The sequence below is a fragment of the Staphylococcus caeli genome, from assembly GCF_900097965.1.
GTDB lineage: Bacteria > Bacillota > Bacilli > Staphylococcales > Staphylococcaceae > Staphylococcus > Staphylococcus caeli.
Genome location: NZ_FMPG01000013.1, coordinates 1 through 57,671 on the forward strand (window position 1 = coordinate 1; position 57,671 = coordinate 57,671).

Genomic DNA, 57,671 nt, shown 5'->3' on the forward strand with positions numbered 1-57,671 from the left:
GGCATCGGCATCCGCATCAGCATCGGCATCGGCATCAGCATCAGCATCGGCATCAGCGTCAGAATCAGCATCGGCATCGGCATCAGCATCGGCATCGGCATCAGCATCAGCATCGGCATCGGCATCAGCATCAGCATCCGCGTCAGAATCAGCATCGGCATCAGCATCAGCATCCGCGTCAGCATCCGCATCGGCATCAGCGTCTGAATCAGCATCGGCATCAGCGTCAGCATCCGCATCAGCATCCGCATCAGCATCCGCATCCGCGTCAGCATCAGCATCACCTTCAGGAGGCTCTGGTTTTTCACATTCACATTCCGTTACAACCGCAATATCTGCTAAATCTTCAGTCATGGGTGCTAGATAACCAGTAGCTGGATTAAAATGTAAGGAATATGCATCCGAATAATAAAACCATGATTTTGTTAGATCACTACCAATCACTGACCAATGCCCAGTATTTCTTGTTACGCCAATACTAGGCTCTGTATATAAGCCATGTTCGTCAAAATCCCCTACTTTGATGAGTTCTGGATTTTCAACATACTGATAAGAAGATTTAACTTGATTTCCATTCTCATCATATCTTATGCTACCAGGTCTATATTCCTCTATAGATTCACTTCCTGTGTCAAAGCTATGGATTTCTTCACTTTCTGTAAAACTACGCCATGCTAATCGTGCATCTAATGGAAGGTGCGGTGTTTTTTTAAATTGTTCTTCTGATATATCAAATTCAACCTTTAATCCAATTGGACCAGTCACTAACGTATTAAGTGAATATTGTTGAACTAAAGAAGCAAAGCTAGAACCGCCTGTGCTAACATAGCCACCATATTGATCTTTAGTAATGTCTAACTTCACGATAGAGTTAGGTATAGTTCCAGCTTTTTGCAGTTCTAGGTATTTTTCATAAGAAGGAATATTACTAAATTCTTTACTTTTATTCAAATACTCTTCATATGTCATTTGTCCTAATTCCATATTTACATCATGAGGTTTATAATTCCCTTCTTCACGAGTACCAATTAATGTAAAACGTACATTTTCCGCAAATTTTGGAATAGTTATATTAAAAGTACTTCCTGTTTCAATCTTATTACTTGACTTTACAGGATTTAGGGAAACTTCATAGTCATATTTTACACGCCCATATTCTTGTATAACAGCACAACCAGGAGTAACATTAACTCCACCCCCTCCTACTTGTGAAACATTATCTGGCAGACCTTCATATGCTTGTCTGTTTACATTTTGGGATGAATTTCGTTCGTGAGTAGTGCTGTTTTTTACTAATCGTTCTGTTGTTTTGGATGGTATAGCTTTTGTATTTTCTTGTTCTTCTATAGAATTTACTGATTCGACATTTTTATTTTCTGAATCCTTTTGTCTTGCTTTGGCAGAGAATTTCGCTTCAACTTCCCCAGTCTCTTTATTATGAATTTCGTAATAATTGTCATCTTTAACAACTTTTTCTTGGTTAGACGTTATAGTTCCTTTTGATTTATCAAAATCTTCATTTACTTTAGTGTTACTATTATCAAAGTTATTAGATTGTAATTTTTCAGAAGAGCTTACTTCTGCTTCATTAGGCTCATTATTTTGAATCTCATAGTAATTATCAGATTTATTTACTTTTTCTGGCTCTTCTTGCTTAAGCGCTTCCGTATTTGGGTCATCGATAGATTGTTGTTGATTATTATTTTGTGTGGAATTTATGTTTTGCTTATCGTTATTTGTTTGATTGAAATTATTATCAGTTTCTTGTTTTTGAGAATTAGATTCTACTGTGGAGTTTTCTTGATTGGAATTGATTTCAGAAGCATCAACTGAGTTTGTAGCACCTAAAAAAAGTAAAGTAGTTAAGACAACGGATCCTGCTCCGAAAGAACACTTACGTATGCCAAAAATTTGTTTTTGGCGGTCATAGTTTTTGTAACGATTTATTTTTTTCATTATTTATAACCTCTCTTTAATGTAATTTTTTTAATTGCTCTGTAACAGATTGAGATAGATCTTTAAATAATTCATATTGCTTTTTGTCTACACTCAAATACACTTTTCGTTCATCTATATCAGATTTATGTTTATGTATAAAGCCGATATAGTCTAATTTTTTTAAAGAAGTTACTACTTTCATCTTGTCAATCTTAGTCTTTTGTGATATACCTTCGACAAAACTCTTAATATAGATAACACTATCTTGTTCAATGTATATTGAAATTAATTCACTCCAAACGTAGTAATCGAATGCGGATAACTTAGACTTTCTTTTTATGGCTTTACGTACTTCGTTTGAGACAATCAGTGCTTCTTCTAGTTTCAACTTATTTAAAACCACTCCTTTCAAATAAATTTTGATTCATTTGATTAAGATAAATATATACAAAAAATTTGTAACAAAAGTATTGTTGATAATTGGGCATTTATTTAACAATATACACTTTTGAAACTACTATATTGTGAGTAAATGTTACCATTAGACAAGACTTTATTTGTATATGGATTCTTTTTGAAATATAGTATAAATGACTTTTTATAATTAGTTACTGTTAAAATTTATGATTTAAATATTAGATTTAGACAAAAATATATTATAGAGAGAAGAGGTAATTAAAATGTTTCCTAAAATTTTCTATTTGAATGACAAGATGGTTAGACCGATTCGTTGTTATGGGGGAGTTATTTTAGCTATTTCTATCGATAGCAAATTCTTGATAAAAGAAGGGGAAAATGAGAGGAAAGTAAGTATTGCACTCATAAATGAATCTAATTTGTTTCAAATTAAAGAAGCAAATGTAGTTATATTTTATTTTCCTAGTACTTTGATGAAAGAAGCGGGGATAGATGTTTTTGAAAACTATCTAAAAATAAAAAATGAAGTGCTCTTACAAAAACAACTCATATCTTTATTTAATTACTACAAAAATCAAGAGTTTCATCTACAGAAGGCGTTGGATGTATTGGATGATATATTACTTAGCTTTTCTCGAGAAGTAAAAAGAGGTTTAGATGTATCGAATGAATTATTAAATAGCATACTAATGTATATTGATCGTAATTTGAACGATAAGATTACGCTTGAAGATATATCTAAACAATTCTATATTTCTACATCTAATATATCTGGTTTATTTAAGCAGCATTTAAATATTAGTTTTTATGAATATATTACATCTTTAAGAGTTGCTAAATCCATTCATGACTTAAGAATGACTAAACAAAATATAGAAATGATAGCTTTTAATCGAGGATATGCAAATGCTACTAATTATATTGTTCATTTTAAGAAGTATATAGGTACCACTCCTAAAAAATACCGCATGATACCTAATGAAAGTAGTTTTCTATGTTTAAAGGAATTGGATTCTGAATGGGAAGATATTAGGTTGCACAAATTTGATGGAAAAAGTATATATAAACATACTCATATATCTGTTAATGATGAAGAAATATTACAATCTAGTTTTTCATATTTTAACTTAATTGATATAGGTGGCTATAAAAATTTAGATTTTATATTGAATGAACAAATATTTACATATAAAAATTTTGATAGGTATAAAGTTGATTCATATATTTATATCAATGATGCTGTAGATAACTTGGTGACAGAATCAAATGAAGAACAATCTTTAAAAATTCGAAATTTATTAAAAACCAAAGTGTCAATTGCTATAAAAGTAAACAATATAAAAAGTCTTCAACTAATTGAGAAGCTGGTTGCAGATTTACATTTTTTAGAGTCTGAACACTTTGCATCTACTAATATAAAAAATGGAAATATACTGGTACTTCTAGATTCTAAAAAGCTAAAGGATGTTAACACAGAAACGATACAAAGAAGTTTGTATGGCACCAAGGTTTTAATTTCATTAGATATCACAGATTATTACCTGGATAATGAATATATGATTCATTCACAACTCCAAGAATTAAATCCAGATTACTATTATTTAGATTTTGAAAAAGTAAAAAATATAGGAGGTATGAATTTAAAAGATGTTCAATATAAGATAAATATATTTCTAGAAAATATAAAAGCTTATAAGAACATTATATTTTTGAATTATGAATTGCTTTATCCCAAAACAACGGTTAATAATATAGCAGAATTCTTGGAAGTCTCTTTATATAAGGCGGTGTAAACTTTAGTTAATCAATAATTCTTATGAAAGGAATTGATGATCATGACTGAGTTTACACCGTCTTTTTCTAATTTAAATGGATTTGACTATCGTGAATTTGTAATTTTACGTTATCACAATATTTCTAAGCGTAAAATTTGTAAAATGTATAATATTGCATATTTTCGCATATTGGAAGTTTGTGAAATGATGCGTAAAAATGATTTTCGATTTACTTATAAGGATTATCAATATTTAAAATCGCACAATGTGAGTAATGCATTTATTTGTAAAATGTATCACATTGATCGTTTAGATTTAGAATTTTTCGAGGTGATGAACCGTTAGGTTGATAAAAAATCGAATAGTTGAGGAGAAGCATAGAAACTCCATTATCAAAAATGCAGTGGTACGGATTTGCGGGAGTTATTCCTATTCGTGCGACCCTACTTATTAAATCAAACTAATTATAAAAAAGGATGGTAGATATTTATGGAACCAGTATTAGATTTTGAAAAAACATTAGGTAGTTTAAACTTTTTAGGTGTTGATGAAAAATATAAGTATGAAAATGGTGAACGTACAAATGAAACTGTTTATGCTTATAAGTTAGGTAGTAAAACACAAGGAGAACAAATTGTTGTTAAAACACCAAATAAAGTTGAATTGGATTACTTACAAGAGTGTGAGTTAGTAAATCCAGAATGTAAAATGTATGTTCAAATGAACGGTGATTTCGGTACGATTGGTTATAGTTGGAAAGCTGATGATATTAAAGTTTCTGGTGGAATAAGTTCGCCAAAGCAATCTAAGTAATTTAGGTGATAATCATGGATTATTACACTTATGATAGATTGAAACCTTATGCGCTAAATTTAAAATTATCAGATAATATTTTAAATTATGTAGCAATTCGTATTAATTGGGGAGATAAAATTTCTCTCATGGCATTAGCTAAAGAAATACAATCCAAATTTACAGATTCATATGTAAAAGAAAATACACCAAAAGGTCGCCCAAGAATTTATGGTGACCTTTGTCTGTTATGTATCAGTTTGAGTCAAGCTGGGCATGGAAGAATGCTACAAGTTGATTTGAGTGACTGTATTTATATAGGTGATGTTGAAAAAGATTAATATATTGTTATTTTAACTTACCCATTGTAGCTTTTAGCTCATGCAGGCGCAGAAATGCAAGCACGGAGTGCGATTCGCATTTGGGCGGAGCCTGCGACAAATGAGCGTTAAGAAAGCGTAAATGGGTAAGTTATCAAATCGCTTGCGATTTGATTGGGGGTAATTGAATATGTGTTCAAAAAACCAGTCTACCCCCCTTACTAATAGGGGGGTAGCCAGTCCAAGACAAAGTCCGATTGAGGCAGTCGTAGACTGGGTTCAAGTGACATTCCATATACCCTCGATTTGGGAGATAATTGAAGACATTATCGGATTACCAAAAGAATTGTTTAAATACCGTGAAAGTGGCTTATATTTCTACAATCGAGGATATGAATTTTCAAATATCAGATTGTTCTATTCTGATAAAGATGAATCAATGGGAATACATTTGCAGCTTTCAGGTCAGGGGTGTAGAGAATTTGAATATCATTTAGTTCAACTTGGTAAGACTTGGCAAGATTTTTTCAAATCGTGTATTGATTGTAAGGCCAATTTTACGAGAATAGACGTTGCGATTGATGATTTTAAAACTTATTTGAAAGTCCCTTTATTAATTAAAAAAGCTGAGAAAGCTGAGTGTATTTCTAAATTTAGAGCTGGAAGTTCTATTAATGGTTTTAATTTAGCGGACGGTAAAAACAAAGGTGCAACATTTTATATCGGTTCAAAGAAAAGTAATTTGTATTGTCGTTTCTATGAAAAGAATTATGAACAAGCTTTTAAAAGAAATTGTGATGTTGATGAAATTGGACCATGGAATCGTTATGAAATACAAATGAGAAAGACTTATGCAGTAAATTGTGCTGAAGTTTTAAGTGAAACAAACAACATTACATTTCTGGTTAAGTCGATTTTAAATAATAATTTAAGATTTGTATCTCAACCAACTAATAGTGATGATAAGCGAAAGCGTAGATGGCCTTTATATAGACCTTGGGCACTATTTATGCAAGAAGCCGATAAGGTTAATTTATCAATGAAACCTTCACTAAAATCGATTGAAGATAATATGGAATGGTTAACAAAACAAGTTGCGACTACTTTAGATACGGTTTTAACTGCAGAAGCTATGGCGAAGTCAGAAGGTTTGCTTGAAAGCACCGATTTTTTAGATGTTATATTGGCACATTCTAGTTTTAGTGATGAACATAAATCAAGAATCGATCGTTATTTAAAAGATTTGAAATACAAAAAAGCATTGAGTCCATGAAGGACAAAATGCATACAATAGCGTTAAGCGAGGTGCTTAAAAATTTTAAAATTTATTTTAGAAATTAGAAAAAACCTTTTGCGTTTTTTCAACAAACACATTATATCACGTTTTTCTAAAAATGGAAAAAACTACGATGTTCCGAATGAAGAACGCAAAAAGATTCCTAAAGCAACAAATAGACGTAAAACGATTGTAATTATATTTTATAGTGTTTTGGTATTATTACTTTTTGTATTGATTGCCTCTTTTGTTGGTGCTTCTAAAGCAAAAAATGAGAGTAAAGATGCTTTAAAGGTTGTTAAAGAAATTAAAACGAAATATCAAGATAATGCTGAAACTGTTCAATATAATCCTAAATTAAAGTTATTTACGGACAAATTTATTGATGATTTCATTAATTTATCTGGAGATGATAAGCGTGTAGAAGATAGAGAAAACAAATTGAAAGCTTATTACCCTACTGATTATAAACAGGCAGAAGAAAATATGGATAATGTTGAACGTAAATTAAACTCCAAAGAATTTTATAACATTACTAAGAAAGATAAACAGACTATTATTCAGTATATTGTAGATTATGATTTGAAAGTTAGCGAAGAAAAAGAAGTGAAAGTTAAGAAGAAGAAAGAAAAAGGTAAAAAACAAGAATATGAAACAAAAACTGAGAAAAAAGAACGTGTTGTGAATCAAAAAATGTTGATTAATTTACCAATTAAAAGTGAAAATAATCGTTATGTGATTGTTGAATATCCTTATTTCACTTCTATTCCAAGCAGTAAGTTAAATCATGGCACAATGATTAAGGATAATCTCGAAGATAAAAAACGTGAAGATAATCCAGAAGTGAAGAAATTTATTGAAGATTTCTTTGATAAATATACATCAAGTAAATCAGAAGATATGGCTTATTTAATGGATAATCCGGAAGGATTAGAAGGCAAAAGAGAAGTATCTAAATTTAATGAAATCCGTCTATATCCTAAGGATAGTGGATATATTGCAAAAATTGATGTTCGTATGAAAGATAAAGATGCTCCATTAGAAAATACAGAACATTATACATTAGAAATAGTTAAAAAAGATAAAAAATATTATGTTAAGAAAATGACAAATACATTTGGAGGTTAGAATATGTTAAACATGTTAAATTCATTGTTTGTTTTAGGCGCGGGTCGCCCTTCAATTAGTGGTTTAGATAGTTGGATCAGTAGTGAAGTTGGAACAGGTATCGGTATTATTGTTCTAATAGTAGGTGTGGTTCAGTGGGCTACAGGTAAGTATGGCCGAATGGCAGTTTTGTTTTTAGTTGGTGGTTTGATGTTTTTAGTTTCAAAAGGTCCCGAACGTGTATTTAATGCACTTTCAGGCATATGGGAAATGATATTCGGCGGTTGAGGTGATTTAAATGGATAAGAAAGCTTATAATTTAAAACGTACATTTGAACAGCCTATTGTTTTTTATGAAATTACAGATAATATGCGTTTTAATAAAGGATTTCGTGTTGATTGGATTGCAACATTTGTTGTGATTGAATTGCTATTAATTTTTCTTTATGTAAAAGGCTTTGATGTTATTGTTTCATCTATTCAGGGTATGACGATACTTTATTTTACTGTAGTGCCTTATTTTGCAACAAAATACTTAGTTAAACTTAAACAAGATGGTAAAAAACTTTTATTTTTCTTATGGGATTTTATTATATATATGTTAACAATTCAAATGAGAAAAACACATTATGCTTATGATGAAGAAGTTTATTACAATAAACAGTCAAAAATAAAATTAGAATAGTCCCTTTTGGGGCTATTTTTTTGGAGGGATTTAATGAATTTAAAATCACCCTATGTAGGTTTAAAAAATAATATGTTATTAACAAAGTCTGGTGAAGTATGGGCATATTATCGAATACGTTCTGAAGCAATTTCTACTGCGAATTATGATGCTAAAGAAGAGTCTAAAAAACGTATGAAATATTTTTTAGAGTCAATTAAAGGTTATAAAGATTTTCATTTTGAAATGTATGACCATGATTTAGATTTAAGAAATAAATTTAAAGAAATTAGTAAAGATTTTGATGATGAAGCCTTTGATGTAGCTGATTATTATTCAAAAGAAACAATTAATGTGTTAGAACAAGAATTACAAATGATTACGCATAATTCGTTTGTTATGGGAGTTAAAATCAGAGAATTAGCTGACGATTCTGTTACATTCAAAGAAATTATGAAGAGTACTTTATCTGAGACTGCAGAAAGAATTGTTTCAAATTTTGGTTTTAATGTGCATTTAGATGAACATATTTTAAAACGCTATGAATCTTTTGAACGTGAATTAGCTGATAATTTTTTGGCTATTGACGGTGAACGTTTAACAGAAAATGAGCTTGCATATATTGTTAGAAAGCCTTTTATATCTAATGCAACACATGATGTTCAAGAAGAGTCTTCAAGGCGTGCTGCAACAGATATATGTAATGCAGTGATTGATCCAACTAATTTAAGTGTGTTAAAAATTGAAAATGAAAACGAAACTTTTTATTCAACAACTGTTGTTGTTGATGATTTTCCATTAGATATGGAATATACGCATTTATTTGAAAAAGCGCAAAATATGCCTTTTCCAATTGAATGTCATGTAAAGGCACGTATTGTTGATAATGATAAAATCAAGAAGAAGTTCGACCGTGCGAAGGTTAATCATAAGGCTCAATCTAAAGAAAAACAGGATACAGGTGATGATGCTTCAGAAGATGTACAAGATAATTTATATGTACTAAAGGAAATGGAAAGTGAAGTAACGGGTTCAGGTGTATTTATGGAATGGGTTTATATGTTTGTGATTAAAGGAGATAGTTATAAAGATTGTAAACGCAAAGCGAAACGATTAACTAAGCGACTAAAAGAAACAGATATATATGCCGTAAATCCTTTGGCAGACCAATTACAACTTTTTTATCAATGTTTACATGGTAATGATTTATTTATCAATAAGTATTGGTTACAACGTACTACTGCAACAGGAATTGCAGAAAACTTGTTTGGTGTTTCGCAAAGTTTAGGGACTAAAACAGGTTTTTATATTGGTCGAATTGATAAATTTATACGTTCAGTATCTCGTGAAGAAGCAGTCGCAAGTTCAAGAGATATTATATTATTCAGTTTATTATTAGCAGCTAAAGGGATTAAAGGTGCTGTGAGTGATAGTCCACACGTATTAATAACAGGTCAAACGGGTAAAGGTAAATCGTTTTTAGCTAAGTTGCTTTGGATTTATACGTCATTCTTTAAAGGTCAAATGATTTATTGGGACCCCAAATCAGAATTTGCCGATTGGTTTGACCGTGTAACTGAAGATGAAAATATGCAGAAAAAGTATCCGTTGTTTATTCGTCATTTAAAGACTTTTAAATATGTGACTTTAAATTATGAAGACTCTACGAATTATGGTTGTTTAGACCCTATTGTCTTTTTAGACGGTATTGAAGCAAATGAAATGTTGAAATCTGTTTTTGATGAAATTAAATCTTTTGAAAATTATCATCATATTGAAACAGCTATTTATAAAGCTATCACAGAAACGATTGAAGAAAGAGAGTCGGGTAAAGTTGTTGGTTCATTAAATGTTATTGAAAAATTGCAACATGATGAGGATAAAACGATTGCCGATGCGGGTGATTTACTTTATCAAAAAACGCAGAATAATATTTTGAAGTTAGTATTTAGTGACGGAAGTAATCCAGCATTGAATGTTCAAGAGAAAGCGACCATATTACAAGTTAAAGGTTTGGATATGCCTAAAGCTGATGATGATCCAACAGGATATTCCACTAGTGAGAAAAATGGTATTACATTAATGTTGTTGATTGGTAAATTTCTGGAGAAATTTGGTTCACGTCGTGATGTTCAAACAACAATATTTATTGATGAAGGTTGGGCATTTAGTGCGTCTCGTCAAGGTAAAAAAGTTGGTAAACGAATTAAGCGTACAGGTCGTTCTGAAAACAATGCATTAGTATTTATTACACAATCTGTAAGTGATAAAGCAGATGATGACGGTGGTAATTTTGGTTGTCATTTTGCATTTGATGAAAAAGATGAGCGCGAAGAAATATTAAAATCAATTGGTTTGGAGTATTCAAAAGAGTCTCCAGAGAATATGGAAATGTTGAAAGATTTAAAGAAAGGTCAATGTATTTTTACAGATTTTTATGGTCGTGTTGGAAAAATGGTTGTACATTGTCCATTTGAAGAAATGACAGAGGCATTTAGAACACAAGAAGATTCAGCAAGTTCTAAAGCAGAAGAAAAATTTGCTATGTAGAAAGGTAGGTTAATATTATTAATTTTTTGAAATCAGTAATTTTAATTTTTTATTTGTTGCTATGTTTTTTATGGTGTACGATAGCTAGTGTAATTATAGTGAGTTTGATTTTTATTAATGATTATTCATTAGTTAATTTATTAATTTTAATACTAGTAATGTATTTCACAGGACTTTTTTTTATTATCGCTTATAGGTTTTTTAAAAATTCAATAATTTGTAAATAACCATTATCTAGAAAAGTCCATTTGATTATAAAAAATGATGGTAATGGGAGTATTATATATAGAAACCGTTTAGTTTCATTGTCATAGTATTTGCTATAATTAAGATAATTAAACAAATAACAAGTTAATAAGATATTATTGGTTGCGATAACTAATAAAGAAATCATTAGAAATACAATAATTATATATCTTTGAAAATTATTTTCTGATAGTTCTAGCATATGATTGCTAATATTATTTACATTTGCCCATATAATTAAATTTGTGCATAACATAGTTATACTAGCTAGGAGACGCTTAAGTTTACTATTATAAAAAAGTAAACTTAATATTATAGTGCTAATACCTATAATTATGCTTGCTATAAATAAAACCCAAATACTATTTTTAAGTGCGAACAAAAACATGTTAAAGATATTATATGAAAGTATAGATGCTCTATCTAAAAGATTTATTAACGAGTTTGGTATTTTAAAATAATGATTGTAAAAGTAAACTATATTAAGAATTAGCGATATAATAAACAAACTATGAATAAGATAGAGAAATACACTTATATTTGTATGCTTTGAACTTGTTGTTTGTTCAATTTTTTGATTGATTTCAATTTTTTGCTCATAAACATTATATTCATGTGAACTATTATCTTGTTGTAAAATAGTTAACTGTTTATTTAAATTTCGTTTCTTTTTTTCTTTTAAAAGTGCAAGAATTGGTGTGAATATTGTTACCAAGCCCGAAATAATCCCTATTATTATGTCGGTTTTTTCTATATCAATAGTAGTTGCCCCCTTTCTAATTAACCTACCTTAATTAATATTGTACCATTAATTTTTATTGAGGTTTTAACTATAACTTGTATAATATGAATTATAGTTTCAAAGTTGTAAACATTTTAAATTTGAAATTTAAATTAAAGGAGTGAATAAAGTGCAAGATTTTAAGGATATTATGTTTGTTTCTGAAGACATTTATAATTATTTTAGTAAGATCACTAAAGAAGATGCTAGAAATGCAGTTGAACAGTGGGATATTTCTGAAGCACATTCACAGTCTGGAACATTAGCATTGTGTTTAGAGAATATTTCTAAGAACATTAGTAATTATTCCGAAGATGAGTTAAGTAAAATGATTTTTTCTATCTCTAGAGCTCAAAGAGAAATATTTAAATTAATATAGATTCGAAGCACATACATTTTATATTGTATGTGCTTTTATTTTGAAAGGAGTTATTTGAATGGCAATGAATGAAATTGCTTTATTTAAAGGTGTTCGAATACAACCTTATTTTAAGTATATTGATTTTATATTTGCAGGTGTATTTGCGTTCATATTTTTTGCTTATAGAATTTATCAACTTGTACAGGGTTATCAAAATAAATATAAATCATTTGAAGTGGCTCAAGTATATCAATACTTTAAGCCACATTTTTTATATCTCATAATTGGTAGCTTAGTGATATTTGTTATTTTTAAAATCATTGCCCAATTGTTGATACGATTTAAGGAAAAAGACTTAGCCGAAATGATTGAAACACAGGGTTTTCATAATCGAACAGTTACACAAAAACGAACTGAATTTTTGGATATTGATTTAAAGAAAACAGAATATGATTATTATCCAATATTATTTTTTAAGCGTGGCCGCAAAAAATTTATATTGCATATTAAGAAAGATGGTTCTCGTTTTCAAGACCATTATTTGGAATTGGAATCAATTATTGAACCTATGTTTAATTGTGAATTAATAGAAAAAAGACATATTGGTCGTTATTTAAGATATGAATTTATGCCATTGAAATATAAGAAACGTATTGTTATGAATGGCGAACAAAATAGTCAAGTTATTGATTATGATACCAAAATTTATATTACACGTCAGATTATTTGGGATTTTGTGAAAGCACCACATGGACTTGTTACAGGTATTACGGGTGGTGGTAAAACTTACTTTCTATTTTATATCATACGTGAATTGTTTCGTCGGCAAGCTGAAATTCGTTTATTAGACCCTAAAATATCAGATTTATCATTTATGAAACGTGTGATTGGGTCTGATAAAGTGGCAGATACAAAAGGTCAAATATTGAAACAATTGCGTGAAGCTAATGATGAAATGGAGTCAAGATTTAGATTAATGAATGAAAGTGAACAATATCAGATTGGTAATGATTTTAGAAACTTTGATTTATCCCCTTTCTTTATTATTTTTGATGAAGTAACGGCTTTTACTTCTACATTAGATAAAAAAGAATTACAAGAGATGAACGATTATTTAATTAATATCATTATGAAAGGTCGTCAAGCCGGTGTTTTCATGTTTTTAACAGCTCAACGTCCTGACGCTGATGTGATTAAAGGTAATGTACGAGACCAATTAGGTTTACGTGTATCATTAGGAAATTTATCTTCAGACGGTTATCGTATGACATTTGGTCAAACAGATAAAGAATTTCAGCCTATTCATGAATCAGATATTGGTCGTGGTTATATAACGATATTAGGACAATATAATGATCCAATCGTATTTGATGCCCCATTAATGGAACAGTATGATTTTGTGGAAGATGTTAAACAAATTTTAAGTGAAAAGGAATGATTTAGATGGAAAATCAAATGAAACAAAAGGAACTGGAACAAGCTTTATATTCAATGTTTAAAAATGAAGGTATGAAAAGAGTGATATTTGCCGCATTAAGTATTGTAAGAAAGGATAAATTAACAAGACGTGAATTAAAGAAAATAAATAAAATAGAAAAAATTGTTACTAAAATTTAAGGTGTTGATATATATAAATTGAATAAGGAGTGATTAAATGAAGCATAAAGGACTTTATCTTTTATGCTTTTTAATTTTGCCTATTTTGTTATTTACAACGGTAAGTGTTTACGCTGTGTCAAATCCATTAGGAGAACCAACGAAATCAGTTGAGGCTAAAATTGAGAAGTATGAAGGTAGAGATTTAGACCGTTATCGTCCAGTTTATGACAAAGAAAGTGACTGGAGTCCTTTTGGAGATGAAGAAATTGCACAACAAATTAATAATGTGACGAATTTTTTCTTTAGTATGACCAAAATAATTGTTAGTACAACAGATTTTGCAATTACTGAATTATATAATTTAGATGTAATCGATGATTTTGCGGATAAAATTGGTGAATTTGTGAATGATATGTATAGTAAGTTACTTGATAACTTAGCTATGACTTTGTTTATTTTATTATGCTTTAATGCCTTTGTGATATTTTCAGTTCAAGGTAATGCAAGAGAAGCTTTAAAACGAGGATTTTTGATTTTTTGTTTAGTTGGTTTTGGTGTAGGTATTTTAGGAAATGCTGGATCCATTATTAAAGGTACAAATAATATTGGTAAAGATATTAATAATATTGTGATGAACAGTACAACTGCGATTAATGATAATGTTGATTATGTTAACGAAAATTCTGGTATGAATAAAATAAGAAACCAGTATTTTAATATGACAATTTATCGGACATATCTAATGATGAATTATGATACGGTAAATGAACAGAAAATCAAAGAAAAAAATAAAAAGCGCGTTGGTGATTTATTAAAGTTAGAGCCTAATAAAGATAATGAAGATGATATTGAAGATATAATAAGTGATGAGGTAAATGATTATAAGAATAAAGCGATGAAACAATCAAATGTCATTGGACAGTTAGGTATTGCGATTATTGGATTTATCCTTACTATTTTTGTATCGATTGTGTTTTTAGCCATTAGTTTTGCGAAAGTGATATTTTCAACATTTTCATTGTTCTTATTTTTATTTTTAGTATTCAGCTGGATATTGAGTTTTTTACCAAACATGGAAATATCGGTGTTTAAAGCATTTGCGAGAACATTAGGTTATATCATTTTAAGTGCATGTATGACGTTTTTATTTATTGTTGTAAGTCTATGTGTAGATATTGCAGATATGTTCATTCGTCCTGATAGTAAAGATGCATATTTTTTAAATGCTTTATTTGTTGTAGCTTTACTTTTTGTATTGTATAAAAAACGAAGTCAGATAATTGATTTTATTTCTCGCGGTAATGTGAGTTTTTCTCCAAGTGATATAGGTGTAGCTGCAACTGAAAAAACACAACAGTCATGGAATAAAATGCGTAAAAAACAAAGTGAAAACAAGGAAGAGAAGCGAAAAAGACAACAAGATAAACCAACTAAGCATCCTAAATCAGGTAATGAAACTAACTCGCCGAGTGGAAATGGTTCGGGCGATTATAAGCGAGAACCACAAAATAATAGTTCATATAGTAAAGCACCACCCCCTACTAAAAATTCATATTTTAAAAGGAAACAACAAATGCAACAACAAAATAGTTCTGAAGGCCATTCATTAAATGAATCGTCAAATGGACGTATGACGCAGTCTAATGGTACTGTCGATTCAAATCAAAATGAAGCAAACGGTTATCAAAACTCTAAATATCAAAAACAGGTTCAACAACAAGAACAAGTAAGAGAGAAATCGGATAAAACAAGTGTTCAGAGAAATGAACAAAATTCTAGTGATTCTATGAATTATCAAAATAAAGATAATCAAGTGCCAAAAGAAGTGGTACGTACTGAACAGCGTGCAGAAAGTAAGGCAAAACAATCTGCATATGATAAAGATGTTAATAAAAGGCAGGTACAAAATCATCAAAACAAACAAAATTTTAATGAAAAGACACATCAACAACCTATAGAGCGTAAACCACAACGTAATGAACAAAGTGAAAAAATGAAACGTCAAAAGGATATTAATAAACATGGTAAATAAACGTCAAATTGCGAAAAAAGCAATTATGGCAACGCCTATAGGTGCAAAGATAAAGTTATTAAAGATTTTGTTGATTTGTTTAGTAATTAGCTTTTTTATGATACCTGTTTTGATGATAATGCTATTCGCGCCAACTGGAAATCAAGATGAGCATGGTGAAATGTCTTGTAAAGGTGGCGATGTTGAAAATAATGGAATAGCAGTATTTGAAAAAAATGCCAAGGGTGGCGCATTAGAAGGTAAAACGGAAGATATTGTTAAAATTTCAAAAAAACATGATGTGCCCCCTAACCTGTTTTTAGCGATTGTTGCGAGTGAGTCTCAATGGGGTAAAGGCGTGAATGCGACAAAACAAAAGAATCCTTTATCTGTTATGGGTGCTGGCACGATACATGATTCATCATTTCCAACCATTGATAAAGGTTTAGAAGCTGGCGCTAAGAATTTACAAGATTTATATATTAGCGAAGGATTAGATACACCTAAAAAGATTGGGCCAAAATATGCGCCTACAGAAGGTGCAACGAATGACCCTACAGGCATGAATAACAATTGGATACCGACTGTTGAACGTATTATGAAGCAATTGAGTGGTTCAGAAGCAACATGTGAGTCATCTACGAAAGGTAAGAAAATGAAATTTAATGGTAAATTACCTAAATGGTCGAATGATAATCCTGGTAAAGGTAATTTATATACAGCTGGACAATGTACATGGTATGCGTTTGGTATTCGTCAGAAAATGGGTAAACCTGTTTCGACATATTGGCATGATGCACATAAGTGGAACGATCGCGCAAAGTCTGAAGGTTATAAAGTGAATGAAAAGCCTGAGCCTGGTGCCCTATTTATAGCTGAACAAAGTGCTGGTGGACATGATTCTCATTATGGACATGTTGCAGTTGTTATCGGGGTTAGCGACGGTGGTAAAAAATTCCGTATTTCTGAAATGAATTGGGAAGGTGAATATAAAGTTAATGAGCGTGATTTAACAATGACTGAAGGTTATAGTTTTATTCATGATAAGGAGTGATAACAAAATGGATATGAAATTTAAAGTAATTTTGTTTGGTGTTGTTGCTTTGTTAGGATTAATTGGATTTTTAGTTGGTTCACAATATTCGAAACAACAAGTAAATAGTATTGAAAATAAGAATGTTACGCTAAAGAAGAAAATAGATACTTTAGAAGCTAAAAATGAATCATTAAATAAAACAGTTGAAAGACAATCAAAAAATGTAATTGAAAAAGAAGAAGATCAGATCCGTGAAACTTCAAAAACATTTGTTGAAAAAATGTTTAATATGAAATCAGATTCATCGTTTAAGGATAAATCTGAGGATATTAAATCATTAGTTACAAATGATTATTATGATAAGTTGTTTAATAAAAGTTCGAATAATTACAACATTTATGATGATATTTCTATAGATAATGTACATGTTTATTTTGAGAGGTATAATCCAAGAAAAGATTCATATAAAGTATTTGTGCAATTTGATGAACGTGTTTCGGATACGACAAGTGATAAAGTTGATAAAAAACAATCTTCTGTTCAACTTAATATGAAACGAGAAAATGACAAATGGTTAGTTGAGGATTTAAAACGTTTCAATTTGAAACCATTAGGACGTTGACCCGTGTCAAGTAAATGATATAATTTACTAAAAAGGAGTGAATTTATCATGAAAAAGTGGTGTGTTTTATTATTGAGTATTATGTTTTTATTAGCTGCTTGTGGTCAGAAATATGATACTGAAATTAATGAAGTGACAAAATTAGAAAAAGCAGATAGAGACAACTCTAAGAAAGTAGATAGAAAAAATAGTAACTTTTATGTATATGAGGGTGGAAATGTGATTGTAATGTCTTATCAATCATTAGCAGGGGGAACAAGTATTAGGTCTCATCTATATAAAAAAAATGAGACTACAGATAAATATGAAGAAGATAGAAATATCAATGCTAAGAAGTATATGAAAAATAACGAACCTGATTATAAAGAAGAAAATCTAAAAGAATAAAAAATCAACTCCCTTCTATCTGCCAAGAATTAGGGAGTTGATTTATACCATGTCTCTTAATTACATTTTAAAATGAGCCTTATTAAATGTAAAGGAGAGAATGTATTATGGCAAAAAGAAAAAAGCGTGAAGAAGTTGATTACTATACACGATTAGCTATAGCAAAATATATTAGTGAAGGTAAATCAATAGCTGAAACGGCAAGAATAATAAATCGTAATTATAGAGTTGTTTATGATGAACTTAGAAAACGTTCTGATGAAAATGGACAATATAATCCAGTTTTAGCTGAAGAACATGCGATTGAATCAAGGAGTTTTACTGCGGAAGATATTGAAAAACGTCGAGCGTTAAGTCCTAAGACGAAAGCATATATTGAAGAAAAATTGGCTTTGAAATGGTCTCCAAGACAAATAGCAAGCCAAATTGAAGTGGATACAGGTGTATATATTAGTTATCCCACTATTTATAGATACATTAGAAAAGGCTTAGTTCATGTTAATCGTGAACGTGATTTGAGGTATGGTGGTAAAAAATATACTAAATCTACAGAAAAGCGTGGCAAATTAGATGTAGGTCATCGTGTAATTAGATATAGACCCAGTAAAAGCAAATAGACGTGAAGAATATGGTCATTATGAAGTGGATACAATTTGGGGTAGACGCCCTTCTACTTCGTGTTTAGTAACAATAATAGAACGCAAGACAAGATATTTATATGCAGTTAAATTAAGAACGAGGAAGTCAAAAGATGTATGTGGTGCTATTATTAAGATTTTAAAAGATATGAGCCCAAAGAGTATTACTATGGATCGTGGTAAAGAATTTTCAATGTTTATGTTGTTAGAAGAAGAACTTTGTTGTGATGTGTATTTCAGTGATTTAGGTTGTCCTTATCAGCGTGGTTCAATAGAAAATGTGAATGGTCTATTAAGACAATACTTTCCTAAGGGTACTGATTTTGCGTATATAACTAATAAACAATTAGCACAGGCTATTAAGGAAATCAATGAACGCCCTAGAATGATTTTTGAATATGTAAGTAGCCAAGATATGTTAGCGACAGAAAGACAATCTTTTTTAGACTCTCAAACAAAATTGTAACCCCTAAATAAGTGACTGTGTGAGGAACGAACCTGTTACTTATTTAGGGGTAATCTAAGCGAACGGTTTACAGTGAGCGCGGAAGCGATAGTTGTATAAATTTTGTATAAAAATTCAAAAAGTTCAGAATGACTAATATTTTGTTTTGTGTATATTTTTGGGGATTTGAGCTCTTTTTAGATGATTGTGCAAGATTCTTTGATATTTTAGCTGATAATAAAATTTTTTCACTTTTTTTGAAGAAATTTGCATTTTTCTATTGACACAGTGCCTAATAAAAAATATCTTGCAGGAGCGAGTATAAATTTCAATAAGAATGATCCACTAGATAATAGTATTTCTATATTTGATGAAACAGAAAATAAAACTCTATTTTTTCATTTAGGCATTATGCTTTTGAATTTTTCAAAATATAGATGTTTCTATGGTGAAAATTACATTATAACTAAAAATATGTATGGTTATAATATACTATTATATAATTCAGACAATAAGATTACTGATAGATATGATGATCATACACATGTATTTTATATAGATTTAGATAATGTTATAGGAAATCAAGATATTATTATTTCTGAAGAATTATTAAATAATGAAAATGGAACAATAGATGGCCTTATTAACACAGAAATTGAAAAGAGAAAAGAATTTCCTAATTTTTTAAAATATAAGTTAAGCCAATATAATGCACCAAAGTTAAAGATAAATCCTCATAATAAAAATAAGGGCTCTTACACAGTAAAACTACCGCCTAGATCATTAGTGATGTTAACAGTGTATTTAAAATAAAAATATGATGAGTAAGTTGTTATTTGGGGGTACTGAACTCCTAAAGTGGGGACTTAAATAAAGACACTATGTTCTAGGTTGTTAATTTGCTGTATTTCACAGGGACTAAGTAGCTTAGTTTTTGTTGAATTAGAATATTATAGTATTTAATGTTATTTTGATAATATAAATCTCAATTTTATTTGAGCTTGTTGTTAATGTAGAAAGTTTCACACTTTAGCGGAGAATGGAAGATTTCTATCAGGGCGTTATCAGCTGGGGTTCTCTTTCGAGGCATACTTCTGATTGTGCCTTATTCTTCGCATAATTGATACGAAGAATAAGTTGTGTAAACATTGCCTTGGTTACTATGTAATATGCTGTTTTGAGGTATAGTAATTTGATTTAATGTATCACTTACTAAGATTTAATCTTCTTTATAATCTACTTTATTCACAATAATTTTCCAATTATAAGCATCCATAATAGAGTTGCCGAAAGATAGTTACAGAACGTTTACAAACCCTTCGCGTTAATTTGCGAAGGGTTTGCTTATTTTCTATTTATATAGTTTTTTCAAAAGTAGTAGTGAAACTGAGAAAAATAAAGGTTCCAGATTCATGTTCAATAGGGCAGTAGCTGACTGTATTGAAAATAGGCTTATAGAATGTTATTTTCAATCCTAGTTAACCTTCTAGGGTGGGACAGCGAAATCTCTATTAGAGAATTTGGTTTCTGTTCCCCTCCTGTTACTGTTCCTTTTACTAGCCACATTGCGATTTTTTAAGATTCATGGCAGTACAAATTAGCGTGGTATCCATGGAAACTTTGTCATGTCCTCTATATCTCGTACATCACATACCATGTTGCTCTTTTGCATCGCCAAATCTTCTCTTTGTCGTTTGACTTCACATTTTATATAATTTTTTTACTGTATCTACAAATCTTAAATCTTCAATTATATCTAAATATTCATGCCAAACATGTCTTCTGATTTGTTTTATGGAACCTTTACTTTCAGTACACTTACTTAGTAGTGTGCAATCTCGACATATTAAACCATCTGATACATATAATCTGTGTCCTGTTGGCATTGTGACAATAGTGTTATATAAAAATCAAAAAAATATATTGATTTGTAAATATATAATGCTCTATATTTTTAAGTGTACAAGTGTGATAGTATGGCACTGAAAATACATTTAAGGAGTGTTTGTTAATTGAAGAAAAAATGGATGTGGATTATAGGGATTGTCGCAATCATAGGACTATTGGCAATCGCATTGATTTTAAGGCAAGTTAATAGTAGTTCAGAGGATAAAGACGGCTACGATACATATAAAGTGGAGAAAGAAAGTCCACTCAATTTAGAGGGGAAAGCCTCTCCGCATGCAGTTAAAACATATAACAATAACAGTCAAATAGGAACATATATCAGTACACAAGTTGATGATGGTCAAACAGTCAAACAAGGGGAACCATTAATCAATTACGACGTGAATAACAGTAAACGTCAACAACTTGCCAACAAAGTGGATGAAGCACAGGCAAGTGTCAACGAAGACTATCGCAATATTAATCAAAATCCAAATAATAACGACTTACAAAAGAAACTCACACAAGATCAAAGCGCATTAAGTGAAGCACAACAACAATTAAGTCAATACGATAAACAAGTCAATGATAGCGTGTATGCTGCTTTTGACGGGAAAGTAGATATCAAAAATAGTGAGAATGTGTCAGATGGACAACCCATTTTACAACTTGTATCGAAAGAGCCTCAAATCAAAACAACGGTTTCTGAATTTGATTTAGAAAAAATCAAAGAAGGCGACAAAGTAAATGTCAAAATTACAAGTAATGGTAAAACGGGTAAAGGTGAAATTAAGAAAATCTCAGAATTACCTAAAAGTTATGAAGAACAATTAGGTGAGTCAAGTGGTGCTAGCGCAGCAAGTGCCGGTGCTGGAGAAGGTGATGAAGGTGCAGGCACAGCGGCAACACAGTCATCTAATCCAGTAACATCTGATCCAAGTGGAGGTAATGATTCAGAATCATCAAAATACACGGTTATTATTGGCGATTTAGACATCCCGGTACGTGCAGGTTACTCTATGGACGTTAAAGTGCCATTAGATTCTATCAAATTACCAAAATCTGTATTAACAAAAGATAATAATGTCTTTGTGGTCAATAAGGATAATAAAGTCGAAAAACGCGATATTTCAATTGATAAAGTCAATGGAGAAATCTTCGTGAGAAAAGGATTGAAGAAAGGTGACACGCTCATCAAAAATCCAAAAAATACAATGAATGATGGAGACAAAGTTGAGGTGTCATCATGATAGAACTTGTAGATATCAATCGACATTTCAAAAATGGGGATGAAACCAATCACATTTTGAAGGACATTAATATCGACATCAAAGAAGGCGAGTTCATTGCGATTATGGGTCCTTCAGGTTCAGGTAAGAGTACACTCATCAACATTTTAGGATTTATTGATCGTGGGTATGAAGGCGATTATCTTTTTAATGGCGAAAATTATAAAAAAAGTTCGGACAACCACCTCGCAGAAATTAGAAATAAAACGGTAGGGTTTGTCTTTCAAAACTTTAAATTAATTCAAAATAATACGATTTTAGAGAATGTAAGTATCCCTCTTGTGTATGCAGGTATGGGTTCGCAAGCACGTAAAGAACGGGTCACAAGCACATTACATGATGTCGGCTTATTCGATAAAGAAAACCTAGTGCCAAATAAATTATCAGGTGGACAACAACAACGTGTAGCCATTGCACGTGCGATTATTAATCAACCGAAATTTATTATTGCTGATGAGCCTACAGGGGCTCTAGATTCAAAAACATCTAAAGATATTATGGAATTATTTATGAAATTGAATAAGGAACACAACACGACAATGATTCTAGTGACACACGATCGCAAAGTTGCGGATAAAGCAGACCGCATTATTCATATATTAGATGGACGTGTGCAACGAGAAGAGGTGGTTAAATGAAGAACATATCTAATATTTTAGCCGTCTCATTTAAGTTGATTTTGAAAAATAAACGTCGGAATATCTTCACAATGATTGGTATTATAATTGGTATTGCGGCCGTTATTACAATTATGTCTTTAGGGAACGGATTTAAGAAAACGGCAGCCGATGAATTTTCAGATTCTGGTGCAGGAAAAAACTCAGCCATTATCAGTTTCATGACGAGTAGTGGTGAAGGTGCTAAGGAAAACCCGTTCACACAACAAGATATTGATATGATTAAGCAAAAAAATGGTGTCTCTGATGCGAAAATTAAAGAAAATGATGACACAGGTTATTCTGCTAAAATGACTAATGCCCAGAAAAAAGGCGACATCAGTATTTTGAAAAAGAAAACGATGGAGAGCCCTGAAAAAGGTAAAGGGTTTGATGCAGATGACAACGAGTTACGCAAAAAAGTGGTAACCGTTGATGACAAAATTGCCAAAGATGTTTTCAATAAAGATGCGATTGGCAAAACGTTATATATCGATGGTCAAGGATTTAAAGTTGTTGGTATAGCAAACGATACGATGAATCAAAACGTCGTCAACATGCCATCTAAAACGTTTGAACAATACATGATTGGTTTAAGTCAGAATAATCCATCACTACAGTTGACCATTGCTGGTGATGCGGATAAGAAAGAGGTCGCAAATAAAGTTGCGGATGAGTTAAATAAAAAAGGTTCAGGCGTTGGTAAAGGACAATATAGTTATAATGATACGGAAGCAATGATGAAAGGTATTAACAAAGTCTTTGATGGCATTACTTACTTTGTAGCAGCTGTTGCAGGTATTTCATTATTTATTGCAGGTATCGGTGTCATGAATGTGATGTATATTTCTGTAACTGAACGTACAGAGGAAATTGCGATTCGACGTGCCTTTGGTGCCAAAGCGCGTGATATAGAGTTACAATTCTTAATTGAAAGTGTGGTGCTCTGTGTCATCGGTGGTCTAATTGGCTTGATACTCGGTATACTTATTGCGGCAGGTGTTGATGCGGTCACGCCAGACTACATTCAGAGTGTGGTAAGTCTGAGCTCCGTGTTAATTGCGGTGGGCGTTTCAATGTTAATCGGTATCGTATTTGGTTGGATTCCGGCTAGAGCAGCAGCTAAGAAAGAACTCATTGATATTATAAAATAAGTGAATGCATAGTTTTATAAAAATTGAGTCATATGTAAAATGAACGCCCCTTACGATAAACGTGAGGGGCGTTTTGAGGTTATTTCATTCATCATAGGTAAATTTTGTAATCATTAACTGAATATCTTTTGCCTTTAAATAATGTGCGGTTCAATAATTTCATCATAATAAAGTCCTGAATAATCAATCTATTCTACAACAAAGCGATTTCCTATTCCCATTCTTATTAAGTTAAAAGTTTCTTGAAATATAGGCATATTTTCAATCAGCGCAACTGATTATTCTTTTGTGGATATTTTCACCACTTAAACGTTTTAAATTGTTTAATTGGCTTCCTGAATTTTGATCTATCGATGAAAATTTTGCATATTCTATGATCGTTTAAATTCACACCAATTAATAAACACCCTAATCACACATTTTAATTGTTATAATTTTAAAAATTTGTTTAGTATGGATAGGGTGTACCTATAATTCAAAAAACAAGTTGTGAAAAATGTAAATTTACATGGTAAAATAAATAAGACTCAAAAAAATTAAGGGGATTATCTAAAATGAAATTAAAATCAATAAAGATTGAAGGATTTAGAAAACATTATTCTACAGAAGTAATTTGTGAAGATACTACATTTCTCATTGGACCAAATAATGCTGGAAAGAGCTCTGTATTAAAAGCTATTAAATACCTGCTAGAAGACAAAAAGAAAATGGATGACGGTGATTTTTGTCGTTTTATTAATAGTAACAATGAAGTTGATAAATTAACTGATAAAGTTATAATAACTGCTGAATTCAATAACCTTAGAGATGAATCATTGAATTGGAGAGGTTTTAACTCACATAGACTCTTTAAAAATCAAGATTTTGAAAATGAAGGTTATAGCATATTTTATAAAAAAACATTTGATAATAGTACTTGTCAAATTGAAATGAAACAGAAAGTATTAACTTTAAAAGAAGATTTTAGCAACTGTAAAAAAATTCAAGATTTCATAGATAAAGGCGTAGATATATCAGTATTTGAAGATTCTCTTAGTAGTATAAAACCAGATAAAAAATTAACTTCCACAGACTTTGAAAAACTAAAAGAAGAAGGGACAGATATATTATTTAATATATCTGATTCAATAGAATGGTTTAAGAATCCAGGAGGAATTTCTCCAAATGTATCTAGCAGACTACCGAAATTTCTTTTAATTGAAGACAAATCTCAAGATAATGAACTCTCGGGACAAACGGGGGCATTAATGACAACATTAAAGCAGTTGTTTGAAGATGTAAGAGAAGAGTCAACTAATTTCAAAAGAGCACAACATTATTTAAATGAATTGGCCAAAGAACTAAATCCACAAGATGAAGATAGTGAGTTTTCACAATTGTTGAATGAATTAAATCACGTTGTTAGCGATGTTTTTCCTGACACTTCTTTTATTGCACAAGCAAACTTATCAGATGCAAATGATGCTATTAAACCTAGTTTTGATGTCCAATTAGGTAGTAATGTCTATACTTCAATTAGTAATCAGGGTTCAGGTGTAGTTCGATCTGCAATATTTGCAATGTTAAGATATAGAAACATGCGAGAAAATAAGAAAAAGCAACAAGGTGAATATATTAGGCCATTGCTAATTGCTTTTGAGGAGCCTGAGATTTACTTACATCCTCAAGCAGCAAAACAGATGAAAGAAACTATATATAGTTTATCATTACAAGATAATAATCAAATAATATGCACTACACACTCTCCTTATATGATTGATTTGAGTAAAAATACTAGGCAGATATTAAATGCTTTTAGTTTAGAATATAAGCAAAATCCACTGGGAAATGATGAAACCGATATAGAGCATATAGTTATTAATCCTTTTAACATTAGTACTAAATTTAAAAATTTGGTCTCTGAAGATAAAACTCATGTAAAAATGATTTTAAAAGTTGATGACAGTATTGCTAAAATATTTTTCGCGAAAAATGTTCTTGTTATTGAGGGAGATACTGAAGAACTTGTTCTTAAAGAAACTATACTAAGAATGCCTGAAAACATGCAAAAAGAATTTTCCTATAATTGGGAAATTGTTAAGGCAAGAGGTAAAGCTACAATTATTTCTTTAGTTAACTATTTAAAATCTATGGGTATTAAGATACACGTTATACATGATAGAGATGGAAATACACCTGGTGCTATCAAATTTAACAAACCAATCTCTGAGGCTCTTAATGATGATAATAAATTACATTTATTAAAAGAGTGCATTGAAGATACACTTGGATACAAAGCTCCGTCTAATGAAAAACCATATCAAGCGTATAAATTTATAAATGAAAATTGGGGAGATTCGTGGGAAAACGTTAATGATAATTGGAAAAAGATAATAGATTGTTTGTATAAACAAAGATAGCAAATGATTTTTGCATTCCTGCCCACTATGATGTTATAATGCACTTAACAAGAATATTTGCATTTGATGCACCAAACCCCTGACTATTCTCAGTAGTGAGGGGTTTTTTGGTGTGACTTAGTCGCCTATTTTACTTATCATCACGTTTGCGAAGCCAATACGCAAAGAAAGCGACAATGCAACCACTTGCTGCTGTGGTCATGATGTGAACAAGAATATCTGTCATTTGATGCACCTCCTCTCTACGTCAAATTGACGCCTGAGAGATAGGCGACTCTATAATTATATCACCTGTAAACATGTAAGCATATACACTTCCGATAAGTTAAATTATGTCATTTACCTTTTCGTCAATCAGGTAAAATATCTAATATTTCGTGTGTACTTCCGTCACAATATATAAAACTCATAGCCCCTTCAACATCTTTAGTTGATTTAAACTCATCAAAAGACAAATGACTTGGCAGTATATCTGATATTTTTGGTTTAACTTGTTGGGCAATAATTTTCATTTGACGATGAACAGTTGAAGGTGAAATAAATCACGCGCGATTGCTTTCTCAGAGCGTGCTTCAGTAGCTTTTTCAGCAATGGCTAGTTTTACTAAATTTGAAATCGAAGATTTTGGTTGAACGAAAGATGACTTAGCTGTGAAAGTTTCACCACAAGCCTTACAATAAAATCGCTGTTTATTTAGTTCTAAGTAAGGAGGTTTATAAATGATTTCACCCATATAAATTAATGTGTGTCTCTTGCCATTTTTAATAACAGTATTATTTTCATTTTTAATACCACAACATTCACAAGCAATAGCATCGTAGGTTAAAACAGCTTTATAAAATAGTGTTTTGATGCATTTGTAGTATATTTCTTGAGGTAATTCATTTGAAAAATAAATATTATCTACTTTTAAACCAAGGTAATTTGTTTTATTATAAGTATACGGCACAGATATCTCTCATTTAATTATGGTTTGGTCACTTATAATTATAGAGATATTTGTGCTTTTTTTTATTCAAACATAAAAAACGATTGATGTTTTTACTCACCAACCGTTAAAAGTGTACAGCCTAAAAATTGAGTCATATGTAAAATGAACGCCCCTTACTATAAACGTGAGGGGCGTTTTGAGACGTATAGAAAATTGCTATTTTCTGTATACTCTTTAAGTTATTCATTTTTTATTGTAATATATTTATAAATTATATTTGAGGAGGTGTCTAAATGTTTCTTATAGCTTATTGTTGCAGATATTTACAAATCATACGCAACAAATTTTCGGTTTTAATTCCAAAATTGGATAAGTCTGTCTTTTTTGAAATTAATAATCGGTCTATAAGGAACTGACACTATATGCTTCTTTCTTATAGATAATATGGAGGAAGAAAAAATGAATATATTAAATGCCTCGAATGTATCTAAAAGTTATTTAGAAGAAACTATATTCGATAATATTAAGATTACACTTAATTCTGGTGACACTGTAGGATTAGTAGGTCGTAATGGTGAGGGGAAAACCACTTTATTAAAAATACTATCTGGGGTAGAAACGCTTTCTCAGGGTGTTATTAGCTGGAAGAAAAATGTGAGCATCGGTTATTTAAACCAAATACCTGATTATGAAAAAAATACAAGTGTCTATCAATGTTTGAAATCAGTATTTCAAGAATTAAATACTATATCAAAACAGCTTGAAACTATAGAGAAAAAAATGACTAAAAATATAGAAAATATAACTACACTAATGTCTCGCTATGGTGAATTACAGACATATTATGAAGAAAATGGTGGTTATGAGATAGATGCTAAAATACGTAAAGTAACGCATGGTTTAAATATCACGCATTTACTTGAAACAGAATGGGGAACTTTATCAGGAGGAGAACGTACAAAAGTAGGCCTTGCACAGATATTAATTAAATCTACAGACTTGCTACTTTTAGATGAACCAACAAATCATCTTGATTATAAATCTATAGAATGGTTATCTAACTATATAGAAAATTATGAAGGTGCTACTGTAATTGTTTCTCATGATCGTTATTTTTTAGATAAAACAGTAACTCAAATTTTAGAAATAGATCAAAAAACGCTTCATACTTATAATGGAAATTATTCATACTTTGTTGAAGAAAGAGAAAAAAGACTGTTAGTCGAATTCGAATCTTATAAAACACAACAGAAGAAAATAAAAAAATGAAAGAATCTATAAAGCAATTAAGAACATGGGCAAGCCAAGCGAAACCACCGAATGCTTCAATGTATCGTCGAGCTAAAAGTATGGAAAGAGCTTTAAATCGTATTAAACGGTTAGAAAAACCAAGATTAGATGCTAAAAAAATGAATATGGAACTAGGGGAAGGTAAACGAGTTTCTAATAGAGTTATTGAAATGGAAAACGTTGCTAAAGGATACGACTATTTACTATTTGAAAATGTAAATATGTTAATTAGAAGAGGAGAACATGTCGCTATTATAGGAGATAATGGTGCTGGTAAATCTACATTGTTAAAAATTATTTTAGGAATCACTTCAGTAGATGAAGGGTCAATTAAAACTGCAACCAATTTAAAAGTTGGTTATCTTTCACAACATGAATTTGAAAGTGATAACAATGATACTCTGTTGAATACAATTCGTGAAAAAGTCAATGTTTCAGAAGGTCAGGCTAGACATATTTTAGCTAATTTTATGTTCTATGGTAAAGACGTGTTTAGAAAGGTTAAAGATCTAAGTGGAGGGGAAAAAATAAGATTAAGATGGGCACAAATTGTAAATACTGATTATAATTTGCTTGTTTTAGACGAGCCTACGAACCATTTAGACATAGAAGCAAAGGAAACTATAGAAGATGCTTTATTAGATTATAAAGGGTCTGTAATTGCAGTTTCACATGATAGATACTTTCTTAATAAGCTGTTTAATACGACTTACTTGTTAAAAGATGAAAAGTTAGAGAGATTTGAGGGAAACTATGATTATATTAAAGCAAAAGGATTTTTATAAATAATTGAGATTTTAAGATAAGGATAGCGCTTAGCAATCCTAGCCCCCTAAATTTTATTAAGTCAATTAACACTATAGCTTTTGCATTGCTACCCACTATGGCATTATAATGCAATTAACAAATATGATGCTAAGCATGATAAGCACCGAGCCCGATAACTACTGTGAATAGTTATCGGGCTCTTTTGGTGTATTGACTGCGTCGTCGTTTAATTATCTATCACGTTTATTAAGCCAATAAGAAACAACGTAAGTGTTACTCCTACTAGCATAGAGGCTATTAAAGATACAAATATGATGCTGAACATGATATCACCAACTTCTAGACTAATTTCAGCCCCACATTCTTGACAATAACGAATAATAAAGTTATCGTGATAATATTAAATAAAGATAATGATAGTCGTTGAAGGGCGCTTTTATTAAGGTGTGGAAGCTTTAGCAAGATGTTAATAGATAAATTGGCAAATTGAAAAAGTGGACAAACAATAGCTAAAAGTGAAAATCGTACGGCATATTCATGTGACTTTAAACATTCAATAACAAATTTTTACTTACATATACATATAATAATGGTAGCAAAGCAAATCACTACATATTGATATAAAGTGCGTTGTAATGAAGCCGACAATGATAATAAATCGAGTAAGGTTTATTATAGATTGTCGGCTTTTTTAAATCTTGAGAACAATATATTTCTGCTATAAACAATGTTCAATTTCCAATAAATCTATCGTACAAAGGAGAATCTGATATGTTCACACTACTCGATGTGTCTACACTCTTAACTATATTTTTCATCACTATTATTATTTCAGTCCTCAGTGGAATAATATTTTTAAATAAACGTATACCCGTCGCATATGTACGTATACATATATGTCTCTTAACATTACCGCCATTCGTCGCATTAGTAGGTTTAATCGGAGCATCTAAAAATATAACGGTAGGTTTATGGTATTCAGATATATTAGCGTGGCTCATGTCATGTTTTGTCTTAATGATTGGCTTAATTATCCAACGTTATTGTGTGCGTTATTTATCTAGTGACAAAAAATATAGAAAATATTTCATGTTATTTACATGCACGACGAGTTTTGTAGCAATGGCTTGGTTGAGCGATGATATGCGCTTGATGGTTGTTTGTTGGGGCTTCACATTGGTAGGTTTGGCGCTACTCATGAGTCTCAAAAAGGCGTGGAAAGTGACAAGAGTTGCAACAGTCGTGACGGGGAAATTGTTCTTCTTAGGATGGTTTGCGCTCTTCGTCGCAGTGCTGTGGTTAGGTATTGCAACAGGAGAGTGGCGTTTTCATGCTATTTTTACAGAAACAAATTTGAATCAAATCGATGCGTGGTCTAAGTTTGGTATCAATCTATTAATTGTATTAGCGGTCATGATTCCGGCAGCGCAATGGCCATTTCAACGTTGGTTAATTGAATCAGTTGCAGCGCCGACACCAGTTTCTGCAATTATGCATGCAGGTATCGTGAATGCAGGTGGTATTATGTTGACGCGTTTCTCTCCTATATTTAATGGTGACCTTGCGACGTTGGTATTATTATTTTTCGCCAGTATCTCGGTAGTTATAGGCTCTGGTATCAGTCTTGTTCACGTAGATTATAAACGCTTGTTGGTCGGTTCGACTATTGGACAAATGGGCTTTATGCTCATCCAATGTGTATTAGGTGCTTATATCCCTGCAATCATTCATTTAATCTTGCATGGTTTATTCAAAGCCACGTTATTTTTACGTTCAGGATCAGCGGTACGCCACTTTAGTGTACCGAGTCGTGCCAATGAAAGAATGTCTTATCTATGGATCTTAGCTGGTCGTGGTTTAGCATTAGCAATTGGATTAGGGTTCTGGTTATCTGCACCTGAGCAAGGTTATCGTTTGGTCAGTGGCTTAATCTTAGCGTGGTCCTTATCTGTATCTTGGACACAGCTCGTGGCATTTGGTGAAGGTAGATTTGGTCGTATCATGGGCTTAATCATCCTAATTGTTGTTGGTGCAGTTTATTATATTGTCCATCATTTCTTTAGCCATGCCTTGCACATGATTGCATTCGATAGTGCTCAGCCGCCGATGTTCGCCGTTGTGATTGTCGCGTTGTTGTTACTATTTGGTAGCTTGATGAGTACATGGATTGCACGTCACCGTTCGTCGGTCGCATTTTCAATCATTTATATGTGGATAGTGCGTTTAGGCGATGCGAAAATGGAAACCGTTGAGCGGCATCCAAATTATCTAAAATCCTACATATCTAAAGGAGGACATTAAAATGGGAAAATCAAATTACACATCAACAGACACATTATATAACAAAGTGACGCATGCCAGTCGTGTAATTGTACCTTTGTCACCCATTTCAGTGTTCGCTGCTAGAAGTCCATGGGCGAATTTAGAAGACAAGACATTTGATGAAATTGCACAATGGTTAAAAGATGCACGTAAAGTAGATATGTATCCGCCACGAATGGTGATTTTACAAGCACATCAACAAGGCGAAATAGACGATGTTATATTGGAGCGTCGTTTACAACAATGGCTTGATGATACGACGTTAACGATACCTAGAATGGCAGCAGAACAATATGGACGTAATGCTTTGAAATTACAATCATTATCTAAAGCTACAGATTTAAACAAGCAGCTGGATACGTTGGTCGCACAATACAAGGGTAAAGATTCAACTAATGCTACACGCCAACATAGCACACGTTTAGTACCATTAAAGAGTACATATATTGTTGATCAAAATAATGAAAAACTAATCGATACCGTAGATTATCACATGATAAAATGGTGCAAATTATATCTGGATGATGCACAATCTGGGTGGACTATGCCCAATCGCGATAAAGGGTTGTTTTATGCATGGCAACAACTCATAGTGCATGATCCAGCACTTTCGAAACAGCAACGCGTGCGATTGAAAGATTTACCAAAAGATGCATCAGAATTGATGGATACCGTGTTAACACGATTAGAAATTGCGGAAGCTGATATACAAACCTATTTAGAGAATCATTTACTGTCATTACCAGGTTGGGCTGGCATGATGTTATGGCATGATGAACAACATGATAAAGCACATGATTTAGTATTTTCATATCTGGCCATTCGACTTGCTATGGAATGGGCGATTGTCGCACCTTATTTACCAGTGACAGAGCCAGAAGACTTAAGTCATTCAAACGAGAAACATTTGAAATCACACATTCAATCATGGTTAGAATGGGGCGGTTGTTCTGTAGAGGATTGGCAAACTATGTCAGAGCATGAACAACAGAACTATATCGCATTTTCTCGCCAATTTAATAATCAATTATGTAGAAAATTATGGTTAGAAGCATGGGAAGCAAGCTATAACCAACAATTAAAAGAGATGTTAGTCCCAGAACAGCGACATGATGCACAAACAAATGTTAGTGATGTGCAAATGCAAAACCATACTGAAGTGCAAATGGCATTTTGTATCGATGTGCGTTCAGAACCATTTAGAAAACAGATTGAGTCTGCAGGTCCTTTTGAAACCATAGGCCTTGCAGGGTTTTTCGGCTTACCTATCGAGAAATTAGAGTTAGGCAGTAAGCATGGTCATCCATCGCTACCAGTGATGAATCAGCCACAACACCAAATTAAGGAATATACGCATGAACGTGAGCCAAATGCATTTCAACAGCGTAAGCACATATTAGAATCGGTAACTTATACGTTTAAAAAAATGAAACAAAATGTACTTCCAAGTTTATTATTACCGGAATTAAGTGGTCCGTGGCTAACGATACAAATGTTTACACGTAGTTTTGTACCTAAACGTGTAGGCATGGGTATGCATAAGTTCTATGCACGTTGGTTGCGCAAACCTGAAGATACAGCGCTAACTTTGGATTATCAAACATATCAACAAGCCCATCACCCCCACCATTTACATTTGAAACATGACCTGCCAGTAGGCTTTACAAATACTGAAAAAGTAAGCTATGCACTGCAAGCATTGAAACTAATGGATTTAACTTCAGACTTTGCACCACTTGTCGTGATGTGTGGTCATGGAAGTCAAAGTGCTAATAATCCATATGCAGCTTCATTAGATTGTGGTGCATGTGGTGGTGCGGCAAGTGGATTTAATGCGAAGGTGTTAGCGCAGCTTTGTAATTTACCGGAAGTCCGTATAGGGTTAAGAGAAGAAGGTATTAACATTCCTGAAACTACAATCTTTGCTGCTGCTGAGCATCAAACTTCTGTGGATGAGCTCACTTGGACTTATGTACCTGAGCTTATGGAGGCGGCACAAGCTGCATTTGAACGTATTGAAGCGGCGCTACCTGAAATCAGCTATCGAGCAAATCAAAAACGACTCGCACAATTGCCGAATAATAATTTAACAACACGTGACCCGATTCATGAAGTACATCGTCTTACAAATGATTGGAGCGAAATTAGACCAGAATGGGGTCTAGCTAAAAACGCTGCATTTATCATTGGGCAACGTACATTAACACAAAACAGTGATTTAGCAGGAAGAGCATTTCTGCATAACTATCACTGGCAACATGATGAAGATGGCCAAATACTGGCGAACATTATTGCAGGTCCAGCACTCGTTGCACAATGGATTAATTTACAATATTACGCCTCTACCGTTGCACCACATTACTACGGAAGTGGCAGTAAGACCACGCAATCTGTGACTGCTGGTATAGGCGTGATGCAAGGAAATGCGAGCGATTTGTTAACAGGTTTACCTTGGCAATCCGTTATGTCAGCCGATGATAAAATGTATCACTCACCGATAAGGTTGTTGATCGTTATTCAAGCACCTAAAGCATTTATTAAACGCTTGTTGGAAAATGATCCGGTATTCAAACAAAAAGTTGAAAATGGCTGGGTCAGACTGGCTAGTGTCGATGAACATAATCAATGGGAAGACTGGTCATAGTTTAATTAATATAATAAATGATTGTAAGTAGTACGAATGTACGTATATTAACGTCATTATTTCCCGGGGAATGTTGCACAACAATGGAGAAAATAGCAGAAAAATGGTACGGTTATCTTTGTTAAAAGTAATTTTCTGATATATAATTTTGGTGCTACAGGAGATGCATATTTAATGAAAATGACCAAAGGTAACTACGAGTCTGAAATCAGCAAAGCAATCACACAATGGGAAAAAGACTTCCTTGGCCGCGGCTCTCTGTCAGTTAAAACGGATATACTGCGCGATATGATTATTGTAAGTTTGCAAGGTGTGTTAACTCAAGCAGAATACAAAGTTTGCGAAACGAATGAAGGTTTATTAACGATTAAAAGAACCCGTTCTAAACTTGTAGAATCCGGCATAGAGGCATTAGATGATATTATTTTGTCTATTACTGGCGAAAACGTCAAAAGCTTCCATACGGATTTAAGTTCTAGAACTGGTGAACGTATTATCATTTTCAAGTTGGAAAATGATTTCGAGAAACAAATTACTGAATAATGTATGACGATACCTAGTACCACACTTTATACTATTGATACTGATTAATAGATGAAGTGTGGTTTTATATGTGAAGACGTAGTGTCCAAAAGTGATAGATATGTTTATTTTTTAGCATTAAGAACATCGTTGGTACAAAAAATAGTATGGTTAGGAAAAAATATTATTAAAACACTTTGCTAAAGGCCATATTTTTAATAAACTAGTTAAGGTCGCATATTTTATGGATTTATAAATATATTTTAACGTGCATGTAAATTTAAATCGGAAGTTCGATTTTTTGCAGTATTAAAATGGTTAAAATAGAATTATATAAGAGTGATTGAGGAGGGAAAACGGTTGAATCAAATTAAAAGTATCCTTTATTCGATTATAGAACCATTAACGAAGCCAGAAACATATCAAACCTTACTATCCAATATTATAATGATTATTATCTATGCCGCTGCAGCCTGGATTATTTTGCAGTTTCTTAATAAAGGGATTGCGCAATTTTTTAAAATGCAAAATAAAGGAAAAAATGCCAACAAAAAACGATCTAAAACATTAATATCATTAGTTCAAAATGTCGTATCATATGTGGTATGGTTTATAGTATTGACTACCATTTTAAGTAAATTTGGAATCAGCGTCGGTGGTATCATTGCTAGTGCTGGTGTTGTCGGCTTAGCAGTTGGTTTTGGTGCGCAAACAGTTGTGAAGGACATTATTACAGGTTTCTTCATTATTTTCGAAAATCAATTTGATGTCGGAGATTATGTTAAAATCAGTAATGGTGGCTCTCCAGTAGCAGAAGGCACAGTGAAGTCAATAGGGTTAAGATCAATGCGTATTAACACAATTTCAGGTGAGCTAACGACTTTACCAAATGGTAGTGTCGGAGAAATCACCAATTATTCTGTAATAAATGGTGAAGCGATTGTAGATATTCCAGTAGCAATTGAAGAAGATATTGATAACGTGGAAGAAGTACTTAACACATATTTTGAAACGATACGTTCAAAATATTACTTGTTCATATCAACGCCAGAAATTATTGGGGTTAATTCGATAACAAATAACGAGTTCATATTGAGAATCTCGGCTGAAACGATACCTGGTGAAGGTGCGTCAGGTGGCAGAATTTTAAGAAAAGAAATATTGAAACTATTCAAAGTTAAAGAAATTAAAACGCCGCAGCCAACGATGGTTCAGTACGATGCAAACCAGCAAAATCAAGGTTAAAACGGTCGGAGGTGTTACAGAATGACATCAAATTACGGTTTAAATGATATTGTAGAGATGAAAAAGCAACATGCATGTGGCACGAATCGTTTTAAAATTATTCGTGTTGGTGCGGATATTCGAATAAAATGCGAACATTGTCAACGCAGCATTATGATTCCTAGACAAACATTTGATAAAAAACTAAAAAAAATACTAGTATCTCAGCAAGATACTGAATAATAAGGAGAATAAATCATGGCTTTAACAGCAGGTATTGTTGGTTTACCCAACGTAGGGAAGTCTACACTTTTTAATGCAATAACAAAAGCTGGTGCGCTTGCAGCAAACTATCCATTCGCAACAATCGATCCTAACGTAGGTATCGTTGAAGTGCCAGATCACAGATTAAACGTTTTAACAGAAATGGTACAACCTAAAAAGACACTACCAACTACTTTCGAATTTACAGATATTGCAGGTATTGTTAAAGGTGCTTCTAAAGGTGAAGGACTAGGTAATAAATTCTTATCACACATTCGTGAAGTGGACGCGATTTGCCAAGTTGTACGTGCATTCGACGATGATAACGTAACGCATGTATCTGGTCGTGTAAACCCAATTGATGACATTGAAGTTATTAATATGGAATTAGTACTGGCTGATTTAGAATCAGTAGAGAAACGTTTGCCAAAAGTAGAAAAAATGGCACGTCAAAAAGATAAAGATGCGGTTAATGAGGCACGTATTTTATCAAGAATTAAAGAAGCATTAGAAGAAGGTCATCCTGTAAGAAGTTTAGAATTTACAGAAGAAGATCACAGATATGTCAAACAAGCACAATTATTAACATCGAAAGATATGTTATATATTGCCAATGTGGGCGAAGATGAAATCGGTGACGATGACAACGAAAAAGTGAAAGCAATTCGTGACTATGCGGCTCAAGAAGATTCAGAAGTAATTGTAATTAGTGCGAAGATTGAAGAAGAGATCGCAGTGCTTGAAGACGAAGATAGAGAAATGTTCTTGGAAGATCTAGGCATTGAAGAGCCAGGTTTAGACCGTCTAATTCGTACGACATATGACTTATTAGGACTTGCTACTTACTTCACTGCTGGTGTACAAGAAGTGCGTGCATGGACATTTATTAAAGGTATGACAGCGCCACAATGTGCTGGAATTATTCATACAGACTTCGAACGTGGCTTCATCCGTGCTGAGGTAACGAGCTATGATGACTATGTTGAACATAACGGTGAAAATGGTGCGAAAGAAGCCGGTAAGCAACGATTAGAAGGTAAAGACTACATCATGAAAGATGGCGACGTTGTCCACTTTAGATTTAACGTGTAGTTTGAGTTTGAATTGTTAAAATGTAGAAAGGCGACATCACATGTAATCGTGTGGATGTCGCCTTTTTGCGTCATATTATAAATTTTTTATAGGGAGTTAACTATGAAGTAAACCAATCTGCATTAACATTAGGACCGATATAGTTGGCATCTACCGCTTGGCTTAATTCTGGAGAATCATAGCTATCCGTGTATTGCCATAAAACATGCGGACGGTCGGCTTCTGTTTTAGAATAATTGGCGAACCAGTAACCATCATATTCGTCTAACGCATTCTGTGCATTTTCAAGCATGAAACTTTCATTAGAATAAAATAGTACTTTTTTATTTTTAGCTAATGATTTCATTTCATCATACCAAGCAGAAGTCGTCTCTTCTGTTGTTCCTGATTTAACGGCATTTTCTTCAAAATCATTAACATAGAAACTTGCGTTTGGTGCACGATCATGTAATTGTTTTGCCTCATAACGTGCATCATCAGGATTTTCATACATACTATATGAATAAACACCATAGTCTAAATTATTCTTTTCTAAAACTTTAATATTATTTTTTAATGAAGCATCTTCTCTTTCAGAGCCATATTGTGCACGAATAATGATAAATGGATTGTTTTTCTTCAGTGCTTTGACTTGTTTGCTAGTTAAATCACCTTGCCATTCTGAAATATCGATGACACGCTGGCCTTGTTGTGTTGGTTCCTGTGCAGGTGCTGGATCTGCAGATCGCATTTTTGTGCTACTTTCTTTGGTTGATTTTTGATTATCATTGGATTGATAGGCAGCACCCATAGTCCCTTCTGGATGTTTTGCCGTTTCTGCTGCTTTTGCAGTACTTAATGGTACAATTATTGCGAAAATAATGCTCATTGCTAACATGCAACGTTTAATAGTAATAGAAGAAAACATAACTTACTCCTTTATATGTAATTAGATTGTACATTTGAATATTTGTAATGCAACGAGATTTTGTTCTCTCGAATGCAAGTGTCATGTTAGTAGAAAGTATAATCATTTACAACCTGATTTTATAAATTATACATTGCTTTATAATTTTTAATATTTTTGTAATTAAAAGTTAATTGATAGTAATTGAATTTAGTTGTATTTGTTATTTTTGGTGGTATTTTAAGAATTAAAAGGATAATGTTTCATATGAAACAAAAGCAAATTTTCAAGACGTATCACGTGCGAAACCCATTGTAAAATGTAAAGACATGTGCTATAATTCTTGATTGTGAGTAATGAAAATTATTCCTTGCTTATCGCAAATGATGATGAGCCGCATAGACCACAAGGAGGTGCAATTATACAATGAGAACATATGAAGTTATGTACATCGTTCGTCCGAACATTGAAGAAGATGCTAAAAAAGCAGTTGTTGAACGTTTTAACGGAATCTTAGCTTCTGAAGGATCAGAAGTTTTGGAAGCAAAAGACTGGGGTAAACGCCGTCTAGCTTACGAAATCAATGATTTCACAGAAGGTTACTACAACATCGTTCGTATCCAAACTAACGACAATGTAGCTACTGACGAATTCCAACGTTTAGCTAAAATTTCTGACGATGTAATCCGTTATATCGTTATTCGTGAAGACGAAGATAAGACAAGAAAATAATAGATGGGGGTCGTTTAAATGATAAATAGAGTTGTTTTAGTAGGTCGTTTAACGAAAGATCCAGAATACAGAACAACACCCTCAGGCGTGAGTGTTGCGACTTTTACTCTAGCAGTAAACCGTACGTTTACAAATGCGCAAGGGGAACGCGAAGCAGATTTCATTAACTGTGTTGTTTTTAGAAAACAAGCAGAAAATGTTAACAATTACTTGTTTAAAGGTAGTTTAGCTGGCGTTGACGGTCGCATTCAATCACGTAGCTATGAAAATCAAGAAGGTCGTCGTATCTTTGTCACTGAAGTCGTTTGTGATAGCGTTCAATTCCTTGAACCTAAAAATCAAAACCAACGTCACGCACAAGAAGGAAATAATAATTTCCAAAACTTTGGCGGACAACAATCAGGTCAAAATACGTCATCTTATCAAAACAATAACAACAGTTCATCAAACAATAATCAATCTGACAATCCATTTGCAAATGCAAACGGCCCTATTGATATTAGTGATGATGACTTACCATTCTAATTATATCGAACATATAAATTGAAAATTTCTTAAAAGGAGGCAATTACCATGGCAGGTGGACCAAGAAGAGGCGGTCGTCGTCGTAAAAAGGTTTGTTATTTCACAGCAAACGGAATTACACACATCGACTATAAAGACACAGAATTATTAAAACGTTTTATCTCAGAACGCGGTAAAATTTTACCACGTCGTGTAACAGGTACTTCAGCTAAATATCAACGTATGTTGACATTAGCTATTAAACGTTCTCGTCATATGGCATTATTACCATATGTTAAAGAAGAACAATAATAGATATTGTATCTGAAAACCCCGTAGGCATATACCTGCGGGGTTATTTTTGTGGTTTGATTTATAATAAAAAGGGCAGAAAAAGGGCGTTGTTAAAAAGTTTGTCTAAAACAAAGGAACATAAAATAATATATTTTTAAGTTTTGAAGTAATATTTTTCTAAAAAAAGAGTGAAAGCAACATCAAAAATTATAAAAGTAGTGAATGATGAATCTAAAGGCTTGTTTGTTCCGTAATGAGCGAAGATACTACATATAAAAGCTAATGCATATAAAATTATTCGCTGTTTATTAATCGAAAGTTTCACTTCTTTTTTGATATCTTGATTTATATTTTTTATATTTTTGGGTGTTATTAGTTTTATAGAGTCGATTAATACTATGAATAATTCGGCTATACTTTTGCCCTTTTCTTCGACAGGAGTATCGTTATTCACATACAAATAATTTGAATAAATCCAATTAAGAATAAGAGAAATAATTATAAATGTCAGACTGATTTCATAAAAGTGCAATTCAATTTGCTCCTTACATAATATGAAAATGACTATATAAGCTATAAATAAAAGTGTATATGTTACATCTATATTTTCCTCTTGCTTTAATGACATAATAACTCCTATTATTATCCATTGAGAAACTATAGCAATAGCTAATGTTATTAATAATGCTGTTATTAGTGAATTCATAGTTGTTTCGCCTCTTCTAACTTATTCATCATATCTTTAGCCATCTGATCTGTAACATGGGTGTATATTTCTAATGTGGTTTTGTAGTCACTGTGGCCAACTCTATCTTGTATAGCTTTTAGGTTTATTCCTAACTGTGCAAGTGTAGATATATGTGTATGACGTAATGTGTGCGTTGTTACACGTTTTTTAATCGAACTAATATCAGTTGCTTCTTTAATTATATTGTTCACCTTGTTTAAGTCAATAGGGCTACCAGCAGTATTAGTAAATATATAACCTCTATCAATAAATTTATCATTCCATTGATTCTCTTTTTTATTTTCTAGCATGAGTGTTTTAAGTAAATTAATACTTTGAGTTGTGATTCCTATTGTTCTGTAACTCTTACTTGTTTTAGTGGTTTCTTTAACGCCGAATGCTCCAGTTTCTGCATCAGTAACCCAATTTATTGTGCCATCAATCTCTAACGTTTTATTTTCAACTTCTACATTGTCTGTCTTGATTGCCAGGAGTTCGCCAATGCGCATACCATTGTTAATTTGAAACTCTACTAATGCTTTTACCATTTCATAGTTACGTTTACGTGTAGCATGGCTCTTATGTTTAATTAGATAGTCAAAGCACTCTAATAATTCTTTTACTTCACTATCTTCTAAATAATTATTACGTTTAGCTTGAAGTTCATTTCTAGTTTTAGCCTTCTTTGGAATATCTATTTTATCTAAAATACTAATATCATGCAGATCATAATATTTAAACGTATATTTGAATACGGAACGAATAACAATAACAAGTGATTGAACGTGTCCTGTACTATGTGATTTAGCCCATTCATTTATGATGTCTTGTAAGTATGTATGTGTAATCTTATTAATAAGAACATCTTTATTTATAGCAGATTTTACAGTGTTAGTATTGCTCGTTTTTTCTTTGATAGTGGTAGTTTTAGACCCAGAATGATTTTTATAATGTTCTAGCCACTCATCGCACGCTTGGTGAAAGGTAAGTGTTTTTAGGTCTGTTGGTGTCTTATCGTTTAACTTGCTCTCTATACGCTCATTCAAGAGCTTCTGAGCTTCTTTCTGTGATTGCTTGCCATTCTTATTAAGTACAACACTCACACGCTTCCACTTGTCTGTGTATGGGTCTTTGTACTTCTCGTAGAAACGATACTGTGTTTTATTGTGCTTATTAGTGAATTGCTCATGCCACATTTGTCATCACTCCTTGTCATCTTCGTCATTCTCTTCTCTATAGTGTTTTAGATGGTCGTAGTTATACATGTTATCAATCAGTTTAAACATTGATATACATTGAGCAATAAAAATAATTATAACTAATGCATATATAGTAAGAAGTAAATATTCGAATTTTGTATTAATGATAACGCATATTAAAAAAGTATTAAAAAGTATAGATAAGAAAAATAGTGAATAAAATATGGTCAGGTAAATTCTAGTTAAAGGCATGATTTTATAAGTTCTCTTTTTGAGTTTTTTGATAGCATTTTTGTTGGTTTTTTCCATTTTCTTAGAATCAATATATATTTTTGGCCTATTTAGATTTACAGAATGATTGTAATCAATTGATAGTTTATTTATTAGTGAATTTTCTTTGATTGTTATATTTTTATGTAATTTATAATCATATTTAAACTTTTGAGTTAGGTTATTTGATATTTTGGCAAGTTGGTAAGCTGAAAAGGATGATATGATAGCAAACAAAATTAAACAAAGCAAAAGTACAAATGAATAAAAGAATAAGTAATTAAATAAATGCTTCTGATTGTGCACTGCCATATCTAAAAATAGATAATTGGCGGCAGTACCAGCAATTGTCAATATTAATATTGAAACAAGCATAATTAAATATTTTTTCCACTTTTGAAAATGTTTCTTTATTATTTCAAAAACACTAAAGTTACTAAAAAACGAAAAAGAAAACTTTAGTAGATAGTAAATTGTAAAAATACCAATGATTATCCAAACTGGTAGGTTCAAATCTTTTAAAAATTCAATAAATACATTCAATCAATCACTTCTCTCTTATATTATTTGAATATTACTATGTATCTCACAACCTTAAAGTAGGGCGTACGTGTGCAAAGACACGTAGTGGGTGGCTATTCCTTATTCTTCTTTCTCTCTTCAATAAACTCTTTAGTATACAAGTAACCATCGAGTATTGTGCTTAATATGAAATTTATGACGTTGATTACTATTCCTACAATATACTCCACAGTAATGCTCCTTTGTGTAGGGGTTAGTGTTGCCTTTTAGAAATTATTATTTCGTTATCTAGTTGGACATTATAGCCGTAAAGATTTTCTATTGAATTTATGTACCGATTGAATTCACTTTCTTTCAAAAGATTATTGTTATTTAAAGCTAGTGACTTAACACTATTAATTCTAGGTTCATATTGTCTAGTGTAAACATTCACATTGTTAATATCGATAATATTAGTTTTGTCTTTTTCTAAATTTAAAATGTTATCTGTGATGTAATTAACTAACAAATGTTGAGCTTTTAAATTGCCGAAAGTAGAATATAGGATTTTTAAAACATCTGAAAAATTATCATAATATAAATCAATATATATATATATTGAATTTTCGTTTGAGAATTCAATAGAAAATACATAAGGAATAATTTTTTGATATTTAATATTATCTAACTCAAAATCGCATTTTAAAGAATAGGAAGTTGTATTGTTTATATTTGTAAGTTCTTTACTGGTTTTGAAATCTAAGAAAGCTTCAATTTCTTTATCTTGAAAAAAGTATTTTTTATTTTCGACTTTAAATTTTAATGTATTGAATGATTGTGAAAATAAATCCTCAATATTGACGTTCAAGGCATTTACAATTTTTTCTAATGTGTCAAATTGTATCCCTCTACTTTTTCCATTTAATAATAAACTCAAGGAATTTCTTGATATACCAGTTAATTCATTTAGTTTACTTATAGTCATATCCTTATCATCTAAAATCTCTTTTAAATTGAAATTAATCATTAAATCACCTCATCGACATAATAACATATAAACGTTGCATTTTAAATTAATGTAAACAAATAAAGTTGACACCGAATATATGACAATGATATGATTCAGTTGCAATAAAAAATAACAACTATATATGTTGTTTTAAGGAGGTGAGGAAATGGCAAATTTAGCACATCCAGTTTTATATATTGCGAGACGTGAACATGGTGATACACAAACGTCAGTTGCAAAGAAACTGAATATATCACCACAACGCTATCAGTTAAAGGAAACAGGGAAGGCAAACTTTACTTTACCTGAAGCAAAAACTTTATCTGAGTTATATGGAATGTCTATTGATGAATTATTTAGTAATTCAATTATGGCAAAGTTATAAGGAGGTCAAATAATGTCAGTTCACAAAATGCAAGATAAAGCAACGAAACAAAATACAGTGCTAGAACCAGAACAAGTAATAGCAAATCCAATCTACTGCGCACCTAAAGCTATTGGAGAGTTATTTGGTTTCAGTAGATCAACTACTTCGAGGTTGCTAAATGAGTACAAAGAGAACGATAGAGGTGTAAAAGATATGTATTTAAGTTTGAGTAGTACTCTAGTAGTTATAAAGATAGAAAAGTTCGAGCAATGGCTCAAATTAAAAAATGGAGAGTGGTTGTGATGAAACTTTATCTATTGTTAATGAGTTTAATCATTACAATCACTATATTGTTGGCACTGCATACAGAAGATATATTTATCAGTTTTGTAACGTGCATGTACTTAAGTATGGGAGCACTGGTATTAAGTAAGAAATTCAAATTAAAGGAGCATGAATAAAATGAATTTAGAACAAAAATATAAATTATCAAAGGTAGTAAAGCAAATTGATAACATTATTAACCATACAGAAAAATTGAAAGTTAACTATAACTTTATTACTGATTCAGCAGTGAATACAGAGCAGTTTTTAGAAAGTGTATTAAAAATGGTAAATAAAAATATATGGAATATTCTAAAGAATTTAGATTTCGAATCAGAAGAATTTTTAATTTTGAACGAAGTTAATACAACGCTAGATGACGTATCGAAAGAAACCGCCACTGTATATCATGCAAGTGTAATTGATGATAAAGGTGAACATCCTTATACAACGAATCGGAAGCAACACCTTATGGGGATACTTGAATGGGCGCATGAATATATTGCTGGAAATATAGAAGTGGAGGAATAGAAAATGAATTGGAATAAAGAAGATTTACTATGTGAATTTGAAGTTTTGAAGGACAAAATCAATGACGTTCTAACAGCGCATACGTGGCATGGTGATGATATGTATAGATTTAAAGATCTCACAAATAATAACGCTAGAGAACATTATGTAATGGGGTATATCGAATCACGCATACAACACGAACAAACTACAGACCTTTTAACAATGTATTTAGAAAGATTCGACAGTTTGACTGCTCAATTTAGTAAGTTGTTAGAGAAAGAAAAAAACGCATCACCACAAGCCGGCAAGCAGAATGACGATGCGCAAAATAAGATATTTAAGTAAATAATTACAGACATATTATATCAAAAATTAAACGTATTTGATAGTGATGATTTGTAAAAATGGCTTTAAAAAAGAGGTGAATAGATGGAAAAACCAAGTTATTACTCAATAATCACTGCAAATGTCAGATATGACAACCGGTTAACTGATAGTGAAAAGTTATTATTTGCAGAAATAACAGCACTTAGTAATAAGTATGGATACTGTACAGCAAGTAACAATTACTTTGCTAAGTTGTATGAAGTGACAAAAGTAACTATTTCTAGACGTATTAAAAAATTAAAAGAGTATGGGTATTTAAAAGTTGAGTTTATTAGAAATGGTAATGAAATAAAGAAAAGAAAACTCTACCCTTTAACAGAAATGTTAAGACCTATTAACACAAATGATAATACCCCTATTGATAATTCTGTTAACACACCTATTAACACAAATGTTAAAGAGAATACTACAAGTATTAATAATACAAGATTAAATAATACAAGTAGTAGTAGTGAGATACCACAACAATCCAACGTATATGATTTCTATCAGAAAAATGGTTTTGGAATTATGAGACCGATAATTATAGATCAAATAAAAGATTGGTTAAATGACTTTGGAGAAAATGGTGAAGAGGTTGTTATTGAAGCACTAAAAGAAGCAGTGAATCAAAATGTAACAAATTGGAGTTATACAAATGCGATTCTGAAATCTTGGTATAACGACAATATAAAATCAATAGAAGATGTACAAGCTAGAAAGAATAAACGAGAAAAAAATAATTCAAGTAATGAAAATGATGATTGGCTTAATTCGCCAGAAAGACAACAGTACTTGAATGCATTTGATAATGGAGGGCTATTATGAAAAGTATAAACGATATGGGGATGAATTCTGAGCTAAAAGATATGAAGTCTAAATTGAAATATAGCATTGAAGAACAAGAAAATGATTTGAGATGTGAACGTTGTGGCAATCTATATGATTATGTGAAGTTTAGCAATGGTAGTGAAGTGCGTATAGGTTGTGATTGCGAAATGATTGAATTAGCTAAAAATAACACTAGTAGGTATAAAGATAGGATTAAACGTGGAAAAATTAATAGTATTTTTAATCATTCAATGTTAAATGAGGATTTGAAAAATGCTACGTTTGATAATTATATTCCACCAAATGAGAATTTAACTAGATCAAAAGAAATCATTCAAAGATATGTTTCTAAATTTTCAATGGAAAAAGAAAATAAGCGCTCATTGCTTTTACAGGGGTCATTTGGGATAGGGAAATCACATTTGGCTATGTCAGCCCTTTATGAATTAAAAGCGCAAGGATACACTGTATTATTCGCTGATGTTGCTCAATTAGTATCTACCTACAGAGATACTTATAATAAAAATTCTGAGATGACTGAAAAAGAATTAGATAGAATTATTAAAAGTGTTGATTTCTTAGTTCTTGATGATTATGGAACTTCTCTCACAAATTATGGGAAATCAAAAATGTTCGATGTGCTTAATTTAAGAACTGGACAAAACAATATTTTTACTACAAATAACACTGAACAAGAACTAGCTGGAGATAAAGACCTTTCAAAAATATTCTCTAGAATGATGAAAAATACAACAACTATAAAAATGTCTGGTGAAGATTATAGGTTGAAAAGGTAGCAAAAAATCAATTTCATAAGACAGTATGGGATTATATTCCGTAAGTAATTGTAATGGTTTCACAAGGGGGTACCTATATTGGTGCTCCCTTTTTGCTAGAAAATGCTAGCAGCTATGATTTGTGTGGGTTATATATATTCTGAATAACGATTACAAATGCTTATATCAAGCATATAAAGGGGGGCGTGAAATACGACGTCATGATCTGAGGGAACGAATCGTTCCCTCACTTTTTTATATTAGCAGCTAGTGCACTAATTTGGTGCGTCAGCTTTTTGGATACGTAGATATTAATCAAAAAAGATTAACATTATATTTTCTCAGAACGTTGGAATCTATATAGATATTGCTAGATCAGCAATCTGGTTTTAGTAACTTATTTAAAATAGCTTGTGTAAATAGCAAGTATTACAAAGCCTGCAGCACAGATAGCATGTACTATTAGTAATAAATTAAATTGCTTCTTAGTCATTGGATCAAAGTTGTTACGTTTAACTCTTCTCTTATTTTCCCAAAGGAATATAAACGCCCAGAAGTAAGCGTAAATAGGTATAGCGATAATTCCTAATATTATAGCAACAGGTAAACTCATAGTAACTCTCCTTTGGCTTGTTAATTTAAAATTAGTAAAACAGTTCCAACGAGTATAAATAAATAAGCTAAATATGGTTTTAGAGCACCTAGTAATTGAACGATTCCTGCAAGTATCAAGAAGATTCCGATTAATATTTGAGGGGATAAATGTAACGAATAGATGTTGAATGTTGCACCGATATATATGTAGAAACCTAATATGATAGCAAGAATAGTAGTGATAACGAATAGATATTTTTTCATGGAAAACCACCTATTATAATAACCTTTTGACAATGATTGTATCATTGTGAGTTAGATAAGAAAAATTTAATTAAATACGCAAAAACGAACATTAGTTCTTGTAATGGTATAGTGTGATTATGTATGAATATACTGTTTGAAGTCTTTAGTGATAGTTATTTGAAGAATGATTAACAGTTTTAAAACACTGTAAAATAGCGAACGTTAGTTTGTTATAAACGTGTAAAAATGGTATAATTACTGTATAAAGTAAAAAGAATCGAGGTGATTAAATGACAACTTCAACGCCAGAAAAAAAGAAGCAAACCTTACCCGATGACCACTTGCAGGTACTCAACGTGATAAGAAATGCTTCGAATAAATATATTACTAAAGAAAAGATATTAAATCAATTAGGTTGTGAGATAAATAGCACTAATGAACGATGGATTAGATCAGTAATTAGTAACTTAATTGAACAACATGGATATGCGATTGGATGTAGCTATAAGAAGGCACAGCGTGGCTATTACATGATTAGTAATAAGGAAGAGCAACAACAAGCTATGCTTAGCATACAAAGGCTTATAGATGGCAGTGTGAGACGATATGAAGCTATTAAGAAACTAGAGGTATAGTAGGTGAGTATTATTATTGATAATCAACCAGAGCTTGTATATGGCACATATGAGCCACCAGTGACATATGAAATAAAAAGAGAAGTTAGTGATTATGAATTACTTACAAGGTTTAATCCTTACTACATCTCAGAAAAGATAAGTGGCGCAGAAGAAGATATAGAAATGATGTATGACCGTACTTATCCTCATTTAGCTAGTGACGAATATCTACATCAAATTTACTATGAATCTTTCCCTTTAGAAAAATTAGCAATAGAGATAATGGAACAAAAGCAGAATCTTGATAAGTTTGTGCGTAAGAGTCAAAGAGACCTAAAAGCCTTTTACAAGGTGATAGGTAAGTACACCATTAATGAACAGAATGATATTAAGCGATACATGAAATCTAATGCTACTTATATACCAGACATTATAGATAGATTAAAGTCGGAATTGTATGAACTAGTAATAGATGATCGTACAAAAAGAAATGAACTAAGGGAAATCAAACGACGTGAACGTAATGAAGCACACGCTAAACAAATTAAAGAAGAGGGGCGAGGTAGAATTGAACACAAATTACTTATCTAATGAACATTTAAATGAAATGGTAGATGAACTGGAACTTACCGATATACAGCAATACCGATTAAATAAATTTACAGAAAAGAAGCAAGCAGAAATTGAAGAGCAAAAGAAACAGAATCCGAATGATCATTTAACTGATATTGAACGTAATGAAAAGCGTGAGAAAATCATGAACATAAAAGATGATAGTAAAAGAACAAACCAAATAGCTCAAAACAGAGAGCTGTTTCAGTATTAGGGAGGATAATTCATGAAAAATAATGAAGCAATACAAAAAGCTATTCAATATGTATTGGATTATGAACAAAGTATTAAAGCTTTATCAAGAGAATTAGGTGAGCAAGAAGAAGCATTGCAGCAATTAAAGAATAAGTATAAAGATTTTGTTATTAATAATGAGATTGAAAAATCAGAGGAATTACAAGAAGATCTGCAACAATTAGAAGATGAAATACAACGTAAATCAAGACGGTTTGCAGTTATGATTGATACGTTACCAGAAGTAATTCAAGTACAATCAAAGCAAGTAGCTAAACACGCACAATTGTTAGAGCTTGAGTACCAAGAGAAATATGAAGAAGAAGCAAATAATTTATTAAATATACGCAATGAATATCGTGAAGCTAAAAGTAAGGTGCTTGATTTAAGAGCTCAATATGATAATTCAATTAATTATGCTGATAGACAGATTAATCGTTTGGCTGATGAATACAATGTTCAAAAGCAAATGATACACAACGGAAAATCGGCAGGAAATACACCATTTTATCACGAACTTTATACGCCAACTGGCGAAGATATCAAAGTTTAAAGAAGAGGTGATTAAATGAGCGAATTAAATCCAAGACAAGAGAAATTTGTATCTGAATACCTAAAGACTCTAAACTTAACACAGTCGGCTATTAAGGCAGGGTATAGCCCACAGAGCGCCCACACACAAGGCTATAGGTTGCTTAAGAATGAAAAGGTAGCAAACTATCTCAATGAGGTTAAAAGTAAGGTTATTGATGATAACGTGCTTTCTGCAAATGAGATACTACATCTATTATCTAATGCAGCAGTAGGGGAAGAAACAGAAATGAAAGAGGTCGTCACTAAACGTGGTGAATACGTTAAGAATCCAGATACTGGCAAATACAACATCATTTACAATGAAAGTGTTGAGATGGTGGAAGTACCTATTAAGATAAGTGACCGTTTAAAAGCGCGTGATCTACTTGGCAAATACCATACACTATTTACAGATAAGCATGAACTCACTGGTGATACACCGGTAATCATTAATGTAGGTGAGTGGGATGATGAAGCAGAAGAGGAAATGGATAAGAAGTACCCGAATAGAACTAAAATTATAGATGATGTTCCGTTTGAGGATTGAAGCTATATTATGTTACGAGTATGATTATTTTATTGTAAACAAGGTATCTATATAGTAAAGGAGAATGCTATATGGATATCATTGGAAAAATAATAACTTTTGTAATGAGTACATTTTCAAACCTAGTAGGTAGTAGTTCCATGATTGAGGATATTAAAAAAGGATTCAAAGAAAATTTCAAAAAAGGTAGTTAGTTAATAATAACCACCCATCAGTATGAGTTCTGGTGGGTGGTTTTGTTACATATAATAATTCTGATAAGACGATTAGGAACTAAATTAAGACATATAAGCAATAAAACAAAACCTAACTACACAATATGATAAAAATAAAGCGTAACACAATATTTAAGGAGAGGGGTTTTTGTTTTGAAAAAAGTTTTATCGGCTAGTATAGTAGGTGCTTTATTAATGACGGGTGTTTCAGAAGGTGTACATTCTGTGGCAAATGCTGAAAATGTGACTCAAGAGCAAGATGTAGTATCTAGTAAAGTGCAACAAGAAAAACAATGGCAAGCTTTTTCTCCAGAGGCACAAGATAGTTTTAGGTATTTAGTTAAAGCAAATGGTTATAACAATTCTCAACAAATGGACTTACTCAGAAACACTGCAGCAGCTAAAGGAATTGCTAAAGATGGAACGTCAGATAGAGGTAAAGTAGGCATAGCGAAATCAGTAATAAAGCAAGCGTGGAAAACATTGCCTAAAAATGTAAAAACTAAACTAAAATCACAAAGTAGATTATGGGCTGCAGTTCAAACTGTTGACCAATTTACTGAAGATGTAGAAAATGAAATTTATAATAATGTTAAAGGATTAGGTTTGGATAATAATTCAGCATGGGTAGTTACCAAAGCAATTACTTTAATTATTATGTAAAAAATTAAAGAGGAGTTGATGATATGACGCCTCATATACTAATGCTAGTAATAACAATAATTACTCTGTGTTTTATAGGTTATTGTTTTTTATTTAATAAATGGACTATAGGTGCATTTATCGCGGTTTTTATACAATCTATTTTATTATTTAATATCCGTTATTTTTGGCAAGATAAACCATTTGGAGATGCCTTTATACATTCATTTGATTTAATAACCATAGTGATTGTAATCATATTTGCTATTTACAAAATCAATAAAGCTAAATCAAGTGAGTAGAAAGTTAAACATAATATTTTATTATGACAACCCACTTCCTCTGAACGGGGGAGTGGGTTTGTTTGTTACCTATAATGAGAATTTATGCGCTTTGATTCTGACCATGTCATAATTGGAACGCATATAAAATAGAAGATGAGCATAGTAATAGTGAAAAACATTGGTAAATCTGTATGCTTTAAGGACAATGATAGTTCATGGTTAAATTGGAAAATATAGTTTGCCATGAAAATAATACCGATGATATTGAAAACAATTACAAAATATTTTTCAGCAATATCACCAATTGCACCTAAGGTAAACGAAGTATGTCTAGTAGTTACATTGATCGCTGTTATTATAAAAAGAAAAACAAAGAAATATACGAGAAATTCATATATAGGGTATAAAGAGATATTCAATAAATTCAACCATTTCCACGAGCCTATTTCTTTGAATATAGGTAATTGAAAGTGGTTACTTTTAATGATATGTAAAAATAATAATATAAACTTAAAAATAGCAATCAAAGACAAGAAGTGAAATATCTCTATGATTCTTGAAGAGTTTAACAAACTCCAAATATTATTAATAGTTGATTCTTTTTGTTTATCTTTGTATGCATAGTGGCTAGCAATTGTATTTAAACTTCTATCAATACTTTTTAAATTATAGTTTTCCATTGTATTACTCCATTTCTATTTATTATAATTTTTTTGAAATTATAATATGACATGAATTTAAATAGTTCAAAATTGCTTGAATGTACGTAATTCTTGCCTAGATGTAAAGTTTACGAATAATATAAAAAGGTATATAATAAATGAGAGAGTTGATTGACAACTATGACGGTACATAATGTACTGTCTTTTTTAATATATCAAGAGATACACTAGGGGAGGTTGATGATAATGAGAGAATTAGCGGACCATATTCTGCATAGAGCAAACGTTATAGACACTCCTATTACAAATTTACAATTACAAAAAATCATGTATTTTACTTTAGGGTTTATGCTTGAAAATAATAGAGAGTTAGCAGAAGAGATGTTTAATAACGATAAAATGGAAGCTTGGTTGTATGGACCAGTTGTCCCTGATGTCTATGAAAAATATAAAAAATACAAAAATAGACCTATTGAAGAGTTGGGTGTAAATTCGATGAAATTAAATTCTGGAGAAGTGAATGAAATAATAGATCTTTTAATAGATGTGGATCCATTTAAGCTAGTGAAAATTAGCCATAATCACCAATTTTGGAGAGAACAAGAAGATGAAATAAAATATAATAACAAAAGACCAAGTTATAACTTTGAGAATATAGAGGAAGCTTTTAATGTCAAACAGTAAGCTAGTATCTGTAAAAGATTTAAAAGATGAATGGAAAATAGATTTTAATAAAAGTAAACAAGAAATTGATATGATATTTAATTCGGAGTATAGAGAATATACAGAAAGACCTAGTGATTATAGTGGAGAAAATTTTGATGTAGATAAATTACAAAACATTTGTCAAAGTATTGAGCCTCAATATATCCCATACTCATCACTGACAGATATAATATTTTCAATGGATATAGAATTAGATAAAGATGAAGAAATGGAAACTGATTTTGTAACCGTAATTCAATCTAAGGTAAACGACTATATATTAAAAACATATAAAACTGAGGATATCGATTTAAGTAAGGGTACTTCTCAATTTGATGAAATAACAAAAGAAACTAAAGCTATTATAGAAATTGATAAGATTGAAGATAAGGAAAAAATGGCATTATTGTAATGCATAAGATAATTGAGCATATAAATTTAGCGATTTCTCAAAAACGTGGTTTATATGAGAAGCAAAAGCGAGAAATTTCAGGTCTCAGTAAATCAATAGAAACTTTCAAAGAGAAAGCTGATAAAGATTTAATTGAAATAGAACGAAGATATAAAGAAATTAATGACAAGCAAAATGATATGATTTCTCAATATATTTCTATTCTGGGGATATTTGCAGCAATACTTATGACTGCATTTGGAGGAATACAATCGTTCACTTCAATTTATAAAAATAATTCTTTCAATTTAGTAGATTCTTTACTTATAGCTTGTATTGGATTTTTAGGTATTTTATTAATGATGTTTTTATTATTAAATTCAATAGCTAAATTATCTAACAAAAATTTGGATAGTGGCAATAGTGAGAATAAGTGGTATCTTAGGCATCCAACATTTGTAAACAGTTTTATTATACTTTCTACATTAATTTTAATATGTGTAACTTATAAAATGTCAGTGAATCCCCCAAATTTTAGTTGGAGGGGAGCTCTATATATAGTGCCAATTACCTATTTATTGATAATGGTAAGAATCTTTGATAATTATACAATTAGTCAATTTTTCAAGGATATTAAAAATAAAAAATAAGCAAGTATATTCAATGGATTTTCAAGGGCAAAAAAAGGGCATAATTTTGATAATAAGGGCAAGTGTATGAATAAGAGAGTATCTTAAATTGCACATAAATGCCTATTTATCAGTATTTTGAACATTAGTGATTATTCATAAAATAGTAGTATATAAAAGAAGAACAATAATAGATATTGTATCTGAAAACCCCGTAGGCATATACCTACGGGGTTATTTTTGTGTTTTTATTTGATGAATTGTAATATTAAGAGCAATGATTTCAAAATTTCATGAAAAAATGCCCATAAACAGCACTCTATTGTAAGATGTTAATAACCACAAAAACACATACAAGGGGTTGCCGATATGAGCAATATTCATCTTACTATAACTGAACGAACACGTATAGAGGTATTAAAAAATGAAAACTATTCTTTGAGGTCGATTGTGCGGGTATTAAAATATTCGGTTTCAAGCATTATTCGAGAAGTTCGTAGCAATAAAATTAATAATACATATAACGTTGAATCTGCTCATTCTAACTATAACTTTAAAAGAAAGAACTGTGGACATCGAGTTAAACTGAATTCTGAAGTTGTGGAGAAAATCATTCATTACCTTAAGCAACACTGGTCACTAGAACAAATTGTTGGGTGCTTATTTTCAGGTAAACTTTCTTTTAAAACGATATATAGATGGATTAATCGTAAACTACTTAATTTTAATGCAATTACATATCTTAGACAAAAAGGTAAACGATAACAGCCTAAAGAGACTAGGGGAGAGTTCAACGTTGGCAAGTTAATTTCTGAACGTCTTAAAGAAGTAAGAAGTCGTAATGTTTTTGGTCATTGGGAAGTTGATATTGTTGTGTCAAGTAGCGGGAAAAGCAAAGGTTGCTTTGCCACTTTCTTAGAAAGAAAGTCTCGATATTTATATTGTTTCCAAATGGCTGACCGTTCTGCAAAATCAATGGAAATTGTGATTAAAAAACTGATTTCCTCTCTCCCAACCGGAACAGTTAAAACGATTACTGTAGATCGTGGAAAAGAATTTGTATGTTATAAAACTATTGAAAGTCAATTCGAAATCAATATTTACTTTGCTGATCCTTATTCTGTTTGGCAACGTGGAACAAATGAAAATTCCAATAGTCTACTTAGAGAATTCTTTCCTAAAAAAGCAGATTTAGCAAAAATAACCCAAGCAGAATTGGATTAGCTTTATATTTTATAAATCATCGACCAAGAAAGTGTATTAATTGGTGTACACCTTATGAAAATTTCACTTTAAGTCTGTTGCAGTTAAATTGACAATTTATCTTTTGAAAAAGGTTTTATCGGCTAGTATAGTAGGTCCTTTATTAATGACGGGTATTTTAGAAGGTGTACACTCTGTGGCAAATGCTGAAAATGTGGCTAAAGAGCAAGATGTAGTATCTAGTAAAGTGAAACAAGAAAAACAATGGCAAGTTTTTTCTCCAGAAGCACAAGATAGTTTTAGATATTTAGTTAAAGCGAATGGCTATAATAATTCTCAGCAAATGGATTTACTTAGAAACACAGCAGCAGCTAAAGGAATTGCTAAAAATGGAACTTCAACTAGAGGGAAAGTTGGCATTACAAAAGCGGTAGTAAAACAAGCTTGGAAAACCTTGTCTAAAAATGTTAAAAGTAAAATAAAGTCACAAAGTGCTTTATGGTTTGCTGTTAAAACTGTTGACCATTTCACTTAGGATGTAGAAAATGAGATTTATAACAACGTTAAAAGTTTAGGTTTAGGTAATAACTCGGCTTTGGTAGTAACAAAAGCAATTACATTAATTATAATGTAAAAACAGTGGAGTTGGTATATAATGACGCCGCAACTATTAATGTTAATAATAACGATTTTAACACTTCTATTTATTGGATATTGTTTTATATTTAGTAAATGGGTTATAGGTGCATTTATTGCAGTATTTATTCAATCTGTTTTACTATTTAGTATTCGTTATTTTTGTCAGGACAAAGAATTTGGAGATGCTTTTACACATTCATTTGATTTTCTTACAATAGTTATAGTAATTATATTTGCTATTTATAAAATCAATAAAGATAAATCAAGTGAATAGTAAATTAAGACATAGTATTGTATTAAGAGACTCCACTCCTCAAGTCAGAGGAATGGGGTATTTCTATATGCAATCCATTTGCAATAAAAGGTACGTTAATATAAAAGTGCATATCGAACAATATTATATGACCTAACATGTTTGAAAAGAAGAAAATAATAATGTAAGGAGAGACATTTAGTTGCTTATCCTATTTTAAATGTTGTGATAAAATCAAATTACATGCAATTATCAAAATAATAATAATTATTATCTAACTCTGCCACTCAAGCATGTCACTGGGTGGTTATTTTTATATTTTGCATTATAACATTTTAATTAATTTATAAAGGAGTAAATTATGTATTTAGAGTATTGGAAAAATATATTGAATTATAAAGGTGTGGCGAAGTTAAGTCATTTAGTAATTAACATTCTAATAAATATATTCATACTATTTTTAATCATGATAAGTGGTATTTTTGTACCATTTAAATGGGAAAATATAGTCGTAGATATTTATTATTTTATTTTATGTGTAATGTTTTTACCTACCATATCTATGATAGTTAGGGTTATAAATAATTATAGGTTAAAAAGTAAGAACTAGATTTTAAAACTGTATTTATTGTTTGTATGCCACTAGCCTCTAGGGGGTTATTTTATATGCAAGTAAGTGTATATTTTCCTGTTTGTTTGGTGGGATTTAAAATTTTTTGAGTTATATAAACTATAGAAAATCTCTACTTACTTCGATACTGCTATGTTTATTTTTAAAAATTTTGTAGGGTAAAAAATATTGTCCCTATTCATGGTGATTCCTTGATATTTAGGCGGCTTACTATCCCAAAGGTAAGCTGTCTTTTTAACATACTTTAAAAATGTGTAAAGGTTCCCCTATATGAATGTATGGGGTATTTTTAGGGAAAAAAGGGCATAATTTTGATAATAAGAGCAAGGGTAATATGTTCACAAAAAGTTCGCGAAGTTACGAAATAGTGTGCATGTTCATAGACTTTCAAAATGAAAATTTTGGATATAAAACCCTAATTTAACAGTGCTTTGAATACTAGTGATTATTCATAAAATAGAAGTATATAAAAAGAACAATAATAGATATTGTATCTGATATACCTTCAGTCATATAGCAATGAATCCGTAAAGTGGGAACTTAATGAAAACACTATGTTCTAGAGGTTGGGACATAAAGTTTTTACATAATTGATAATAAGAATAGGGTGTTGTTTTTCTAAGGTATGTAAAGGGATTAAAATTAATATGTTTATCATTAATATATCTATAAATTGTTTTAAAAGAAAGTTTACCTAAAAATAAGATCTGAAACTTTGGGAACCAGTGTCAATTGAGATAAAAATTTTTTCCACAACTCTTTTAAAGTTATAGTTAGAATGAGCAGATTCAGCGTTATATGTATCATTAATTTTATTTCTACGAACTTCTCGACTAATGATTGAAACCGAATATTTTAATATCCGCGCAATCGACCTAAAAGAATAGTTTTCATTTTTTTATACCTCTATACATGTTCGTTTAGTTATAGTAAGATGAATATAGCTCATATCGGCACCCATTGTATTTGTTTTTGTGGTTATTAACATCTTACAATAAAGTGCCGTATATGAGCATTTTTTTATGAAATTTTGAAGATGTTGCGCTTAATATTATGTCAAATATAAGGGTTTCATTTCTATTATTAATATATATAGTTATAATCTATACAAAAATAGATTGTGCTTGTTGAAATGCTTCTATTCGTTCATTAATATTATTAAACCCACCATTTACTTTTTGGCTTATAACTTTTACCATTTCAATTGGGTTTGAAAAATTAGTTTGATCAGCTAATTCATTTAAGCCATGTGTTTGCCAAAACCATGCTGCACTTGACCAAGGGAAGT

General features: G+C 31.4%; 64 protein-coding genes and 5 pseudogenes (1 of these 69 running past the window's edge). 52 read left to right on the plus strand and 17 right to left on the minus strand.

Annotated elements, in window-relative coordinates:
- Positions 1–1,956 (minus strand): YSIRK-type signal peptide-containing protein (locus BJS11_RS13375; RefSeq protein ID WP_209436228.1); only part of this gene is annotated, 1,956 nt, incomplete at its 3' end.
- A 16-nt stretch (positions 1,957–1,972) separates the two neighbouring features.
- Positions 1,973–2,326 carry a transcriptional regulator, SarA/Rot family gene (locus BJS11_RS10850; RefSeq protein ID WP_069996266.1) on the minus strand — a complete coding sequence of 118 codons (354 nt, stop codon included), beginning with the start codon at positions 2,324–2,326 and terminating at the stop codon, positions 1,973–1,975.
- Positions 2,327–2,618: 292 nt separating this feature from the next.
- Here BJS11_RS10850 and BJS11_RS10855 point away from each other — a divergent pair, with 292 nt between their 5' ends.
- The 19 genes from BJS11_RS10855 (at position 2,619) to BJS11_RS10945 (ending at position 19,778) form a co-directional block, all read left to right on the plus strand.
- On the plus strand, positions 2,619–4,148 hold the full coding sequence (locus BJS11_RS10855) for a helix-turn-helix transcriptional regulator (RefSeq protein ID WP_069996265.1): 1,530 nt from the start codon (positions 2,619–2,621) through the stop codon (positions 4,146–4,148).
- Between the two features lie 42 nt (positions 4,149–4,190).
- A complete protein-coding gene (locus tag BJS11_RS10860; protein WP_069996264.1) occupies positions 4,191–4,475 on the plus strand; it encodes a hypothetical protein in 285 nt (94 codons plus the stop codon).
- A gap of 144 nt (positions 4,476–4,619) precedes the next feature.
- Complete coding sequence (locus BJS11_RS10865; RefSeq protein ID WP_069996263.1) at positions 4,620–4,943, plus strand: DUF961 family protein; 324 nt, start codon at positions 4,620–4,622, stop codon at positions 4,941–4,943.
- 14 nt (positions 4,944–4,957) lie between these two features.
- Positions 4,958–5,263, plus strand: coding sequence for a hypothetical protein (locus tag BJS11_RS10870; RefSeq protein ID WP_069996262.1), 306 nt, complete (start codon positions 4,958–4,960; stop codon positions 5,261–5,263).
- A gap of 169 nt (positions 5,264–5,432) precedes the next feature.
- Positions 5,433–6,515 (plus strand): replication initiation factor domain-containing protein, encoded by a 1,083-nt coding sequence (locus tag BJS11_RS10875; RefSeq protein ID WP_069996261.1) that lies wholly within the window; start codon positions 5,433–5,435, stop codon positions 6,513–6,515.
- Between the two features lie 78 nt (positions 6,516–6,593).
- Entirely contained in the window at positions 6,594–7,646 is a 1,053-nt protein-coding gene (locus tag BJS11_RS10880) for a conjugal transfer protein (RefSeq protein ID WP_069996260.1), read from the plus strand.
- A gap of 3 nt (positions 7,647–7,649) precedes the next feature.
- A complete protein-coding gene (locus tag BJS11_RS10885) occupies positions 7,650–7,913 on the plus strand; it encodes a TcpD family membrane protein (RefSeq protein WP_069996259.1) in 264 nt (87 codons plus the stop codon).
- Between the two features lie 10 nt (positions 7,914–7,923).
- Positions 7,924–8,310 carry a TcpE family conjugal transfer membrane protein gene (locus BJS11_RS10890; protein WP_069996258.1) on the plus strand — a complete coding sequence of 129 codons (387 nt, stop codon included), beginning with the start codon at positions 7,924–7,926 and terminating at the stop codon, positions 8,308–8,310.
- A gap of 33 nt (positions 8,311–8,343) precedes the next feature.
- Positions 8,344–10,839 (plus strand): ATP-binding protein, encoded by a 2,496-nt coding sequence (locus BJS11_RS10895; protein WP_069996257.1) that lies wholly within the window; start codon positions 8,344–8,346, stop codon positions 10,837–10,839.
- Between the two features lie 1,157 nt (positions 10,840–11,996).
- Positions 11,997–12,245, plus strand: coding sequence for a hypothetical protein (locus BJS11_RS10905; protein ID WP_069996256.1), 249 nt, complete (start codon positions 11,997–11,999; stop codon positions 12,243–12,245).
- A gap of 58 nt (positions 12,246–12,303) precedes the next feature.
- Positions 12,304–13,665 carry an FtsK/SpoIIIE domain-containing protein gene (locus BJS11_RS10910; protein ID WP_069996255.1) on the plus strand — a complete coding sequence of 454 codons (1,362 nt, stop codon included), beginning with the start codon at positions 12,304–12,306 and terminating at the stop codon, positions 13,663–13,665.
- A gap of 5 nt (positions 13,666–13,670) precedes the next feature.
- Positions 13,671–13,844, plus strand: coding sequence for a hypothetical protein (locus tag BJS11_RS13735; protein WP_159427263.1), 174 nt, complete (start codon positions 13,671–13,673; stop codon positions 13,842–13,844).
- Between the two features lie 37 nt (positions 13,845–13,881).
- The gene (locus BJS11_RS10915) at positions 13,882–15,858 is read left to right on the plus strand and encodes a CD3337/EF1877 family mobilome membrane protein (protein ID WP_069996254.1); all 1,977 of its coding nucleotides are present in this window, start codon (positions 13,882–13,884) and stop codon (positions 15,856–15,858) included.
- On the plus strand, positions 15,848–16,891 hold the full coding sequence (locus BJS11_RS10920; RefSeq protein WP_069996253.1) for a CHAP domain-containing protein: 1,044 nt from the start codon (positions 15,848–15,850) through the stop codon (positions 16,889–16,891). The genes BJS11_RS10915 and BJS11_RS10920 overlap by 11 nt, the downstream gene beginning before the upstream one ends.
- A 7-nt stretch (positions 16,892–16,898) precedes the next feature.
- Complete coding sequence (locus BJS11_RS10925; RefSeq protein ID WP_245167169.1) at positions 16,899–17,495, plus strand: hypothetical protein; 597 nt, start codon at positions 16,899–16,901, stop codon at positions 17,493–17,495.
- Between the two features lie 48 nt (positions 17,496–17,543).
- Positions 17,544–17,882 carry a cystatin-like fold lipoprotein gene (locus tag BJS11_RS10930; RefSeq protein ID WP_069996252.1) on the plus strand — a complete coding sequence of 113 codons (339 nt, stop codon included), beginning with the start codon at positions 17,544–17,546 and terminating at the stop codon, positions 17,880–17,882.
- A 107-nt stretch (positions 17,883–17,989) separates the two neighbouring features.
- Positions 17,990–18,499 (plus strand): transposase, encoded by a 510-nt coding sequence (locus BJS11_RS10935; RefSeq protein ID WP_069996251.1) that lies wholly within the window; start codon positions 17,990–17,992, stop codon positions 18,497–18,499.
- A 25-nt stretch (positions 18,500–18,524) separates the two neighbouring features.
- Complete coding sequence (locus BJS11_RS13380) at positions 18,525–18,986, plus strand: IS30 family transposase (RefSeq protein WP_245167171.1); 462 nt, start codon at positions 18,525–18,527, stop codon at positions 18,984–18,986.
- Between the two features lie 246 nt (positions 18,987–19,232).
- Entirely contained in the window at positions 19,233–19,778 is a 546-nt protein-coding gene (locus BJS11_RS10945) for a hypothetical protein (protein WP_069996249.1), read from the plus strand.
- Positions 19,779–19,851: 73 nt separating this feature from the next.
- Here the strand turns inward: BJS11_RS10945 and BJS11_RS13965 are convergent.
- Together BJS11_RS13965 and BJS11_RS14190 are read right to left on the minus strand one after the other, a co-directional pair.
- Positions 19,852–20,250: pseudogene (locus BJS11_RS13965) on the minus strand (IS3 family transposase); the annotation flags it as partial.
- Positions 20,251–20,513: 263 nt separating this feature from the next.
- A pseudogene (locus tag BJS11_RS14190) lies at positions 20,514–20,854 on the minus strand (transposase); the annotation flags it as partial.
- Between the two features lie 123 nt (positions 20,855–20,977).
- Between BJS11_RS14190 and BJS11_RS10950 the strand changes: the two are divergent.
- The 4 genes from BJS11_RS10950 (at position 20,978) to BJS11_RS10965 (ending at position 26,350) form a co-directional block, all read left to right on the plus strand.
- Entirely contained in the window at positions 20,978–22,102 is a 1,125-nt protein-coding gene (locus tag BJS11_RS10950; RefSeq protein ID WP_069996248.1) for an efflux RND transporter periplasmic adaptor subunit, read from the plus strand.
- The gene (locus BJS11_RS10955; protein ID WP_069996247.1) at positions 22,099–22,779 is read left to right on the plus strand and encodes an ABC transporter ATP-binding protein; all 681 of its coding nucleotides are present in this window, start codon (positions 22,099–22,101) and stop codon (positions 22,777–22,779) included. The genes BJS11_RS10950 and BJS11_RS10955 overlap by 4 nt, the downstream gene beginning before the upstream one ends.
- Positions 22,776–23,951 (plus strand): ABC transporter permease, encoded by a 1,176-nt coding sequence (locus BJS11_RS10960; RefSeq protein WP_069996246.1) that lies wholly within the window; start codon positions 22,776–22,778, stop codon positions 23,949–23,951. The genes BJS11_RS10955 and BJS11_RS10960 overlap by 4 nt, the downstream gene beginning before the upstream one ends.
- A gap of 554 nt (positions 23,952–24,505) precedes the next feature.
- Complete coding sequence (locus BJS11_RS10965) at positions 24,506–26,350, plus strand: ATP-dependent nuclease (RefSeq protein ID WP_069996245.1); 1,845 nt, start codon at positions 24,506–24,508, stop codon at positions 26,348–26,350.
- A 130-nt stretch (positions 26,351–26,480) separates the two neighbouring features.
- On the opposite strand, the gene BJS11_RS13635 is transcribed toward BJS11_RS10965, so the two are convergent.
- From BJS11_RS13635 to BJS11_RS10970, 3 genes are all read right to left on the minus strand, one after another.
- Positions 26,481–26,576, minus strand: a complete 96-nt coding sequence (locus tag BJS11_RS13635; protein ID WP_107399593.1) for a type I toxin-antitoxin system Fst family toxin — start codon at positions 26,574–26,576, stop codon at positions 26,481–26,483.
- A gap of 124 nt (positions 26,577–26,700) precedes the next feature.
- Positions 26,701–26,862 carry a transposase gene (locus tag BJS11_RS13640; protein ID WP_142351592.1) on the minus strand — a complete coding sequence of 54 codons (162 nt, stop codon included), beginning with the start codon at positions 26,860–26,862 and terminating at the stop codon, positions 26,701–26,703.
- The gene (locus BJS11_RS10970; protein WP_069996244.1) at positions 26,859–27,299 is read right to left on the minus strand and encodes a transposase family protein; all 441 of its coding nucleotides are present in this window, start codon (positions 27,297–27,299) and stop codon (positions 26,859–26,861) included. Before BJS11_RS10970 ends, BJS11_RS13640 begins: the two co-directional genes overlap by 4 nt.
- Positions 27,300–27,740: 441 nt before the next feature.
- On the opposite strand from BJS11_RS10970, the pseudogene abc-f reads away from it, so the two are divergent.
- The 7 genes and pseudogenes from abc-f (at position 27,741) to ychF (ending at position 37,407) form a co-directional block, all read left to right on the plus strand.
- Positions 27,741–29,356, plus strand: a pseudogene (gene abc-f / locus BJS11_RS10975) (ribosomal protection-like ABC-F family protein).
- 754 nt (positions 29,357–30,110) lie between these two features.
- A complete protein-coding gene (locus tag BJS11_RS10980) occupies positions 30,111–31,640 on the plus strand; it encodes an NADH dehydrogenase subunit 5 (RefSeq protein ID WP_069996243.1) in 1,530 nt (509 codons plus the stop codon).
- Position 31,641: 1 nt separating this feature from the next.
- On the plus strand, positions 31,642–34,305 hold the full coding sequence (locus BJS11_RS10985; RefSeq protein WP_069996242.1) for a DUF2309 domain-containing protein: 2,664 nt from the start codon (positions 31,642–31,644) through the stop codon (positions 34,303–34,305).
- 174 nt (positions 34,306–34,479) lie between these two features.
- Entirely contained in the window at positions 34,480–34,848 is a 369-nt protein-coding gene (locus tag BJS11_RS10990; protein ID WP_070014096.1) for a Na-translocating system protein MpsC family protein, read from the plus strand.
- Positions 34,849–35,187: 339 nt separating this feature from the next.
- Entirely contained in the window at positions 35,188–36,072 is an 885-nt protein-coding gene (locus tag BJS11_RS10995) for a mechanosensitive ion channel family protein (protein ID WP_069996240.1), read from the plus strand.
- A gap of 21 nt (positions 36,073–36,093) precedes the next feature.
- Complete coding sequence (locus tag BJS11_RS11000) at positions 36,094–36,294, plus strand: DUF951 domain-containing protein (RefSeq protein WP_069996239.1); 201 nt, start codon at positions 36,094–36,096, stop codon at positions 36,292–36,294.
- Between the two features lie 15 nt (positions 36,295–36,309).
- On the plus strand, positions 36,310–37,407 hold the full coding sequence (ychF, locus tag BJS11_RS11005; RefSeq protein ID WP_069996238.1) for a redox-regulated ATPase YchF: 1,098 nt from the start codon (positions 36,310–36,312) through the stop codon (positions 37,405–37,407).
- A 100-nt stretch (positions 37,408–37,507) separates the two neighbouring features.
- Here ychF and BJS11_RS11010 read toward each other — a convergent pair whose 3' ends face one another.
- Positions 37,508–38,314, minus strand: coding sequence for a GH25 family lysozyme (locus BJS11_RS11010; RefSeq protein ID WP_069996237.1), 807 nt, complete (start codon positions 38,312–38,314; stop codon positions 37,508–37,510).
- A 405-nt stretch (positions 38,315–38,719) separates the two neighbouring features.
- Here BJS11_RS11010 and rpsF point away from each other — a divergent pair, with 405 nt between their 5' ends.
- Genes rpsF through rpsR form a run of 3 tightly spaced genes read left to right on the plus strand, consistent with a single transcriptional unit; the run spans position 38,720 to position 39,841 of the window.
- On the plus strand, positions 38,720–39,025 hold the full coding sequence (rpsF, locus tag BJS11_RS11015; RefSeq protein ID WP_069996236.1) for a 30S ribosomal protein S6: 306 nt from the start codon (positions 38,720–38,722) through the stop codon (positions 39,023–39,025).
- Between the two features lie 18 nt (positions 39,026–39,043).
- A complete protein-coding gene (ssb, locus tag BJS11_RS11020) occupies positions 39,044–39,550 on the plus strand; it encodes a single-stranded DNA-binding protein (protein ID WP_069996235.1) in 507 nt (168 codons plus the stop codon).
- 48 nt (positions 39,551–39,598) lie between these two features.
- Positions 39,599–39,841, plus strand: coding sequence for a 30S ribosomal protein S18 (rpsR, locus tag BJS11_RS11025; protein WP_002484306.1), 243 nt, complete (start codon positions 39,599–39,601; stop codon positions 39,839–39,841).
- Positions 39,842–39,977: 136 nt separating this feature from the next.
- Here rpsR and BJS11_RS11030 read toward each other — a convergent pair whose 3' ends face one another.
- The 4 genes from BJS11_RS11030 to BJS11_RS11045 form a co-directional block, all read right to left on the minus strand.
- Positions 39,978–40,529, minus strand: coding sequence for a hypothetical protein (locus BJS11_RS11030; RefSeq protein ID WP_069996234.1), 552 nt, complete (start codon positions 40,527–40,529; stop codon positions 39,978–39,980).
- The gene (locus tag BJS11_RS11035) at positions 40,526–41,746 is read right to left on the minus strand and encodes a tyrosine-type recombinase/integrase (protein WP_069996233.1); all 1,221 of its coding nucleotides are present in this window, start codon (positions 41,744–41,746) and stop codon (positions 40,526–40,528) included. The genes BJS11_RS11030 and BJS11_RS11035 overlap by 4 nt, the downstream gene beginning before the upstream one ends.
- 6 nt (positions 41,747–41,752) lie before the next feature.
- Positions 41,753–42,562, minus strand: a complete 810-nt coding sequence (locus BJS11_RS11040; RefSeq protein WP_069996232.1) for a hypothetical protein — start codon at positions 42,560–42,562, stop codon at positions 41,753–41,755.
- Between the two features lie 232 nt (positions 42,563–42,794).
- The gene (locus BJS11_RS11045; RefSeq protein ID WP_069996231.1) at positions 42,795–43,547 is read right to left on the minus strand and encodes a helix-turn-helix domain-containing protein; all 753 of its coding nucleotides are present in this window, start codon (positions 43,545–43,547) and stop codon (positions 42,795–42,797) included.
- A 148-nt stretch (positions 43,548–43,695) separates the two neighbouring features.
- Here BJS11_RS11045 and BJS11_RS11050 point away from each other — a divergent pair, with 148 nt between their 5' ends.
- The 6 genes from BJS11_RS11050 (at position 43,696) to BJS11_RS11075 (ending at position 46,727) form a co-directional block, all read left to right on the plus strand.
- Positions 43,696–43,914, plus strand: a complete 219-nt coding sequence (locus BJS11_RS11050; protein WP_069996230.1) for a helix-turn-helix transcriptional regulator — start codon at positions 43,696–43,698, stop codon at positions 43,912–43,914.
- 12 nt (positions 43,915–43,926) lie between these two features.
- On the plus strand, positions 43,927–44,199 hold the full coding sequence (locus BJS11_RS11055) for a pathogenicity island protein (RefSeq protein WP_069996229.1): 273 nt from the start codon (positions 43,927–43,929) through the stop codon (positions 44,197–44,199).
- A 159-nt stretch (positions 44,200–44,358) separates the two neighbouring features.
- Entirely contained in the window at positions 44,359–44,751 is a 393-nt protein-coding gene (locus BJS11_RS11060; RefSeq protein ID WP_069996228.1) for a pathogenicity island protein, read from the plus strand.
- Positions 44,752–44,754: 3 nt separating this feature from the next.
- On the plus strand, positions 44,755–45,078 hold the full coding sequence (gene tscT, locus BJS11_RS11065; protein ID WP_069996227.1) for a type II toxin-antitoxin system toxin TscT: 324 nt from the start codon (positions 44,755–44,757) through the stop codon (positions 45,076–45,078).
- A gap of 84 nt (positions 45,079–45,162) precedes the next feature.
- On the plus strand, positions 45,163–45,927 hold the full coding sequence (locus BJS11_RS11070; protein WP_069996226.1) for a DnaD domain protein: 765 nt from the start codon (positions 45,163–45,165) through the stop codon (positions 45,925–45,927).
- Positions 45,924–46,727: an ATP-binding protein gene (locus BJS11_RS11075; RefSeq protein WP_069996225.1), complete on the plus strand. Its 804-nt coding sequence runs from the start codon at positions 45,924–45,926 to the stop codon at positions 46,725–46,727. Before BJS11_RS11070 ends, BJS11_RS11075 begins: the two co-directional genes overlap by 4 nt.
- A gap of 376 nt (positions 46,728–47,103) precedes the next feature.
- Here the strand turns inward: BJS11_RS11075 and BJS11_RS11080 are convergent, their stop codons facing one another.
- Both BJS11_RS11080 and BJS11_RS11085 read right to left on the minus strand, forming a co-directional pair.
- Complete coding sequence (locus tag BJS11_RS11080) at positions 47,104–47,319, minus strand: hypothetical protein (protein WP_069996224.1); 216 nt, start codon at positions 47,317–47,319, stop codon at positions 47,104–47,106.
- Positions 47,320–47,339: 20 nt separating this feature from the next.
- A complete protein-coding gene (locus tag BJS11_RS11085) occupies positions 47,340–47,564 on the minus strand; it encodes a hypothetical protein (protein WP_069996223.1) in 225 nt (74 codons plus the stop codon).
- A gap of 272 nt (positions 47,565–47,836) precedes the next feature.
- Here BJS11_RS11085 and BJS11_RS11090 point away from each other — a divergent pair, with 272 nt between their 5' ends.
- The 7 genes from BJS11_RS11090 (at position 47,837) to BJS11_RS11115 (ending at position 51,007) form a co-directional block, all read left to right on the plus strand.
- Positions 47,837–48,181 carry a pathogenicity island protein gene (locus BJS11_RS11090; protein ID WP_069996222.1) on the plus strand — a complete coding sequence of 115 codons (345 nt, stop codon included), beginning with the start codon at positions 47,837–47,839 and terminating at the stop codon, positions 48,179–48,181.
- A 3-nt stretch (positions 48,182–48,184) separates the two neighbouring features.
- Positions 48,185–48,754 (plus strand): encapsidation protein CP3, encoded by a 570-nt coding sequence (locus tag BJS11_RS11095; protein WP_069996221.1) that lies wholly within the window; start codon positions 48,185–48,187, stop codon positions 48,752–48,754.
- Complete coding sequence (locus BJS11_RS11100) at positions 48,732–48,989, plus strand: hypothetical protein (RefSeq protein WP_081333127.1); 258 nt, start codon at positions 48,732–48,734, stop codon at positions 48,987–48,989. Before BJS11_RS11095 ends, BJS11_RS11100 begins: the two co-directional genes overlap by 23 nt.
- A gap of 12 nt (positions 48,990–49,001) precedes the next feature.
- Positions 49,002–49,562 (plus strand): GumC domain-containing protein, encoded by a 561-nt coding sequence (locus BJS11_RS11105; RefSeq protein ID WP_069996220.1) that lies wholly within the window; start codon positions 49,002–49,004, stop codon positions 49,560–49,562.
- A gap of 15 nt (positions 49,563–49,577) precedes the next feature.
- Positions 49,578–50,129: a terminase small subunit gene (locus BJS11_RS11110; RefSeq protein ID WP_069996219.1), complete on the plus strand. Its 552-nt coding sequence runs from the start codon at positions 49,578–49,580 to the stop codon at positions 50,127–50,129.
- Positions 50,130–50,200: 71 nt separating this feature from the next.
- Positions 50,201–50,323, plus strand: coding sequence for a hypothetical protein (locus tag BJS11_RS14020; RefSeq protein WP_258953796.1), 123 nt, complete (start codon positions 50,201–50,203; stop codon positions 50,321–50,323).
- Between the two features lie 174 nt (positions 50,324–50,497).
- A complete protein-coding gene (locus BJS11_RS11115; protein ID WP_069996218.1) occupies positions 50,498–51,007 on the plus strand; it encodes a hypothetical protein in 510 nt (169 codons plus the stop codon).
- Between the two features lie 346 nt (positions 51,008–51,353).
- On the opposite strand, the gene BJS11_RS11125 is transcribed toward BJS11_RS11115, so the two are convergent.
- Positions 51,354–51,950: a hypothetical protein gene (locus tag BJS11_RS11125; RefSeq protein WP_069996216.1), complete on the minus strand. Its 597-nt coding sequence runs from the start codon at positions 51,948–51,950 to the stop codon at positions 51,354–51,356.
- A gap of 228 nt (positions 51,951–52,178) precedes the next feature.
- Here BJS11_RS11125 and BJS11_RS11130 point away from each other — a divergent pair, with 228 nt between their 5' ends.
- From BJS11_RS11130 to BJS11_RS11155, 6 genes and pseudogenes are all read left to right on the plus strand, one after another.
- Positions 52,179–52,616, plus strand: a complete 438-nt coding sequence (locus BJS11_RS11130; protein ID WP_069996215.1) for a Panacea domain-containing protein — start codon at positions 52,179–52,181, stop codon at positions 52,614–52,616.
- Positions 52,603–53,049 (plus strand): hypothetical protein, encoded by a 447-nt coding sequence (locus tag BJS11_RS11135; RefSeq protein ID WP_069996214.1) that lies wholly within the window; start codon positions 52,603–52,605, stop codon positions 53,047–53,049. The genes BJS11_RS11130 and BJS11_RS11135 overlap by 14 nt, the downstream gene beginning before the upstream one ends.
- Positions 53,049–53,678, plus strand: a complete 630-nt coding sequence (locus BJS11_RS11140; protein ID WP_069996213.1) for a hypothetical protein — start codon at positions 53,049–53,051, stop codon at positions 53,676–53,678. Before BJS11_RS11135 ends, BJS11_RS11140 begins: the two co-directional genes overlap by 1 nt.
- 348 nt (positions 53,679–54,026) lie before the next feature.
- Positions 54,027–54,973: pseudogene (locus BJS11_RS11145) on the plus strand (IS30 family transposase).
- A gap of 53 nt (positions 54,974–55,026) precedes the next feature.
- Complete coding sequence (locus tag BJS11_RS11150; protein ID WP_245167173.1) at positions 55,027–55,395, plus strand: hypothetical protein; 369 nt, start codon at positions 55,027–55,029, stop codon at positions 55,393–55,395.
- Between the two features lie 120 nt (positions 55,396–55,515).
- Positions 55,516–55,773, plus strand: a complete 258-nt coding sequence (locus BJS11_RS11155; protein WP_069996726.1) for a hypothetical protein — start codon at positions 55,516–55,518, stop codon at positions 55,771–55,773.
- A gap of 1,304 nt (positions 55,774–57,077) precedes the next feature.
- Here BJS11_RS11155 and BJS11_RS14195 read toward each other — a convergent pair.
- Positions 57,078–57,266, minus strand: a pseudogene (locus tag BJS11_RS14195) (helix-turn-helix domain-containing protein); the annotation flags it as partial.
- Positions 57,267–57,486: 220 nt separating this feature from the next.
- On the minus strand, positions 57,487–57,671 hold the final stretch of the coding sequence (locus tag BJS11_RS13645) for a YSIRK-type signal peptide-containing protein (protein WP_070014097.1). It continues 1,693 nt past the right edge of the window; 185 of the gene's 1,878 nt are visible here — the last part of the coding sequence; its start codon lies beyond the right edge, outside the window — the gene reads right to left on this strand; its stop codon occupies positions 57,487–57,489.

Bases quoted from the DNA above. Each gene is read 5' to 3' on its own strand.
- BJS11_RS10965 (WP_069996245.1), top strand. From the start codon at position 24,506: ATGAAATTAAAATCAATAAAGATTGAAGGATTTAGAAAACATTATTCT.
- BJS11_RS11010 (WP_069996237.1), bottom strand. From the start codon at position 38,314: ATGTTTTCTTCTATTACTATTAAACGTTGCATGTTAGCAATGAGCATT.
- BJS11_RS11085 (WP_069996223.1), bottom strand. From the start codon at position 47,564: ATGAAAAAATATCTATTCGTTATCACTACTATTCTTGCTATCATATTA.
- BJS11_RS10860 (WP_069996264.1), top strand. From the start codon at position 4,191: ATGACTGAGTTTACACCGTCTTTTTCTAATTTAAATGGATTTGACTAT.
- BJS11_RS10910 (WP_069996255.1), top strand. From the start codon at position 12,304: ATGGCAATGAATGAAATTGCTTTATTTAAAGGTGTTCGAATACAACCT.
- BJS11_RS11105 (WP_069996220.1), top strand. From the start codon at position 49,002: ATGAAAAATAATGAAGCAATACAAAAAGCTATTCAATATGTATTGGAT.
- BJS11_RS11125 (WP_069996216.1), bottom strand. From the start codon at position 51,950: ATGGAAAACTATAATTTAAAAAGTATTGATAGAAGTTTAAATACAATT.
- BJS11_RS11030 (WP_069996234.1), bottom strand. From the start codon at position 40,529: ATGAATTCACTAATAACAGCATTATTAATAACATTAGCTATTGCTATA.
- BJS11_RS10865 (WP_069996263.1), top strand. From the start codon at position 4,620: ATGGAACCAGTATTAGATTTTGAAAAAACATTAGGTAGTTTAAACTTT.
- BJS11_RS11070 (WP_069996226.1), top strand. From the start codon at position 45,163: ATGGAAAAACCAAGTTATTACTCAATAATCACTGCAAATGTCAGATAT.
- BJS11_RS11060 (WP_069996228.1), top strand. From the start codon at position 44,359: ATGAATTTAGAACAAAAATATAAATTATCAAAGGTAGTAAAGCAAATT.
- ychF (WP_069996238.1), top strand. From the start codon at position 36,310: ATGGCTTTAACAGCAGGTATTGTTGGTTTACCCAACGTAGGGAAGTCT.
- BJS11_RS11000 (WP_069996239.1), top strand. From the start codon at position 36,094: ATGACATCAAATTACGGTTTAAATGATATTGTAGAGATGAAAAAGCAA.
- BJS11_RS10980 (WP_069996243.1), top strand. From the start codon at position 30,111: ATGTTCACACTACTCGATGTGTCTACACTCTTAACTATATTTTTCATC.
- BJS11_RS10890 (WP_069996258.1), top strand. From the start codon at position 7,924: ATGGATAAGAAAGCTTATAATTTAAAACGTACATTTGAACAGCCTATT.
- BJS11_RS10855 (WP_069996265.1), top strand. From the start codon at position 2,619: ATGTTTCCTAAAATTTTCTATTTGAATGACAAGATGGTTAGACCGATT.
- BJS11_RS10870 (WP_069996262.1), top strand. From the start codon at position 4,958: ATGGATTATTACACTTATGATAGATTGAAACCTTATGCGCTAAATTTA.
- BJS11_RS11140 (WP_069996213.1), top strand. From the start codon at position 53,049: ATGCATAAGATAATTGAGCATATAAATTTAGCGATTTCTCAAAAACGT.
- BJS11_RS10955 (WP_069996247.1), top strand. From the start codon at position 22,099: ATGATAGAACTTGTAGATATCAATCGACATTTCAAAAATGGGGATGAA.
- BJS11_RS10920 (WP_069996253.1), top strand. From the start codon at position 15,848: ATGGTAAATAAACGTCAAATTGCGAAAAAAGCAATTATGGCAACGCCT.
- BJS11_RS11055 (WP_069996229.1), top strand. From the start codon at position 43,927: ATGTCAGTTCACAAAATGCAAGATAAAGCAACGAAACAAAATACAGTG.
- BJS11_RS13635 (WP_107399593.1), bottom strand. From the start codon at position 26,576: ATGACAGATATTCTTGTTCACATCATGACCACAGCAGCAAGTGGTTGC.
- BJS11_RS11035 (WP_069996233.1), bottom strand. From the start codon at position 41,746: ATGTGGCATGAGCAATTCACTAATAAGCACAATAAAACACAGTATCGT.
- BJS11_RS14020 (WP_258953796.1), top strand. From the start codon at position 50,201: ATGGATATCATTGGAAAAATAATAACTTTTGTAATGAGTACATTTTCA.
- BJS11_RS11090 (WP_069996222.1), top strand. From the start codon at position 47,837: ATGACAACTTCAACGCCAGAAAAAAAGAAGCAAACCTTACCCGATGAC.
- rpsF (WP_069996236.1), top strand. From the start codon at position 38,720: ATGAGAACATATGAAGTTATGTACATCGTTCGTCCGAACATTGAAGAA.
- BJS11_RS10885 (WP_069996259.1), top strand. From the start codon at position 7,650: ATGTTAAACATGTTAAATTCATTGTTTGTTTTAGGCGCGGGTCGCCCT.
- BJS11_RS11050 (WP_069996230.1), top strand. From the start codon at position 43,696: ATGGCAAATTTAGCACATCCAGTTTTATATATTGCGAGACGTGAACAT.
- BJS11_RS11075 (WP_069996225.1), top strand. From the start codon at position 45,924: ATGAAAAGTATAAACGATATGGGGATGAATTCTGAGCTAAAAGATATG.
- BJS11_RS13735 (WP_159427263.1), top strand. From the start codon at position 13,671: ATGGAAAATCAAATGAAACAAAAGGAACTGGAACAAGCTTTATATTCA.
- BJS11_RS11155 (WP_069996726.1), top strand. From the start codon at position 55,516: ATGACGCCGCAACTATTAATGTTAATAATAACGATTTTAACACTTCTA.
- BJS11_RS13640 (WP_142351592.1), bottom strand. From the start codon at position 26,862: ATGAAAATTATTGCCCAACAAGTTAAACCAAAAATATCAGATATACTG.
- BJS11_RS10930 (WP_069996252.1), top strand. From the start codon at position 17,544: ATGAAAAAGTGGTGTGTTTTATTATTGAGTATTATGTTTTTATTAGCT.
- ssb (WP_069996235.1), top strand. From the start codon at position 39,044: ATGATAAATAGAGTTGTTTTAGTAGGTCGTTTAACGAAAGATCCAGAA.
- BJS11_RS10935 (WP_069996251.1), top strand. From the start codon at position 17,990: ATGGCAAAAAGAAAAAAGCGTGAAGAAGTTGATTACTATACACGATTA.
- BJS11_RS11110 (WP_069996219.1), top strand. From the start codon at position 49,578: ATGAGCGAATTAAATCCAAGACAAGAGAAATTTGTATCTGAATACCTA.
- BJS11_RS10990 (WP_070014096.1), top strand. From the start codon at position 34,480: ATGAAAATGACCAAAGGTAACTACGAGTCTGAAATCAGCAAAGCAATC.
- BJS11_RS11045 (WP_069996231.1), bottom strand. From the start codon at position 43,547: ATGATTAATTTCAATTTAAAAGAGATTTTAGATGATAAGGATATGACT.
- BJS11_RS10875 (WP_069996261.1), top strand. From the start codon at position 5,433: ATGTGTTCAAAAAACCAGTCTACCCCCCTTACTAATAGGGGGGTAGCC.
- BJS11_RS10925 (WP_245167169.1), top strand. From the start codon at position 16,899: ATGGATATGAAATTTAAAGTAATTTTGTTTGGTGTTGTTGCTTTGTTA.
- tscT (WP_069996227.1), top strand. From the start codon at position 44,755: ATGAATTGGAATAAAGAAGATTTACTATGTGAATTTGAAGTTTTGAAG.
- BJS11_RS11135 (WP_069996214.1), top strand. From the start codon at position 52,603: ATGTCAAACAGTAAGCTAGTATCTGTAAAAGATTTAAAAGATGAATGG.
- BJS11_RS10985 (WP_069996242.1), top strand. From the start codon at position 31,642: ATGGGAAAATCAAATTACACATCAACAGACACATTATATAACAAAGTG.
- rpsR (WP_002484306.1), top strand. From the start codon at position 39,599: ATGGCAGGTGGACCAAGAAGAGGCGGTCGTCGTCGTAAAAAGGTTTGT.
- BJS11_RS11150 (WP_245167173.1), top strand. From the start codon at position 55,027: ATGACGGGTATTTTAGAAGGTGTACACTCTGTGGCAAATGCTGAAAAT.
- BJS11_RS11130 (WP_069996215.1), top strand. From the start codon at position 52,179: ATGAGAGAATTAGCGGACCATATTCTGCATAGAGCAAACGTTATAGAC.
- BJS11_RS10960 (WP_069996246.1), top strand. From the start codon at position 22,776: ATGAAGAACATATCTAATATTTTAGCCGTCTCATTTAAGTTGATTTTG.
- BJS11_RS11080 (WP_069996224.1), bottom strand. From the start codon at position 47,319: ATGAGTTTACCTGTTGCTATAATATTAGGAATTATCGCTATACCTATT.
- BJS11_RS10895 (WP_069996257.1), top strand. From the start codon at position 8,344: ATGAATTTAAAATCACCCTATGTAGGTTTAAAAAATAATATGTTATTA.
- BJS11_RS10915 (WP_069996254.1), top strand. From the start codon at position 13,882: ATGAAGCATAAAGGACTTTATCTTTTATGCTTTTTAATTTTGCCTATT.